The organism is Algoriphagus aestuariicola (assembly GCF_017254835.1).
GTDB classification, from domain to species: domain Bacteria; phylum Bacteroidota; class Bacteroidia; order Cytophagales; family Cyclobacteriaceae; genus Algoriphagus; species Algoriphagus aestuariicola.
On sequence record NZ_JAFKCW010000006.1, the window covers coordinates 1 to 55,256 of the forward strand.

The 55,256-nt window shown below is 47.8% G+C and carries 60 protein-coding genes, 2 tRNA genes, 1 rRNA gene and 2 pseudogenes (1 of these 65 running past the window's edge); 23 read left to right on the forward strand and 42 right to left on the reverse strand.

Annotated elements, in window-relative coordinates:
- The 6 genes from rrf to J0A67_RS21240 form a co-directional block, all read left to right on the forward strand.
- Positions 1–80 (forward strand): 5S ribosomal RNA (rrf, locus tag J0A67_RS21215); the annotation flags it as partial.
- A gap of 151 nt (positions 81–231) precedes the next feature.
- Positions 232–1,473 (forward strand): dihydroorotase, encoded by a 1,242-nt coding sequence (locus tag J0A67_RS21220; RefSeq protein ID WP_206571413.1) that lies wholly within the window; start codon positions 232–234, stop codon positions 1,471–1,473.
- A complete protein-coding gene (locus J0A67_RS21225; protein WP_206571414.1) occupies positions 1,466–1,975 on the forward strand; it encodes a DUF4199 domain-containing protein in 510 nt (169 codons plus the stop codon). Before J0A67_RS21220 ends, J0A67_RS21225 begins: the two co-directional genes overlap by 8 nt.
- 11 nt (positions 1,976–1,986) lie before the next feature.
- A complete protein-coding gene (locus J0A67_RS21230; protein WP_206571415.1) occupies positions 1,987–2,535 on the forward strand; it encodes a DUF4199 domain-containing protein in 549 nt (182 codons plus the stop codon).
- A gap of 3 nt (positions 2,536–2,538) precedes the next feature.
- Complete coding sequence (locus tag J0A67_RS21235; protein ID WP_206571416.1) at positions 2,539–3,501, forward strand: glycosyltransferase family 2 protein; 963 nt, start codon at positions 2,539–2,541, stop codon at positions 3,499–3,501.
- On the forward strand, positions 3,501–4,463 hold the full coding sequence (locus J0A67_RS21240) for a glycosyltransferase family 2 protein (protein ID WP_206571417.1): 963 nt from the start codon (positions 3,501–3,503) through the stop codon (positions 4,461–4,463). Before J0A67_RS21235 ends, J0A67_RS21240 begins: the two co-directional genes overlap by 1 nt.
- On the opposite strand, the gene J0A67_RS21245 is transcribed toward J0A67_RS21240, so the two are convergent.
- The 9 genes from J0A67_RS21245 to J0A67_RS21285 all read right to left on the reverse strand — a co-directional run bounded on the left by J0A67_RS21245 (position 4,460) and on the right by J0A67_RS21285 (position 8,966).
- Positions 4,460–5,224 (reverse strand): class I SAM-dependent methyltransferase, encoded by a 765-nt coding sequence (locus J0A67_RS21245; protein WP_206571418.1) that lies wholly within the window; start codon positions 5,222–5,224, stop codon positions 4,460–4,462. The genes J0A67_RS21240 and J0A67_RS21245 overlap by 4 nt on opposite strands.
- A 131-nt stretch (positions 5,225–5,355) precedes the next feature.
- Positions 5,356–5,538 (reverse strand): type II toxin-antitoxin system antitoxin, encoded by a 183-nt coding sequence (locus tag J0A67_RS21250; protein ID WP_206571419.1) that lies wholly within the window; start codon positions 5,536–5,538, stop codon positions 5,356–5,358.
- 3 nt (positions 5,539–5,541) lie between these two features.
- A complete protein-coding gene (locus J0A67_RS21255) occupies positions 5,542–6,030 on the reverse strand; it encodes a hypothetical protein (RefSeq protein WP_206571420.1) in 489 nt (162 codons plus the stop codon).
- Between the two features lie 4 nt (positions 6,031–6,034).
- Entirely contained in the window at positions 6,035–6,880 is an 846-nt protein-coding gene (locus J0A67_RS21260; protein WP_206571421.1) for an SPFH domain-containing protein, read from the reverse strand.
- Between the two features lie 119 nt (positions 6,881–6,999).
- Complete coding sequence (gene ftsY / locus J0A67_RS21265) at positions 7,000–7,956, reverse strand: signal recognition particle-docking protein FtsY (protein ID WP_206571422.1); 957 nt, start codon at positions 7,954–7,956, stop codon at positions 7,000–7,002.
- Positions 7,957–8,050: 94 nt separating this feature from the next.
- A complete protein-coding gene (locus J0A67_RS21270; protein ID WP_206571423.1) occupies positions 8,051–8,203 on the reverse strand; it encodes a DUF4295 domain-containing protein in 153 nt (50 codons plus the stop codon).
- 37 nt (positions 8,204–8,240) lie between these two features.
- Entirely contained in the window at positions 8,241–8,423 is a 183-nt protein-coding gene (rpmG, locus tag J0A67_RS21275) for a 50S ribosomal protein L33 (protein WP_009036148.1), read from the reverse strand.
- 32 nt (positions 8,424–8,455) lie between these two features.
- Positions 8,456–8,698, reverse strand: coding sequence for a 50S ribosomal protein L28 (rpmB, locus tag J0A67_RS21280; protein ID WP_026968635.1), 243 nt, complete (start codon positions 8,696–8,698; stop codon positions 8,456–8,458).
- A gap of 103 nt (positions 8,699–8,801) precedes the next feature.
- The gene (locus J0A67_RS21285) at positions 8,802–8,966 is read right to left on the reverse strand and encodes a C1orf53 family protein (protein WP_206571424.1); all 165 of its coding nucleotides are present in this window, start codon (positions 8,964–8,966) and stop codon (positions 8,802–8,804) included.
- Positions 8,967–9,024: 58 nt separating this feature from the next.
- Between J0A67_RS21285 and rocD the strand changes: the two genes are divergently transcribed.
- The 6 genes from rocD to J0A67_RS21315 all read left to right on the forward strand — a co-directional run bounded on the left by rocD (position 9,025) and on the right by J0A67_RS21315 (position 15,802).
- Positions 9,025–10,281 (forward strand): ornithine--oxo-acid transaminase, encoded by a 1,257-nt coding sequence (gene rocD, locus J0A67_RS21290; protein ID WP_206571425.1) that lies wholly within the window; start codon positions 9,025–9,027, stop codon positions 10,279–10,281.
- 49 nt (positions 10,282–10,330) lie between these two features.
- The gene (locus J0A67_RS21295) at positions 10,331–10,999 is read left to right on the forward strand and encodes an HAD family hydrolase (protein ID WP_206571426.1); all 669 of its coding nucleotides are present in this window, start codon (positions 10,331–10,333) and stop codon (positions 10,997–10,999) included.
- Between the two features lie 82 nt (positions 11,000–11,081).
- On the forward strand, positions 11,082–12,050 hold the full coding sequence (gene hemB, locus J0A67_RS21300) for a porphobilinogen synthase (protein WP_206571549.1): 969 nt from the start codon (positions 11,082–11,084) through the stop codon (positions 12,048–12,050).
- 515 nt (positions 12,051–12,565) lie between these two features.
- Entirely contained in the window at positions 12,566–13,861 is a 1,296-nt protein-coding gene (locus tag J0A67_RS21305) for an ammonium transporter (protein WP_206571427.1), read from the forward strand.
- A 110-nt stretch (positions 13,862–13,971) separates the two neighbouring features.
- Positions 13,972–15,147, forward strand: a complete 1,176-nt coding sequence (locus tag J0A67_RS21310) for a porin (protein WP_206571428.1) — start codon at positions 13,972–13,974, stop codon at positions 15,145–15,147.
- A gap of 295 nt (positions 15,148–15,442) precedes the next feature.
- Positions 15,443–15,802 carry a hypothetical protein gene (locus tag J0A67_RS21315; RefSeq protein WP_206571429.1) on the forward strand — a complete coding sequence of 120 codons (360 nt, stop codon included), beginning with the start codon at positions 15,443–15,445 and terminating at the stop codon, positions 15,800–15,802.
- A 50-nt stretch (positions 15,803–15,852) separates the two neighbouring features.
- On the opposite strand, the gene J0A67_RS21320 is transcribed toward J0A67_RS21315, so the two are convergent.
- Entirely contained in the window at positions 15,853–16,227 is a 375-nt protein-coding gene (locus J0A67_RS21320) for a co-chaperone GroES (protein ID WP_206571430.1), read from the reverse strand.
- A 129-nt stretch (positions 16,228–16,356) separates the two neighbouring features.
- Positions 16,357–18,270 carry a molecular chaperone DnaK gene (gene dnaK / locus J0A67_RS21325; RefSeq protein WP_206571431.1) on the reverse strand — a complete coding sequence of 638 codons (1,914 nt, stop codon included), beginning with the start codon at positions 18,268–18,270 and terminating at the stop codon, positions 16,357–16,359.
- 431 nt (positions 18,271–18,701) lie between these two features.
- On the opposite strand from dnaK, the gene J0A67_RS21330 reads away from it, so the two are divergent.
- Positions 18,702–19,508, forward strand: a complete 807-nt coding sequence (locus tag J0A67_RS21330) for an MOSC domain-containing protein (RefSeq protein ID WP_241265293.1) — start codon at positions 18,702–18,704, stop codon at positions 19,506–19,508.
- A gap of 28 nt (positions 19,509–19,536) precedes the next feature.
- Here the strand turns inward: J0A67_RS21330 and hemE are convergent, their stop codons facing one another.
- The 6 genes from hemE to truA form a co-directional block, all read right to left on the reverse strand.
- Complete coding sequence (gene hemE, locus J0A67_RS21335; RefSeq protein ID WP_206571432.1) at positions 19,537–20,562, reverse strand: uroporphyrinogen decarboxylase; 1,026 nt, start codon at positions 20,560–20,562, stop codon at positions 19,537–19,539.
- A gap of 102 nt (positions 20,563–20,664) precedes the next feature.
- Entirely contained in the window at positions 20,665–21,210 is a 546-nt protein-coding gene (locus J0A67_RS21340; protein ID WP_206571433.1) for a collagen-like triple helix repeat-containing protein, read from the reverse strand.
- 71 nt (positions 21,211–21,281) lie between these two features.
- On the reverse strand, positions 21,282–21,794 hold the full coding sequence (locus tag J0A67_RS21345) for a hypothetical protein (protein WP_206571434.1): 513 nt from the start codon (positions 21,792–21,794) through the stop codon (positions 21,282–21,284).
- Between the two features lie 3 nt (positions 21,795–21,797).
- Positions 21,798–22,385, reverse strand: a complete 588-nt coding sequence (locus J0A67_RS21350; RefSeq protein WP_206571435.1) for a hypothetical protein — start codon at positions 22,383–22,385, stop codon at positions 21,798–21,800.
- A 35-nt stretch (positions 22,386–22,420) separates the two neighbouring features.
- Complete coding sequence (locus tag J0A67_RS21355; RefSeq protein WP_206571436.1) at positions 22,421–24,193, reverse strand: ABC transporter ATP-binding protein; 1,773 nt, start codon at positions 24,191–24,193, stop codon at positions 22,421–22,423.
- A 6-nt stretch (positions 24,194–24,199) separates the two neighbouring features.
- The gene (gene truA / locus J0A67_RS21360) at positions 24,200–24,958 is read right to left on the reverse strand and encodes a tRNA pseudouridine(38-40) synthase TruA (protein ID WP_206571437.1); all 759 of its coding nucleotides are present in this window, start codon (positions 24,956–24,958) and stop codon (positions 24,200–24,202) included.
- Positions 24,959–25,057: 99 nt separating this feature from the next.
- Here truA and J0A67_RS21365 point away from each other — a divergent pair, with 99 nt between their 5' ends.
- Positions 25,058–25,528 (forward strand): DUF4293 domain-containing protein, encoded by a 471-nt coding sequence (locus J0A67_RS21365; protein WP_206571438.1) that lies wholly within the window; start codon positions 25,058–25,060, stop codon positions 25,526–25,528.
- A gap of 88 nt (positions 25,529–25,616) precedes the next feature.
- On the opposite strand, the gene J0A67_RS21370 is transcribed toward J0A67_RS21365, so the two are convergent.
- The 3 genes from J0A67_RS21370 to J0A67_RS21380 are packed head-to-tail and all read right to left on the reverse strand — an operon-like array spanning position 25,617 to position 27,605.
- A complete protein-coding gene (locus tag J0A67_RS21370) occupies positions 25,617–26,375 on the reverse strand; it encodes a hypothetical protein (RefSeq protein ID WP_206571439.1) in 759 nt (252 codons plus the stop codon).
- Positions 26,376–26,397: 22 nt separating this feature from the next.
- On the reverse strand, positions 26,398–27,078 hold the full coding sequence (locus tag J0A67_RS21375; protein WP_206571440.1) for a hypothetical protein: 681 nt from the start codon (positions 27,076–27,078) through the stop codon (positions 26,398–26,400).
- A complete protein-coding gene (locus J0A67_RS21380; protein ID WP_206571441.1) occupies positions 27,075–27,605 on the reverse strand; it encodes an RNA polymerase sigma factor in 531 nt (176 codons plus the stop codon). Before J0A67_RS21380 ends, J0A67_RS21375 begins: the two co-directional genes overlap by 4 nt.
- 149 nt (positions 27,606–27,754) lie before the next feature.
- Between J0A67_RS21380 and J0A67_RS21385 the strand changes: the two genes are divergently transcribed.
- Positions 27,755–28,855, forward strand: coding sequence for a trans-sulfuration enzyme family protein (locus tag J0A67_RS21385; protein ID WP_206571442.1), 1,101 nt, complete (start codon positions 27,755–27,757; stop codon positions 28,853–28,855).
- A gap of 195 nt (positions 28,856–29,050) precedes the next feature.
- On the opposite strand, the gene J0A67_RS21390 is transcribed toward J0A67_RS21385, so the two are convergent.
- The 5 genes from J0A67_RS21390 to J0A67_RS21410 all read right to left on the reverse strand — a co-directional run bounded on the left by J0A67_RS21390 (position 29,051) and on the right by J0A67_RS21410 (position 35,253).
- Positions 29,051–29,815, reverse strand: coding sequence for a LytR/AlgR family response regulator transcription factor (locus J0A67_RS21390; protein WP_206571443.1), 765 nt, complete (start codon positions 29,813–29,815; stop codon positions 29,051–29,053).
- A complete protein-coding gene (locus J0A67_RS21395) occupies positions 29,816–30,892 on the reverse strand; it encodes a sensor histidine kinase (protein WP_206571444.1) in 1,077 nt (358 codons plus the stop codon). It lies immediately after the preceding gene.
- Positions 30,889–31,929 (reverse strand): sensor histidine kinase, encoded by a 1,041-nt coding sequence (locus J0A67_RS21400; RefSeq protein ID WP_206571445.1) that lies wholly within the window; start codon positions 31,927–31,929, stop codon positions 30,889–30,891. Before J0A67_RS21400 ends, J0A67_RS21395 begins: the two co-directional genes overlap by 4 nt.
- Positions 31,930–31,993: 64 nt before the next feature.
- Positions 31,994–33,118 (reverse strand): hypothetical protein, encoded by a 1,125-nt coding sequence (locus J0A67_RS21405; protein WP_206571446.1) that lies wholly within the window; start codon positions 33,116–33,118, stop codon positions 31,994–31,996.
- Between the two features lie 179 nt (positions 33,119–33,297).
- A complete protein-coding gene (locus J0A67_RS21410; protein ID WP_206571447.1) occupies positions 33,298–35,253 on the reverse strand; it encodes a M1 family metallopeptidase in 1,956 nt (651 codons plus the stop codon).
- A 159-nt stretch (positions 35,254–35,412) separates the two neighbouring features.
- Here J0A67_RS21410 and J0A67_RS21415 point away from each other — a divergent pair, with 159 nt between their 5' ends.
- Positions 35,413–37,239, forward strand: coding sequence for a TonB-dependent receptor (locus J0A67_RS21415; RefSeq protein ID WP_206571448.1), 1,827 nt, complete (start codon positions 35,413–35,415; stop codon positions 37,237–37,239).
- A 202-nt stretch (positions 37,240–37,441) separates the two neighbouring features.
- Here J0A67_RS21415 and J0A67_RS21420 read toward each other — a convergent pair.
- The 12 genes and pseudogenes from J0A67_RS21420 to lpdA all read right to left on the reverse strand — a co-directional run.
- Positions 37,442–37,639, reverse strand: a pseudogene (locus tag J0A67_RS21420) (GIY-YIG nuclease family protein); the annotation flags it as partial.
- A 164-nt stretch (positions 37,640–37,803) separates the two neighbouring features.
- Positions 37,804–38,152: pseudogene (locus tag J0A67_RS23315) on the reverse strand (GIY-YIG nuclease family protein).
- Between the two features lie 15 nt (positions 38,153–38,167).
- Entirely contained in the window at positions 38,168–38,416 is a 249-nt protein-coding gene (locus J0A67_RS21430; protein ID WP_206571449.1) for a GIY-YIG nuclease family protein, read from the reverse strand.
- Positions 38,417–38,459: 43 nt separating this feature from the next.
- Positions 38,460–38,534: transfer RNA gene (locus tag J0A67_RS21435), tRNA-Val, on the reverse strand.
- 27 nt (positions 38,535–38,561) lie between these two features.
- Positions 38,562–38,636, reverse strand: a tRNA-Val gene (locus tag J0A67_RS21440).
- Between the two features lie 150 nt (positions 38,637–38,786).
- A complete protein-coding gene (locus tag J0A67_RS21445) occupies positions 38,787–40,049 on the reverse strand; it encodes a replication-associated recombination protein A (RefSeq protein ID WP_206571450.1) in 1,263 nt (420 codons plus the stop codon).
- Between the two features lie 79 nt (positions 40,050–40,128).
- Positions 40,129–41,142 carry a threonine aldolase family protein gene (locus J0A67_RS21450; protein WP_206571451.1) on the reverse strand — a complete coding sequence of 338 codons (1,014 nt, stop codon included), beginning with the start codon at positions 41,140–41,142 and terminating at the stop codon, positions 40,129–40,131.
- Complete coding sequence (locus J0A67_RS21455; protein WP_206571452.1) at positions 41,132–42,094, reverse strand: glycerophosphodiester phosphodiesterase family protein; 963 nt, start codon at positions 42,092–42,094, stop codon at positions 41,132–41,134. Before J0A67_RS21455 ends, J0A67_RS21450 begins: the two co-directional genes overlap by 11 nt.
- Complete coding sequence (locus J0A67_RS21460; RefSeq protein ID WP_206571453.1) at positions 42,087–42,545, reverse strand: DUF2721 domain-containing protein; 459 nt, start codon at positions 42,543–42,545, stop codon at positions 42,087–42,089. The genes J0A67_RS21455 and J0A67_RS21460 overlap by 8 nt, the downstream gene beginning before the upstream one ends.
- Positions 42,546–42,643: 98 nt before the next feature.
- The gene (locus J0A67_RS21465) at positions 42,644–43,462 is read right to left on the reverse strand and encodes an anti-sigma factor (protein ID WP_206571454.1); all 819 of its coding nucleotides are present in this window, start codon (positions 43,460–43,462) and stop codon (positions 42,644–42,646) included.
- Positions 43,462–43,995: an RNA polymerase sigma factor gene (locus J0A67_RS21470; protein ID WP_206571455.1), complete on the reverse strand. Its 534-nt coding sequence runs from the start codon at positions 43,993–43,995 to the stop codon at positions 43,462–43,464. The genes J0A67_RS21465 and J0A67_RS21470 overlap by 1 nt, the downstream gene beginning before the upstream one ends.
- Positions 43,996–44,086: 91 nt before the next feature.
- Entirely contained in the window at positions 44,087–45,484 is a 1,398-nt protein-coding gene (lpdA, locus tag J0A67_RS21475; RefSeq protein WP_206571456.1) for a dihydrolipoyl dehydrogenase, read from the reverse strand.
- Positions 45,485–45,776: 292 nt separating this feature from the next.
- On the opposite strand from lpdA, the gene fabG reads away from it, so the two are divergent.
- A complete protein-coding gene (gene fabG / locus J0A67_RS21480) occupies positions 45,777–46,523 on the forward strand; it encodes a 3-oxoacyl-[acyl-carrier-protein] reductase (protein ID WP_206571457.1) in 747 nt (248 codons plus the stop codon).
- A 340-nt stretch (positions 46,524–46,863) separates the two neighbouring features.
- On the opposite strand, the gene J0A67_RS21485 is transcribed toward fabG, so the two are convergent.
- From J0A67_RS21485 to J0A67_RS21505, 5 genes are all read right to left on the reverse strand, one after another.
- Positions 46,864–47,292: a DUF1801 domain-containing protein gene (locus J0A67_RS21485; RefSeq protein ID WP_206571458.1), complete on the reverse strand. Its 429-nt coding sequence runs from the start codon at positions 47,290–47,292 to the stop codon at positions 46,864–46,866.
- A gap of 55 nt (positions 47,293–47,347) precedes the next feature.
- Complete coding sequence (locus J0A67_RS21490) at positions 47,348–47,722, reverse strand: cupin domain-containing protein (RefSeq protein WP_241265294.1); 375 nt, start codon at positions 47,720–47,722, stop codon at positions 47,348–47,350.
- Between the two features lie 489 nt (positions 47,723–48,211).
- The gene (gene pruA / locus J0A67_RS21495) at positions 48,212–49,846 is read right to left on the reverse strand and encodes an L-glutamate gamma-semialdehyde dehydrogenase (RefSeq protein WP_206571459.1); all 1,635 of its coding nucleotides are present in this window, start codon (positions 49,844–49,846) and stop codon (positions 48,212–48,214) included.
- A 71-nt stretch (positions 49,847–49,917) separates the two neighbouring features.
- Positions 49,918–50,613, reverse strand: a complete 696-nt coding sequence (locus J0A67_RS21500; RefSeq protein ID WP_206571460.1) for a YjjG family noncanonical pyrimidine nucleotidase — start codon at positions 50,611–50,613, stop codon at positions 49,918–49,920.
- A gap of 6 nt (positions 50,614–50,619) precedes the next feature.
- On the reverse strand, positions 50,620–51,003 hold the full coding sequence (locus J0A67_RS21505; protein WP_206571461.1) for an ArsR/SmtB family transcription factor: 384 nt from the start codon (positions 51,001–51,003) through the stop codon (positions 50,620–50,622).
- Between the two features lie 108 nt (positions 51,004–51,111).
- Between J0A67_RS21505 and J0A67_RS21510 the strand changes: the two genes are divergently transcribed.
- The 6 genes from J0A67_RS21510 to rimK form a co-directional block, all read left to right on the forward strand.
- Positions 51,112–51,753, forward strand: coding sequence for a carboxypeptidase-like regulatory domain-containing protein (locus J0A67_RS21510; RefSeq protein ID WP_438839599.1), 642 nt, complete (start codon positions 51,112–51,114; stop codon positions 51,751–51,753).
- 125 nt (positions 51,754–51,878) lie between these two features.
- A complete protein-coding gene (locus J0A67_RS21515) occupies positions 51,879–52,124 on the forward strand; it encodes a type B 50S ribosomal protein L31 (RefSeq protein ID WP_067550599.1) in 246 nt (81 codons plus the stop codon).
- A gap of 69 nt (positions 52,125–52,193) precedes the next feature.
- A complete protein-coding gene (locus J0A67_RS21520; protein ID WP_206571463.1) occupies positions 52,194–53,390 on the forward strand; it encodes a GlmU family protein in 1,197 nt (398 codons plus the stop codon).
- 11 nt (positions 53,391–53,401) lie between these two features.
- On the forward strand, positions 53,402–54,535 hold the full coding sequence (locus J0A67_RS21525; RefSeq protein WP_206571464.1) for a DNA polymerase III subunit: 1,134 nt from the start codon (positions 53,402–53,404) through the stop codon (positions 54,533–54,535).
- 4 nt (positions 54,536–54,539) lie between these two features.
- Complete coding sequence (locus J0A67_RS21530; RefSeq protein ID WP_206571465.1) at positions 54,540–54,980, forward strand: ATP-dependent zinc protease family protein; 441 nt, start codon at positions 54,540–54,542, stop codon at positions 54,978–54,980.
- Positions 54,977–55,256 carry the beginning of a 30S ribosomal protein S6--L-glutamate ligase gene (gene rimK / locus J0A67_RS21535; RefSeq protein ID WP_206571466.1) on the forward strand. The gene runs 629 nt beyond the window's last position, so only the first 280 of its 909 coding nucleotides appear in the window; the start codon lies at positions 54,977–54,979; its stop codon lies beyond the right edge, outside the window. Before J0A67_RS21530 ends, rimK begins: the two co-directional genes overlap by 4 nt.

Below are 55,256 nucleotides of genomic sequence, written 5' to 3' on the forward strand. Positions count from 1 at the left end.
CCCATCCCGAACAGAGAAGTTAAGCCCTGCAGCGCCGATGGTACTGGGGTTACACCCGGGAGAGTAGGTCGCCGCCACATTATTCCAAACCCTTTCAGGAAACTGAAAGGGTTTTTTGCGTTGGGGGCAGCGTAGTTAACATCGTATCCTTTCTCCTCAATTCCAGCTTTTGCAGCCATCACTTTTCTTTTTAGCCATTATTGTTGCACTTTTGCAGCAAAACTCAAATTGATGAACGTACTACTGAAAGGCCTTAGATTGATTCAGGATGGGGTAATTTTGGATTCAAGAGATTACACTTTCAAAAATGGGTTGATTGAACAGGTCTTTGATTCCGACGCGCGCAGATTCGATAAAACTATAGATTGCTCTGGTTTTTTTGCTTCCAAGGGCTGGATTGATCTCCGCTGCGGACTTGGCGAACCAGGGCAAGAGTATAGGGAGACTGTGGAGACTTTATGCGATTCTTTAAAGGAATCTGGATTTTCCCATGCCTTAATCATGCCAAACACGGAGCCGGTAATCCAGTCGAAAAGTGAAGTGGATTTTGTACTGGCCAAGGCAGCAAAATACACATCGGAGCTCCTTGTGATGGGAGCCGTGACCAAAGATGCTAAGGGGGAGGATCTCACGGAAATCTTGGACATGCATTTTCAATCCGGCCTACGTTTTTTCGGAGATGGGGTGAAGACCCTAGCCAACTCGGATCGATACATGAAAATCCTACAATACCTTCAGAAAATTGACGGAGTATTGTTTGACCACGCATATGATCCGCTACTCGGGATTTTTGGACAGATGCATGAAGGATTTATCTCCACTCAGTTGGGAGTGAAGGGGATCCCGAATTTGGCGGAAGACGTAGCAATACAACGCAACCTGGAGATTTTGAAATATGCTGGGGGAAGAGTCCATTTTCAAACCTTGAGTACCGCAAAAGGTGTCGCGTTGATCAGAGAAGCCAAGGCAAGCGGATTGAGGGTAACCGCGGATGTCTCCATTTATCAGTTGGTTTTTTCCGATTCGGATTTGGTGACTTTCGACTCCAACTTTAAGGTAAAACCTCCCTTCCGAGGAAACGAAGACAGAGCTGCATTGATAGAAGGTCTAAAGGACGGGACGATCGACGCCATCGTATCCAATCACCAGCCCCAGGACTTTGATTCGAAATTTGCCGAGTTCGATTTGGCTGCATTTGGAATGGCAGGTCTGCAGACCTTTTTGCCTGCAATGGTTCAATTAGCGGATGAGCTTTCTTGGGGTCTATTGATAGATAAAATAACAAGTGGCCCGGAGAGCATTCTTTCGGTGGAGAATACCTCGTGGACTATTTTCGATCCAGAGGAAAAATGGACTTACGACGAACAGTCCAACAAGTCTCTGTCAGCAAACAATCCTTGGTATCGATCTGCACTTACCGGCAAGGTCAAATACGTCGTTCAAAAAGGGAAATTGATCAAGACGGATGAATAGGTACTTCAGATCTGCTTATCAATTTGGGGCGCTTGGCGGGCTTTTGAGTGTCGTTTCCTTTTCCACCCTTTCCTTTTTGTATCCTGACCCGACGAATCTAAACTTGCTGTTTGGCTACGTTTTGGTGCCCGTTGCAGTATTTCTTGCTATCAAGTATTTCAAGGAAAGTGTCAATTCTGGCTATTTGTCTTTTGCGGAAGGCATGACGGTAGGCTTCGTTGCCTACTCATTGTTGGGCCTATTGTCAGTGATTGGAATTTGGGTAATACTGAGCTTTTCTCCCGAGCTTTTTGATCAGATCAAGGTGCAGAAAATGCAAGTTCTCGCCGAAAATAGGGAAACGATCATTTCCCAACTGGGCGAAGCGTCCTATTTAAGCACTGAAACAAGCATGGTCGGGATGGGGCCTTGGGATATTGCTTTAAACGATGGACTTTGGAAAATCGTCCCTGGAATGTTTTTTAGCATTATTATTTCTATTATTTTCAGGAAAAACCCCTAACTAATTCTTTTATGGAAGAGCAACAGACACCATTTCAGGCAGCTATCAAACCAGGACTCACGATGGGATTGGTGGCTTTGGCCATCACCTACATTGCCTATTTTATCGACTCCAGTTTATTGGCTTCCTTATGGCTGGCGTTGATTGGCCTTGTAGTTTTCTTTGGGTTGATCATCTATTTTGGCAAGCAATATCGCGCAGAGCTCGGCGGCTTCATGAGTTTTGGTACCGCCTTTAATTTTAGTTTTGTCGCCATGATCATTTCCGGGATTATTTCCTTGATAGGCCAGATACTCCTTTTTCACGTGATTGACCCTTCATTGCCGGGCGTTTTGACTGATATTGCTTTCCAAAAATCCCTTGAGATGATGGAGGGTTTTGGACAGAATCCGGATTCACTTCCACCGGCTACATTGGATGAAATTCGGAATAGTACTGCGGCCTCCTTTTCCATTGGCGGTCAATTGAAAAACTTTGGTATTGGATTGATCATATATGCCATTATCGCCTTAATTTTGGCGGCAATCCTAAAGAAGCGAGACAAATCGCTGGACTATTAATCTATGACCCAACTTTCCGTAGTTGTTCCTGTTTTCAACGAGGAAGAATCTTTGCCAGAATTAACCCAATGGATCAGCCGTGTGATGAAAGAACACGGCTTTTCTTATGAGGTGATTTTAGTAAATGATGGCAGTACTGATCGCTCTTGGGAAGTCATACACCGCTTGTCCCAGGAAAATCCGAATTTGAAAGGGCTGAATTTTACAAGGAACTTCGGAAAGTCAGCAGCTCTCGATGCAGGTTTTAGGCGCGCTGTTGGCGAAGTGGTCATAACGATGGACGCAGACCTGCAGGACAGTCCCGATGAGATTCCCGGGCTCTATCGGATGGTGGCGATTGATGGACTCGATGTCGTTTCCGGCTGGAAAAAGGAGCGACATGATCCGATATCCAAAACCATTCCCTCCAAATTTTTCAATGGTGTGACGCGGTGGATTTCGGGTATACAGCTCCATGATTTCAATTGTGGACTGAAAGCCTACAAGAATAAAGTCGTTAAAAACATCCATGTGTATGGGGAAATGCATCGCTACATCCCTCTGCTTTCGAAGTGGAATGGCTTTGGGAAGATCGGGGAGAAGGTGGTGCAGCACCAGCCAAGAAAGTACGGCTACTCGAAGTTTGGCTTGGAACGTTTCCTCAATGGGTTCTTGGACCTAATCACGGTTTCCTTTGTGCACAGGTACAAGAAAAAGCCCATGCACTTTTTTGGGCTTTTGGGTAGCGCATCATTTCTCACCGGTTTTCTGATTACCGCCTGGTTGATTTTTGAGAAAATATATGGGTTAAGCAAAGGCCTCAAAGTTCGAGAGATCGTAGATCAACCTTTGTTTTTCCTGGCTTTGGTAGCTTTGATCATCGGCGTTCAGCTTTTTGTGACTGGTTTTATTGCCGAGTTGATGACGTCCAACCAGTCAAAGGAGATTGAATACAAAATTGACGAGGAGGTAAATTTTGACTTCTGATGCTTTTTTCGGTAATCATACCGGTCTACAATCGTCCAAATGAAGTTCTCGAACTTCTTTCCAGTTTGGCTCATCAAACCCATCGGGAATTTGAGGTGATCTTGATAGAGGATGGGTCGACCGTCCGAGCGGACAAGGTTGTCTCCCAGTATGTTTCCTTCTTGTCGATCCAGTATCTTATCCAGGACAACCAAGGTCAGGGATTTGCAAGAAATGCGGGAATGGCTAAGGCACAGGGCGATTTCTTTGTGATCTTAGACTCAGATGTGATCTTGCCTCAGAACTACCTCAAGGAGTTGCAGGGCGCCATCAAGGAAAGAAAACTGGACGCCTTTGGCGGGCCAGATGCGGCTTCGGCCGATTTTTCAAACCTTCAGAAAGCCATGGACTTTGCGATGACTTCCTTTTGGACTACCGGCGGAATCAGGGGCAAGCTGAAGGATCCAGCAAAGTACCAAGCGAGGGGATTTAACATGGGAGTTTCCAGGGAGGTCTTCGAAAAGTTGGGCGGATTTGTAGATCCAAACCGAGGAGAGGACATCGAATGGAGTATTCGAATCAAGAAGGCCGGATACAAACTAGAACTGGTCGAAGAGGCGTATGTCTATCATAAACGGAAAAACACCCTGAAGTCATTTGCAAAGCAGGCGTTTTCCTTTGGTAGAAACCGGGTTAACGTCTCGAGGTTTCATCCCGAAGCTATCAAGGCAGTACATTGGATGCCTACTCTTTTCTTGCTCTTTGTAGTTTTACTTCTCGTCAATGCTGTTTTTTTTCCAAAATTCCTGATGCCTCATCTTATGATTTTGGGAGTGTGGGCGCTACTAGTGGTCTGGTCCGCAAGCCGTAAATATGCGTCTTTACCGGTAGGCGCTTTGGCGCTAGTGACATCAGCTATTCAGCTTGGCAGCTACGGGGCTGGGTTGCTATTTGAGCTGGCAAAAAAGGCGGTAAATGGCTAAATGCCTTTTTTGCACACAAAAATGACCTCATCGGGTGCCAGTGCAAAGCGCTTCACTTTTTCGGCGGGGAGCTCCTTGACAAAGAGGTTTTCCTCGATTTGAAGACCTGACTTTCGAAGTCGTTCTGCATAGTCTTTTCCAAACTTTCGAACATGATCGCGCTGGCCAAAGAGCTTTTCCCGTTCGGCTGGATCGTTGATCGTTTTGTCCTCAAGAGTTCTTTCCAAAGGATAAACTGGCGATTGCAGGATACCCCATCCCCCTGGTTTCAGCACCCGATTGAATTCCGAACACGCCAAGATATCATCGTCCACATGCTCTAGTACGTGGTTGCAAAAGACCACATCGAAGCTGTTGTCCGGAAAAGGAACAGAATGAACGTCCATCTTGACCTTTGCGAGTGGTGATTCGATGTCTGCCGTGATATAGTCCAAATTAGGCAAGGCTTCGAACCGCTCGATGAAGCAATGCTCCGGCGCAACATGGAGTACCTTGAGCTTGCCGGTGAAAAAGTTTGTCCTCTCCTGCAAGAAAAGCCACATCAGACGATGTCTTTCCAAAGCTAGGCAACTCGGACAAAGGGCGTTTTCTCGAGCAATTCTTCCATAAGGTAAAAATTTCTTGTACTGGCTCTTGCAAACCGGGCATTCCACGTCATTCCCACGATTCAATAGTGAAAGTGTTTTCATCACCATGGGGCTAATGGTCTGAAGAATGGGACGCGGGACGTACCTAATGACGAAACTGATTGCGGTTTTCATGAAATGACAATGTGGCGCAAATTACCAAAACAATCACAGTTGGACTCGATCAGACTGATATTCCTGGCATTTGAGCCAAAAAAAAGCGGATACCTCCGCTTTAGTGATATACTAGTTTTGTTGTTTCTTGCCTATTCCGGTTCATCGGTATCCTCAGGGGATCCCTTTGGCAATCTGCCGGCCTTTTTCAATGACTCGCGGATAATCCACTCCAACTGTCCGTTGGTGCTTCGGAATTCATCCGCAGCCCATTTTTCCAATGATTTCATCATGGATTCATCTAGTCGGAGAGCAAATGCTTTTTTCTTGGACATGATCTAATCCTCCATCCAGTTTTCAATAAACTCAGCGAGTTCCTTTGGTTTTTGCGTGCCTATTAGGACTTTTCTCTTTTCTCCCAAATCAATCAAAAGTCCGGAATCACCCATCACGGTATAAGCTTTGGTCGTTCGGTTTCCTTTGATGCCCCAGCCCCCATGGTCCGTGATCGGGCTGAAAGTAGTCACCTTGGCTGACCTGACCGATGGTTTTTCGATCAAACGCCACTTCACGAAAGGGAAATAGTGATAGTGGATGCCCCTTTCATCAATTCTTGTCTGAAGCCTGACATTGAAAAGGAGTGCCATCACTGATGCCATCACGGTGACTATTGCCGCTAGGGCAATGATACCCTCTTGCCTTTCAGATTCATTAGTCAATACCAATACGCTTACAATAACGATCGTCGGGATCTCCAGCATCAGAACAAGATAGAAGACCCAGGTGCCCCGGTAGCTTTGCTCTTCTTTGAATATCCGACCATGCATGGGCTTATTGATTTAACGTTCCAACATTCAACACTGGACTGGCGCTTCGATCCGAGCAAAGCACCACCATCAGATTAGACACCATCGCGGCCTTTTTTTCCTCGTCAAACTCTATGATGTCTTTCATCTTCAGGTCTGCCAGTGCCATTTCAACCATTCCGACGGCTCCCTCGACTATTTTCTGTCGAGCGGCGACGATTGCCGTGGCCTGTTGTCTCTGGAGCATCGCAGACGCAATCTCCGAGGAATAGGCTAAGTGGGAGATTCGGGCCTCAATTACTTTGATGCCGGCGTGATTGAGTCGGTCTATGATTTCCGCTTCCAAGGAGTGGTTGACTTCTTCCACACCGGATCGAAGCGTTATCTCTGCTTCTTCATCCTCAAAGTTGTCATAGGGATAAAGACCGGCCATCTTTCTCACCGCAGCATCGCTCTGCAGGTGAACGAAATTTTCATAGTCTTCCACGTCGAAAGTAGCCTTGAATGTGTCCTCTACCTGCCAAACCACGATCGTCCCCACCATTACCGGGTTTCCGATCTTGTCGTTGACCTTGAGTGGTTTGTTTTCAAAGTTTCTCACCCGAAGCGAGATTTTCTTTTTGGTCATAAAAGGGTTGACCCAGTAGAATCCATTTTCCTTGACCGTTCCCTCGTATTTTCCGAACAAGAGAAGAACCATTGCTTTGTTTGGTTCGACGATAAAGAATCCAGGCGAGCAGGCAATGGCCAAAAAAAGGAGGATCCCACCAACCAGCGCGCCGGCAGAAAGGAGAAATGCGGAACCAATGATTCCTAATAATACCAGGAAAACCATGATGTATCCTGAACTGGGTTTGGTTATTTTTTCCATTTCAATATGATGTTAAAATGATATCATTGTGAATTACGTGAAATGGATTTGGAAGTTCAAGTTTTGATAAAAAAAAATACCCCAGTGTTGCCGGGGTATCAGGTTTTGGTTGGTGGCTTTTATTTCTTTTTAAAAAGCGAGTCGACAAATTCCCGTCGATTAAACAACTGTAGGTCTGTCATTTTTTCGCCAACGCCGATGTATTTCACGGGAATTTTGAATTGGTCGGAAATCCCGATAACTACTCCTCCTTTTGCCGTTCCGTCAAGCTTGGTGATGGCCAATGCGGAGATTTCGGTGACCTTGGTGAATTCCTTGGCTTGTATGAACGCATTTTGACCTGTAGACCCGTCCAATACCAAAAGTATCTCATGCGGTGCGTCGGGAATGAACTTCTGCATTACCCGCTTGATCTTGCCGAGTTCATTCATGAGGTTAACTTTGGTGTGCAGGCGTCCGGCGGTGTCAATGATTACGATGTCAGCACCTGTGTCTACGCCTTGTTTCACTGCGTCAAATGCGACGGACGCCGGATCGGTATTCATGCCGTGAGAGACTACCGGCACGCCGACTCTCTCACCCCAGAGGATAAGCTGATCTACGGCAGCAGCCCTGAAGGTATCCGCCGCTCCCAATACGACGGATTTGCCTGCGTTTTTGAAGAGGTTTGCCAACTTGCCGATGGTGGTAGTCTTTCCTACACCGTTTACCCCGACGACCATCAGGACGTAAGGCTTTCTGTCTGCAGGAATATCAAAATCTAGTAGGTCTTGAGTATTGTTTTCCTCCAGTAGGGAGGCGATTTCTTCTCTCAGGATCACATCCAGCTCAGAAGAGTTGAGGTACTTGTCCCGGGCTACTCGCTCCTCGATTCTTCGAATGACCTTGATCGTGGTGTCGACCCCGACATCGGAAGTGATGAGGATTTCTTCGAGCTGGTCGAGTACTTCCTCATCGACCTGGGACTTTCCTACTACTGCCTTGCTGAGCTTGGAGAAAATGGATTCGCTGGTTTTCTGAAGCCCTTGATCTAGACTTTCTTTTTTTTCCTTTGAGAAAAATCCAAAGATTCCCATGCTGCGAAGTGTTTTAAAAGTGGAATATAATGAAAAAGTCCCTGCTGATTTTCTACCAGAGGGACTCGAAGTGCATTACGATGCGCTAGGCAAATTATTTTTTGAGAGTTTCCTGTACCAGAGTGGAAGGAACCATTTCTTCTTTGAAGGTATAAGCACCAGTCTTGTCAGACTTCACGGCGCGGATCACTTTGGCGTAAGACACGCCACCTTCTTTTTTCAGGGTTGCTACTACTTTCTTAGCCATTTCTTTGTTGTTTAAGCGGGATCACCCCCGAGCTAAATTACTTGATTTCTTTATGAACAGTTACCTTCTTCAGGATAGGGTTGAATTTCTTCAGCTCCAATCTTTCAGTAGTATTCTTTCTGTTTTTGGTAGTGATGTATCTTGAAGTACCTGGCATGCCGGAGTTCTTGTGCTCAGTGCATTCCATAATCACTTGTACTCTATTTCCTTTCTTAGCCATCTCGGTGTTGATTTAGGGGACTGTGACTTTGATTACTTGATGACAATCATTCCGGAGTCCTGCGCTTTTTTCAAAACTGCAGTGATCCCGTTTTTGTTGATAGTTTTCAATGCCTTAGAGCACACTTTCAAAGTGATCCATGCGTCTTCCTCAGGTACGTAGAAGCTCTTCTTGTGAAGGTTTGGGTAGAATCTACGCTTGGTTTTGTTGTTTGCATGGGACACGTTATTACCTACTTGAGGTCTTTTTCCGGTTATGTCACAAACTTTTGCCATGATTTCGTATCGTAAAATGAATGCGTTTCTGTAATGAGTCTGCAAATATCGGAACTTTTTGGGAATTAACAACAAAGCGTTTTAAAAATATTCCTAGCTCATCTCAGTCTTTTGGGTAGGGGCAATGGAGGCAGCCGCTTTTGCAGCAATAGCCCCGCTTCAGGTGATAAATCTCAGTAAAAACCATCAAACCATCCTCGTTGAGGTAAAAATCCTCAGAAGTCAGTTCCGGCAAAGGCTTCTTCTCCGGTTTCGTGGCTTGGCCCATGGGCAATTGTTATATTTGGCTTTCTTCGATTGCTTTACCCGACAAAACTAATCAAAACATGGATATAATCACTTCCGCAGCCGAGGCGATAGAACTAGAGGATAAGTATGGGGCGCACAACTACCACCCATTGCCGGTCGTGCTGGCGCGGGGCGAAGGGGTTTTCCTCTGGGATGTGGATGGGAAGAGGTATTATGACTTCTTGTCCGCATACTCCGCGGTCAACCAAGGGCATTGCCATCCCAAAATCAAAAGTGCGCTGATTGAGCAGGCGGGAATGTTGACCTTGACTTCCCGGGCTTTTTACAATAACGTGCTTGGTCAGTTTGAGAAATACATTACAGAATATTTTGGCTATGACAAAGTCCTGCCTATGAATACAGGAGCAGAGGGAGTCGAGACGGCAATCAAGATCGCCAGAAAATGGGGGTATGAGCGAAAGGGAGTGGATGAAAACGCTGCCAAGATTATCGTGGCGGAAGGGAATTTTCATGGGAGGACAACGACTATCATCTCATTTTCCAACGACAAAAACGCCCGCAAAAACTTCGGTCCATACACGGCTGGGTTTGTGAGGATACCTTATAATGATGTCGAAGCGTTGAAAAGAGCGCTTCACGATCCGGCGGTGGTGGCTTTTTTGGTCGAGCCTATTCAGGGTGAGGCAGGAGTTTTTGTGCCGGATAAAGGATATTTGAGGAAGGCAAAAGCGGCCTGTGAAGAGAAGAATGTATTGTTCATCGCCGATGAGATCCAAACTGGCATCGCCCGTACAGGCAAGCTGCTGGCAGTGGACCATGAGGAGGTTAGGCCTGATATGCTGATCTTAGGCAAGGCGATCTCTGGAGGATTTTATCCAGTATCAGCTGTTTTGGCGGACGACGCTGTGATGGATGTGATCAAGCCAGGGCAGCATGGCTCTACGTACGGAGGGAATCCTCTTGGCACTAAAGTCGCAATTGCTGCTCTAGAAGTGGTCAAGGAAGAGCGTTTGGCCGAAAATGCCGATAAACTGGGAAGGATTTTCAGGGAAAGGATGCAGCTTCTGGTGGAAAAATCCGACCTCATAAGCAAAGTACGAGGCAAGGGCCTGCTCAATGCAATCGTGATCAATGACGATCCCGAAAGTACGACTGCTTGGGATATTTGCCTGAATCTGGCTGCAAAAGGATTGCTCGCCAAGCCGACACATGGCAACATCATTAGATTCGCCCCACCTCTGGTGATGACCGAGTCGCAACTGTCCGAATGCTGTGAGATAATTGAAGGGGTTGTTTTGGGGTTTAAAAAAATGGGCCTGAGTTCGCACTTTTAGTCGTCTGGACGAGTTACCTCTTTCAAACTATTTCTTCAGCGACCAACTTATGCGACAAGCAGTAATTTTCGATATGGATGGCGTGATCTGCCATACCAACCCATTTCACTCCCAAGCTTTTCAGGTTTTTTTCAAAAAGCGAAATCTAGCTCCCACAGAAGAAGATTTTGCGGCGCACATGTATGGGAAAAACAACGGCTACATTCTGAGCCATTTTCTAGGGAGAAAGATCGAAGGGCAGGAGCTTCGTGATCTGGAAGATGAAAAAGAGAGTCTGTTCAGAGAGATCTATGAGGCGCATGTCGATCCCATTCCAGGGTTTTTACATTTTTTCCATGAATTGAGAAAAGAGGGATTCAAGACCGCAGTGGCAACCTCGGCTCCATTTGCCAACCTAGAGCTGATAGCGGGCAAACTCGATCTTTTTCCCCATCTCGAATCCGCCTTGGCGAGCGAGCATGTGACCAAACACAAGCCTGATCCGGAGGTGTACCTGAAATCCGCCCAAAACATGTCTCTGGATCCGGCGCAATGCATTGTCTTTGAGGATTCGTTTTCCGGAGTGTCCGCGGCGAAGAACGCAGGGATGAAGGTCGTCGGTGTGCTTTCCTCCCATTCGAAGGATGAGCTTCCGATTTGTGACTATTATATTGAGAACTACCTGGGGCTGAATGTGGCTAGGGTCAGCGCCCTGCTCGAGGGAAGCAAGATTTTCTAAAGCAGGCCTCGCTTTTCCTATTCTTTGCTGATGGAATCTAGCTGTATGATTAACTTTACGGCAGTTTTGAACAATACTTATGATGCTAAGAAGACCACGTAGAAATCGTAAATCCGAAGCCGTGAGAAATCTAGTCGAGGAAAATTCCGTGTCTGTGAACGATCTGATTTTCCCGCTTTTTCTTATCGATGGAGTAAACAAGAAAGTGGAAGTGGGATCGATGCCAGGGATTTACCGGTTTTCTCAGGATCTTATGCTTAAAGAGATCGAGGAGTGTATGAAGCTCGGAATTATGGCTTTTGATGTCTTTCCGGCCTATCCGGAATCACTCAAAACTGCCACCGCTTCCGAAAGCTGGAATCCGGAAACTTTTTACCTGAAAGCGCTTCGTGAGATCAAAAAACAATTCCCCGAAGTGTGCCTGATGTCTGATGTCGCGATGGATCCCTATAGTAGCGATGGACACGATGGTCTAGTCAAAAACGGAAAGATTCTCAACGACGAAACTCTTGAGATCCTTGGAAGGATGTCGCTGGCGCAGGCCGAAGCTGGGGTGGATATCCTCGGGCCATCCGATATGATGGATGGAAGGGTAGGCCACATACGGCGCTTGTTGGATGAAAGCGGCTTCACGGACACGTCGATCATGTCCTATACGGCCAAGTATGCAAGTGCTTTTTATGGGCCGTTTCGAGATGCATTGGATTCTGCGCCTAAGTTTGGAGATAAAAAGACCTACCAAATGAATCCGGCCAACGCTCGAGAAGCTTTGATTGAAGCCGACTTGGATGCCGAAGAAGGGGCGGACTTCCTGATGGTGAAGCCTGCCTTGAGTTACCTAGATATCATCAAACTGCTTGGTGATCATTCGCCATTGCCTATTGCCGCTTATAACGTGTCGGGGGAATATAGTATGGTAAAAGCGGCTGCGGCGAATGGCTGGCTCAATTCGGAGCGTGCAATGCTGGAAATCCTACTTTCGATCAAGAGATCAGGGGCTAAGATCATCCTGTCTTACTTTGCAAAAGAGTTTGCTTTGCTGAAGAAGTAGAACTTGTTTGTTTTTAAGCCAAGGCTGGAGAGATCCGGCCTTTTTTTTTGTTCGATGGGATATTATTAGGGTGTTGTGTGATAAATCTGTGCTCTTTTCTTGGTTTTAGATTGAAAAAATGTGTGTTTTTTTAAAAATTATGTTTTTGACAAAAAATCTGATATAGTTTAAAATTCTACAAAATGGAATAATTCAAACTAATGTTCTGTAATATTCTGTTTCTATTGCTTTTTGATTTGTTTGACGGATTTCGTAATCGTTTCCAAAGAATTTCCTGAAGATTTTCCAAATATTATTTTATGATTTACGTGGTTGTCAAAATCGGTCAAAAATGATTTGTTGTTGAAAAAAAGGCAAAAAAAGGGTTTAAAAATACCTTACAAGCTTATCTATTTTGATTAAAATTGAAAAAGTGGTTTGTTTTTATAGTTTTTTTATAATTACATTCGATAGAAGCAATTGCTCTCAAACCTATTTTAAATTCTGAAATACGTTCAAAATTTAACCTAAACCTAATGGATTATTTCGCACCCCTGTTGGCCCAAGATGCGGCCGCGATCGACCTGTCGGCGGAACTCACCCAAAACCTCCTCACGACAAACAATGTATGGATGATGCTCTCTACAGCCTTGGTGTTTATCATGCACCTGGGATTCGCCGGAGTAGAGGCAGGATTTGGCCAGGCCAAAAACACGGTGAACATTCTTTTCAAGAACACCATCACGCCGATTATCGGCATTCTTTCTTATGCGGTAGTGGGATTCTACCTGATGTATCCGGGATTCGATTTGCCAGGATGGTTTGGCTTTGATGCCGCCGGGTGGAGTCTTTTCTGGTTTGCGCCAGAGACGGCAGACATTACGGCTGGGTACGCAGACGCAGGATATACCTACTGGACCGACTTTCTCTTCCAGGCAATGTTTGCGGCAACCGCAGCTACCATAGTTTCCGGAGCTATTGCCGAGCGTGTGAAATTGGGAGCCTATTTGGTTTTCACGCTATTCTACGTTGGCTTGATTTACCCCCTTATCGGAAGTTGGAAATGGGGCGGAGGGGCACTCGACGAGATGGGTTTTTACGATTTTGCGGGAAGCACGCTGGTTCACTCAGTAGGTGGCTGGGGAGCTTTGGCTGGCGTGATACTGGTTGGCCCGAGGATCGGCAAGTATGTAAATGGAAAAACCGTAGAAAAACCTGGTTCTAGTGTTCCGTTGGCGGTCATAGGTGTATTTATGCTTTGGCTTGGCTGGTTTGGATTCAACGGAGGCTCAGTCCTATCCGCTGATCCCGGCTTGGTTTCCTTCGTTCTCGTTACTACTTGTTTGGCGGCATGCGCAGGAGGTTTGGGCGGATTTTTGGCAGCATACTTTGCCTTCAAGCGACTAGATCTAGGAATGGTGCTGAATGGGATATTGGCTGGCCTTGTTTCGATCACCGCCGGTGCGGATGTCATCAATCCGGGCCCAGCGGTGCTTGTAGGCTTTATCGGAGGTATTCTGGTAGTGATTTCTGCGGTATTGTTGGATAGAGCTAAGCTTGATGATGTCGTCGGTGCCGTATCCGTCCACCTGACTTGCGGAGTTTGGGGTACTTTGGCCGTCGGTATCTTTTCGACCAACCCTGACCATTCCTTCTTTACGCAATTAATCGGCGTGGCCATCTGTGGTATCACCGCCTTTGCCGCAGCCTTCATCATCTTCTTTGTGCTGAAAAGCACCATGGGAATACGGGTATCAGAAGAGCACGAGCGAAACGGATTGGATTCCCATGAACACGGAATCCGCGGATACACGATTGTTTACGATGAATAACAAACTAGACCTTGCAAAAAAAAAATCCCGCCCGGAGGAAAAAAATGCGACTCTCTTTCTGCCGGCGCGGGCCTGATCAACTCTATCATTAATCAAGACTCAAAACTAAAATGAAAAAATTACTACTACTTATACTTTGCGTGGCACTTTCTACATATCAAGTTGCCTTTGCCCAAGAAGAAACTGCAGAAGAAGAATCAGGTTCTTTGACGCTGTCTGGCTCTGTGGACGCGTATTTTAGAACTAACTTCAATGCACCAAATAAAGGAGAGAACTTCCAAGCTCCTGCAAGCTCATTTGGTAACCTGCCAGGTTTTGCGCTAGGCATGGCGAATATCATTGCGACCTACCAAGGCAAAAAAGTTGGTGCAGTGGCGGATTTGGTTTTTGGCCCACGTGGTGAGGACGCGGTATTTGGTTCTCCGCTTTACGCAGGCGGAATGGCAGGTAGCTCCCAGATCGTAAATCAGCTATATGTCTATTGGAACGTGTCGGATAAAGTGACCCTGACGATGGGTAACTTCAATACCTTCCTCGGCTACGAGGTGATCTCTCCTACGGCCAACTTTAACTATTCGACCTCTTACATGTTTTCCTACGGCCCATTTTCCCACACCGGCTTGAAGGCCAACTTCCAATTGTCAGACAAGTTTTCCTTCTTGGCTGCAGTGATGAATCCCACTGACATGACTGAATTCAACCTAGTTGGTACTTATACCCTTGGAGCTCAGTTGGGTTATTCTACTGATGCTGGAAACACCTATCTAAACTTTGTTTACGGGGACCAAGATGGAAAATTAACAGACGACGGTTCGCTGACTCCAGATCAAAGCTCTATGGGTAAGACCTTTCAAGTGGATCTGACTACAGGCTTTGATCTCTCCGACAAGTTGTATCTCGGTGTCAACACGACATACAACACAACCAGTTCTGGTGAGCTCTTTACTGGTTCTGATATCCAAGACTTGGATGGAGATGGCGCTGGTTTTTATGGATTTGCCGGGTATTTGCAGACCAGCCCTTCTGAGAATTTTGCTATCGGCCTCCGTGGTGAATACTTTAGCGTGTTCAATAGTGGGTTGGAAGGTGTTGTGGGACTTGATTCCGATGGTGATGGCGGAGTATTTGCAGCGACGCTTTCAGGAAATATCAAGGTAGGGGGTAACCTGACTTTGATTCCTGAACTAAGAGTTGACAGCATGAAAGAAGAGTTTTTCGTAAACAAAGATCTCAACGGGAGCAAGAGCCTTGCATCATTCCTCTTTGCAGCGGTGTTTGCTTTCTAATTTTGATAATTTAAACAGGGTCTATTGTTAATTAAAGCCGGGGTGAATTTCGCCTCGGTTTTTTTTTTCCACCTAGTTTTTGGGTGAAACCGCCTGTTTTTAAAGCCTGTTTTTCGCTGGAAATTGGTTTTTTCAAAAATACAGGTTTGAAATATAATACTGTTTTTGTCTTGTAATGTTTTTAATTTGGAATAATATTTTAAAAAAGTGAAGAAATTTACATTAATCAACTGATTTCTGTAACCTTTGGGGTCGTCATTTAGTATATTTATGCAGAACCCCAAACTCTACAGATATGAAAAAGTTGACCCTGTTTATTTCTGCGTTTGTGATTTCGGCCATGGGCTACTCCCAAGAGATCCTGACCGGCCCTAAGTTTAAAAACGCCCCAGCGGGAACCATTCAGGGCCCGAAGATTACTCTGGTCCACGAAGCAAGCCCGGCGACCCTTCAAGGTCCTGTCGCCAAAAATTCCGATGTATGGATGACAAAGCCCTCATCTAGACTCAAGGTCGGTTTCAGAGATGTGATCGACAATCCTAAAGGCCTTGAGGCCAAAAACAGAAACCCGTGGGACAGAAAAACTACGGTGGATTCAAAAGCCGTATTCCAACAACCCAAGTCGATGAGACCCAAAAAGGGTTGGTTGCATTAAGCTCAAATGGACTAAAAGTATGAAAGCCCCGAATTTTCGGGGCTTTTGTTTTAAAGTTCTGTTTCTCGCTCCAGCATTAGGATAGCATTTTGGGAGACGATGAAATATTTTTCCCCTTCATAGAGAACTTCATGTGCACCGGAGAGCAGAAAGATAGCCAAGTCTCCTTCTTTGGCCTGAAGAGGCACATATTTTACTTTTTCGTCTTGGTCCATCCAAGGCTCGCTGTCCTCCGCGGGCATTGGGATCGGGTAACCCGGGCCTGCTTTGATGATGTAGCCCTGCTGTACTTTTTCCTTTTCCTGTATGCCAGGCGGCAAGTAAAGTCCGGAACCGGTTTTTTCGTCAGGCTTTTTTAGACGGATAAGCACCCGGTCGCCGACTAGTATCAATTTCTTTAATTTATTTTCAGCTGTGAGTTGCATGTGTTTTTTGAGGATTGTATCAAGGGCAAAGAGCCAAGAGTCTTGATTTTAAAATCTTGATTCTTGGCTCTGTACAATGAGCGGCATCTTACCATTTGAGATGTCGCTCCATTGGATGAAACGGAAGGATTATTTTTTGTCCTCGCTCACTTCTTCGTAGTCTACGTCCGAGACACCGTCTCCGCCCGCTGCGCTGCTTTCGCCCGCGTCCGGCCCAGGCTGAGATTCGGCACCTTGGGTCGCATTGTACATTTCCTGAGAAGACGCTTCCCATGCTTTGTTCAGTGCGGCCATAGCAGCATCGATTCCCTCGATGTTTTTGGATCCGTGGGCAGACTTCAGCGTTTCCAAAGCAGAGCTGATACTTGCTTTGTTTCCGTCTGAGAGCTTGTCTCCGTATTCCTTCAGCTGCTTCTCTGTTTGGAAAATCAAACTGTCGGCTTGGTTCAGCTTTTCGATTTTTTCTTTCTCGGCTTTGTCGGAAGCGGCATTTGCTTCGGCTTCGCTTTTCATTCTCGCAATGTCATCCTGAGACAAGCCGGAGGAAGCTTCGATCTTGATCTTCTGCTCTTTGCCAGTTCCCTTGTCTTTGGCTGATACGTTCAAAATGCCATTGGCGTCGATGTCAAAGGTTACTTCGATCTGAGGAACGCCTCGTTGTGCCGGTGGAATGTCAGTCAATTGGAAGCGTCCGATAGAGCGGTTGTCTTTTGCCATCGGTCTCTCGCCTTGTAACACGTGGATATCAACGGCGGGCTGATTGTCAGCGGCAGTAGAGAACACTTCGGACTTTTTCGTCGGGATGGTCGTATTGGATTCGATCAATTTAGTGAAAACCCCGCCCATGGTCTCAATACCCAATGAAAGCGGTGTCACGTCCAAAAGAAGAACGTCTTTTACTTCGCCAGTCAAAACCCCACCTTGGATAGCAGCACCGATTGCCACCACTTCGTCAGGGTTTACTCCTTTAGAAGGTTTCTTCCCGAAGAACTTCTCTACTTCTTCCTGGATTTTAGGGATTCTGGTAGAGCCACCCACCAAGATTACCTCATCGATATCAGAAGCAGTCATGCCGGCGTCTTTTAGCGCCTTGACGCAAGGATCCATGGATCTCTTTACCAAAGATTCGGAAAGCTGCTCAAATTTGGCTCTGCTTAGGTTTCTTACCAAGTGCTTAGGGCCAGTCTGAGTTGCGGTGATGTAAGGCAAGTTGATCTCAGTAGAAGCGGAGCTAGAAAGCTCAATTTTAGCTTTTTCGGCAGCTTCCTTCAATCTCTGTAAAGCCATCGGGTCTTTTCTCAGATCGATTTGCTCTTCAGCCTGGAATTCGGCAGCCAGCCAGTCGATGATCACCTGGTCAAAGTCATCACCACCCAAGTGAACGTCGCCGTTAGTGGATTTTACCTCGAATACACCATCGCCCAACTCAAGGATAGAGATATCGAACGTACCACCGCCAAGATCATACACCGCGATCTTCATATCCTGGTTTTTCTTGTCCATACCATAGGCAAGTGCCGCGGCGGTAGGCTCGTTGATGATACGCTTCACTTCCAGGCCTGCGATCTGACCTGCTTCTTTGGTTGCTTGACGCTCGGCATCGTTAAAGTAAGCAGGAACGGTGATAACCGCTTCGGTGACGGTCTGTCCCAAGAAGTCCTCGGCAGTGCTCTTCATTTTCTGAAGAATCATGGCGGAAAGCTCCTGTGGAGTATAAGATCTATCGCCGATTTTGATGACTACGGTATCATTTGGCCCTTGCTCCACTTTGTAGGAAGCATGCTTTTTCTCTTCAGATACTTCGGAAAATTTCTTTCCCATGAATCTTTTTACAGAGGAAATCGTGTTGGCTGGGTTGGTGATAGCCTGGCGCTTAGCCGGATCACCTACTTTGCGCTCACCGTTTCCGTTGTCCAGAAAAGCCACGATAGATGGCGTGGTTCTCCTTCCCTCGCTGTTTTGGATGACTACAGGTTCGTTACCTTCCATTACGGCTACGCAGGAGTTGGTGGTACCCAAGTCAATGCCTATAATTTTTCCCATGATTATATAGATTTAGATAGTTGCGTTAATTGTACACTCCCGATTCTTCAAGTGCTGTGCCATTGGGGAAATATCTCCTTTTGGTGTCAGTTTGTCAGATTCACTGCCAGATGCCAGCTTGCTGGAAAAACCATTTGTCACCAAAGTGGAAAATTGGGCTGTCGATTATGGCAGGTTTTCCAAAAAGTGGAAAATCCGTGCAACCCTGTTCGGGCAAAGTGCATCTAAAGGGGAATGGGACTTTTTTCCTCCACGAGAAACCGAGACCGGGCCAAATGGTTTTTAGTCGTTTTGTTGGGCATGACGTTGATACACGCTACCCAGCATTTTGAGCTGTTTCCATCCCTTTGGCATTTTCTGAAATCCATGACAATGGGGAGGTTTTTGTTTTTGGTTTGAATGGACTGAATGCTTTATCCTATTTTTAGGACATGGAAAAAACAATGACCGTTCAGGATATTTTTGTCTATCCTATCAAATCACTTGGGGGGATCCGGCTGTCCGAGGCCTTAGTAGAGGAGAGAGGTTTCAGATATGACCGACGATGGATGCTTGTCGATCAAGAAGGTGTATTCGTTTCCCAGCGTAAATACCCCCAGCTAGCATTGTTGGCTGTCAGCCTGGAGGATGGCGGCTTGGTCGTTTCTCATAGCCAGCAACAAAGCGTGCAAGTCCAAATCCCCTTTGATTTGGCCACTGGGCCTGAAATCACGGTGACGATTTGGGATGATCAGGTCACGGCGAAGATCGTCCATCCAGATTTGAATAGTTGGTTTTCTGATTTTCTGGGGTTTTCCGTTTGTCTTGTGGTGATGTTAGAATCCAGCCACAGAAAGGTGGATCCCAGGTATGCCATACATGCTGAATCTGTCAGTTTCGCAGATGGCATGCCTTACTTGTTGATCGGACAAGAGTCATTGAATGATCTCAATTCCAGATTGGTTGACCCCATCCCCATGGATCGCTTTCGGCCAAATATTGTCTTTGCCGGTGGAAGCGCCTATTTGGAAGATAAACTGCGAAAAATCAAAATCGGCGAATTGGAATTTGAAATTGTGAAACCCTGCGCGCGCTGTGTCATGACCACGGTCGATCAATCGACAGGGACCAAGGGCAAAGAGCCTCTTAAGACACTTTCCACCTACCGCACTATTAATGGAAAAGTGTACTTCGGCCAAAACGTAATCGCATTGCAATCAGGGACGATCAAAGTTGGGGATGTGCTTCAGGAAGTCTAGGACCGTTGTTTTCCACTCTTGCAAGGAATCACCTAAATTCCTTAACGGTCTGGATGAATACCTTCACCATTTCAGGATCGATGTCGGGATAGACGCCGTGGCCCAGGTTGGCGATGTGTCGTGATCCCCTAAACTGTTCCATCATCTCTATTGTAGCTGCCCTGACCTGATCTGGATTTCCGTAGAGCGCGGCTGGATCGAGGTTCCCCTGAAGGGTTTTGTCGGGCCCGATCAATTTTCTGGATTCCGAAATGCCCATATTCCAGTCCAGCCCGATGGTATCACAGTTGAGTCTGCCCATCTCTTCTCGGGCGAAAAAAGCCCCCTTGGCAAAGACGGTCATGGGCACTTCGTTGATGGCGTCGCAGATTTGGGAAATATATTTCAGAGAAAACTCTTCGTACTGTTTTGGTCCCAAGATCCCCGCCCAGCTGTCGAAAATCTGTACTAGGTTGGCTCCGGCACGGATCTGAGCCTTAAGGTAGTTGATCGTAGAATCTGTGATGAGCTGTAGGAGTTTGTGCGAAAACACCGGATCCCGATAGAGCTTTTCACGGGACTTGGAAAAAGTCTTGCTGCCGCTGCCCTCCACCATGTAGGCGAATATGGTCCATGGCGCACCGGCAAATCCGATCAGGGGAACGCGCCCGTTTAGCGCTCTTTTGGTAATATGGATCGCGTCAATGACATACCGGAGATCATTTTCTCCGTCTGCTACACGCAGTTTTTTCAGATCAGACTCGCTGCGGACGGTCTCGGGGAACCAAGGGCCGCGTTTTTCCACCATTTCATAGGGAAGCCCCATGGCCTCTGGGATCACCAGAATGTCCGAAAAAATAATCGCAGCATCTACACCCAAAAGGTCAACTGGTTGGATCGTGACTTCCGAAGCCAGTTCTGGAGTCTGTGCCAGCTCGATGAACCCACTGACAGACTCACGCACCGCGCGGTATTCCGGGAGTATCCGTCCCGCCTGCCTCATGAGCCAAACGGGAGTTCTTTCTGTCTTTTCACCTCGGGCTGCTCGCAGCAGCAGATCATTTTTGAGTTGCATGCCGCAAAGATAAGCGCCAAATTATTTTTGGCAGAATCGCCGAATGAATAAAAAAGCGAGGCCCGGAATTCCGGGCCTCGAAAGTGGTAATAATTGGTTTAATCAGTTATTGGCTTGAAGCTTTTGGAAGTCGCTTTCCTCTATTCCGAGCATCGCAGTGACCGCCTCATAGTTTGAATAGTCGATTCTTCCCTCAGGAAAATCCGATGGAAGTACGATTACTCGGAAAATCTGATCGGTTGTCCATTGGGCGGGTAAGATGGTTGGATCTATCGCGCCATCCAAGAATATGGAGAAGTCTTCGATCGTGTAGTCAAAATTGTACATCAGGACACCTTCGCTGAAAAAGTAGGTTTGTGGTAGCAGCCTCCACACGTCCCGTCCGTTGTCCACGGCAGAAAGTCTGTAAATCAAGACGGCATCGCTTTCAATCAATGCTTCAGGAAACTCAAACAATCCGGAATATTGGCCTTCTTCCGTGAAATCGAGATCGACCTCGTAAGTCGTGCCTACGATGTTTACTCCCGGGGTGCCGGGAGCCCCCTGTACCCCTTGTTCTCCTTGAGGTCCCATCGGGCCTTCTGGTCCTTCGCAAGCTTGAAAGGCCACCAAGCCGATCAACGCAAAAATTGTCAGTATTTTATTCATATAGTTTGAGTTAGCGTTTCAACTTTCACGGCAGGGATCATGCCAAGGTTGGTAAAAACCCAAAACTTTTCTCACTTGACTGGCGCGATCACCTGAATCTCCGAATCACTGACTATTCGGTCGATGAAAACTCCGCTCAGGACAAGGTTGTTTTCTTTTGCATAGGCGTCGATTTTTTCCTTGACGGTTTCAGGTCCAGGCATGACCCATTTGCTTCCTGTAACGGTTGCCCGGATGAATTTTTGTTCAGAAAAAGTCATCGATTCCAAGTCCGATGGGGCAAATGGGAGATCCAAACCCACGAAAACTTCCATGGTGTCGAGTTTGCCGGCAGGCTCCACCAGATAGATGGTATGCATCTTTTTTCCTGGATGAAGCGCCAATAGACTTTCTATGGATTGAAATGTCTCGGACAGTCGTTTGTCTTGGGGTGTGCCTCGAAAGGTCTTTCCCGCCAGAGCCGACGGAGCACTGCTGATCAATTCCACCCGTATAGGCTTGCTCCCACCCAAGTGTATGAATAGGCCGTAAGCGAGGGCGATGACAGCCAAAAGAACCAGTAGCGCGATTCCGACCTTTTTCATCTGCTAAAAGAGATAGCGAACTCCTATGCCGCCTTGGCCCTTGACGTTGACTCGATCGATCAGCTCCAAAAACAGTCCAACCTCCGCAAACACGCTGATTGGGGTTTCGTCGAAGTAATACTCTGCTCCAGCAAAAGCCTCCGGCCCGAAGTCAAAGTTAGTCCGGTCTTCCCGCATCAATGGCTGGGTCGCAGAGCTTGACGTATTTTGATAGTAGCTGTAATCCACCTGGGTGGTACGAATCTGAATGCCAGCGCCGCCGTAGCCGAGGAGGTACCCCTGGGTGATGTCAAAAACGTCAGTGATGTCTTCGTTCAGCGCAACCCTAAAATTGAGGGACACGCCTTTGCTGGCAGAGTGGCTTTGGTAAAATGCATTGGAAGCGGGAGGATTGTTCTCGAAATCCTTTCGATAGTAGTCCGAACCATTTACCCCTGCGGCGCCAAGCATGACTTCGTAGGAAAGATAATCCTCTATGAAATCTTTGTAGGTAAGGGAGATCGGCTCGCCAATTCTGACGCCGATGCCTCTTTCTTGGGCAATGCCGAAAAATGGCAAGAGAGTGAAAAGCAATAAAACGCGGTATTTCAAAACTATTGGAGTTGGTTGAAAATTAATTTGATGGCTTAGATCGCCATCATTTTGAGTTGCATTTGATGGAGCTGGGTGTAGTAGCCGCCCAGCTCGAGAAGTGAGTCATGCGTGCCGGTTTCCACGATTTCACCTTTGTGCAGCACGATGATTTTGTCTGCTTTCTGAATGGTGGACAGCCGGTGGGCGATGACGATGGAGGTTCGACCCTTCATCATCTTTTCGATCGACTCCTGAATCAGCTCTTCGGTTTCCGAGTCCACGGATGAAGTGGCTTCATCGAGGATCAGAATTTCGGGGTTGTACACCATCGCCCTGACGAAGGAAATCAGTTGTCGCTGGCCGACAGAGAGTGTAGCCCCGCGTTCCATCACGTTGTAATCCAGCCCTCCGGGCAGACGTTCGATAAACTTTCTCGCCCCGACATTTTCCGCAGCTTCTAGCACCTGCTCCTTAGAGATGGACGGATTTCCGAGCGTTATATTGTGGTAGATGCTGTTGGAAAAAAGGAAAACATCCTGGAGCACGACACCGATATGCTTGCGCAATGTCCCGAGCTCAAATTCCCTGATGTCAGTGCCGTCGATCATGATCTGTCCTTTGTTGATTTCGTAAAATCTGGAAATCAGGTTGATAATGGACGATTTTCCTGCGCCGGTGGCACCCACCAAGGCGACGGTTTGGCCGGCTTCGACTTCGAAATTGATGTTTTTCAATACATAGTCCTCATTGACGTAGGCAAACCAGACCTGTTCGAGTTTTAGGTTTCCCTTGATTTTTTCCGGCTTGTGGCTGCCTTCATTCGCGATATGCTCGGTGCTAGCCAAAAGCTTGAAAATCCGGGAGGAGCTCACCACACCCATTTGGAGCGTATTGAATCGGTCAGCGATCATGCGGATGGGCCTGAAAAACAGCTGCAGATACATGATAAAGGAAATCAAGACGCCTATTTGCAAATCCAAACCCAACACGCCGACCGCGCCGTACCATACCACCAACCCGATACCTATGGCCTGGATGATCTCTGCTACCGGAAAATAAACCGAATAGTAAAGGACAGACCGAATGTGGGCTGATCGGTGCTCGCGGTTGATTTCTTTGAATTTTTCGAACTCGCGCTTTTCCCGATTGAATATCTGGACTATGTTCATGCCAGTGATGTGCTCTTGCAGAAAGGAGTTCAGATTTGATACTGCATTTCTGACGTCATTGAACGTAACCTTGATTTTTTCCTTGAATACATAAGTGGAAATAATCAAGAGTGGTAGTGTGCTCAAGCTGACGAGTGTCAGCTTCCAGTCAATGTAAAACATCACCCCGAGGATGGTGATAATCTGCAGCAAGTCGCCAATGATAGCCGCCAAGCCTTCGCTAAATACATCGGCAAGGGTCTCGATGTCCGAGACGTTTCTGGTGACCAGCCTTCCGATGGGTGTATTGTCAAAAAACTTCAGGCGAAGCTTCAACAGATGCTGGTAGAGCCGAGTGCGGATATCTTTGATGATTACTTGGCCGATCCATCCCGAGTAGTAGGTGTGAGCCCACTGCACGATGGCTTGGAGTACCATCAATCCGATCAGGATATAGATGATCCTGATCAGTCCAGGGGTATCGCCCAAAGCAACATAGTCGTCAATCGCGATCTGAATGAAATAGGGTCGGGTAGGGGCCAAAATCGCCATGGCGACTGTAAGAAATACCAGAAAGTAAAACTGCTTTTGATAGGGCTTCACAAAGGAGTAAAGCTGCCGCAGTACTTTCATGTCGACGATTTCGCCAGACGATTCTTTTTCTTTTTCTAAGCTCAAGGCGGGTTAGTCTAGGTATATTTCTTTTCGATATTCGATTTTGTTGAGGAAAAGTCCCTTGGCTGGTGCGGCTTTTCCGGCGTTGGCGCGGTTGCGGGAAAGGATGACTTCGTCCATCTCCTCGGGTTTCCTAAATCCCCTTCCTACTTCCATGAGCGTTCCTACGATTGTCCTTACCATGCCACGCAAAAACCGGTTTGCGGTTATATGAAATAGCAATTCGCCCTCCTTTTGTTCCCAATGGGCAGACATAATATCGCAGCGGAAGTGCGTGACGTCCGTGTGGACCTTGCTGAAGCATTCGAAATCCTCGTGTCTGAGAAGGGCTTCTGCCGCAAGGTTCATTTTTTCAACGTCAGGATTGTAGAAACAATGCCAAGCCAACTGATCTAGAAACGGGTTTTTCCGGAAAATGATGCGATAGACATAGGATCTGCGCACTGCGTCAAAGCGGGCATGGGCATCGTCCCTGACCTGCCGGATCGAATGGACGGCGATTTCTTTGGGGAGGATGGCATTGATGCCACTGAGGAAATTTTCCCCGAGCGGTAAGCCGGAGTGGTCAAAATGGCAAACCTGCATGTTGGCATGTACGCCCTTGTCGGTTCTTCCACTTCCCAAAATCGGAGTTGGTTTTCTCAAATAGGTTGCCAGCGCGTTTTCCAGACACTCTTGCACGGTCATGACGTTTTCTTGCGTCTGCCAACCGTGAAATGGGGTGCCTTTGTAACTTAATTCCAGAAAATACCTCTTGGTTTCGTCCATACGGTTGCAAAGATACAATTCCCCATCAATTCCCCTTGGAGTAAGTGATGCTTGGTATTGACTGGATTTGGGCTTTTCTTTGCACAAAAAAAGAAACTAATGATTCAGCGAATTCAAACCATCTTTTTGTTCCTGGTAGTGGTCTGCATGGGGATTACCATCGGCACTGAGCTGTGGGAGCAGGCAGTCAACGGCCAAAGCTGGAAGCTCAGCGCTTTTGCCGTCGAAAATCTCAGTGCGGACGGAGAGGTGGTCAGCTCTTCTTCTAAATGGTACATCGGAGCGTTGGCGGCTTTCGTAGGGCTTTTGGCCCTGATTTCGATCTTTCAATACAAGAGCAGAGGTCGACAGATGATGCTGAATATGATCAACAGCCTGCTCATGGTCGGCTTGGTGGCATCTGTTTTTCTCACGACCAATGGACTAAACTCCGAATTGGGAATGGAAGTGGCAGGAAGCTATAAAGTAGGTTTTTGGGTAATATTGGCGGCTATGGTCTGCAACATGCTGGCCAACCGGTTTATCCGAAAAGACGAAGCGCTCGTCCGTTCTGTGGATCGAATCAGGTAATGATGCTAGATATTAGATACTAGAATCAAGATGCCTAAATCTGGGCTTCCTGACGAAAAATGCCGGCTCTTCGCTGGCATTTTTGTTTTTACCAAAACCGGATCCCGACCGTGGGATAGAACGTCTTGAAGTTTTCGGTCGCGATGATTCCCACCTGGATCGAGACGTTTTTGTTCACGCCTCGCTTGTAGAAGGCCTGCATGGTGGTTCCGCTGAATAGCTGACTTTTGTCTTCATTGACCAAAATCCCTATCCCAAACATGTTGGCACTGTTGGATTTTGGATCGCTTTTGTCCCATCGGTATTCCAGATTTGCAAACCAGTTGCTGTTGACTTTCACGTTCCCGTCGACGCGTTCGGGAAAGAAAATCTTGTTGGTAAAAGATCCTCCGATGTCAAACTTCCTGAAATTGAACATCGCTCGACCACCAATCTCAGGAGTAAAATCCCCTCCGGTATAGTCCATGCCGATCACCGCGCCAAGTTCGAGTTGATCCACATAGGGTAGGTAGTTTCTTTCCAGATCCAGGATCACTGCATCGACTTTGGTTTGGGGATATTCTTCGCTCAATCTGTAAGAAAGGGTCTTAAACTCAGGGAATTTGGTTGTTTCCTTCAGGACCGGCGTGAATTTTTCCTCCAAAAAGGAAAGGCCGTATTCTGTGTTGTTAAAGAGCAAGAGCAATTTGCCGTCATTGGGGAAGTCGAAAACCAAGGTGTCTGTGACTGGATAGGCTTCATTTAGCTTTTCCAGATAGTTTCCAAAAGGTTTGTTTTCGATTTCTTGAGCCAGTGAGCGTTGGCAAAAGAGCATGGCAATGCCAGTGAGAAGTATCAGTCTTTTCATTTTTGAGTGGTAGTTAAGAAGCTTAGTTGTTTATTTCCAGCGTGATTAGGCTGTTTTGAGTGGCTGATGCTTGAGGTTTTTGTTGCAATTCGGATTCTGTTCGGCTAAAGGGTGTCTTGACTTGCAGGCCGGGTTTGATTTTGCTCCAGGAGATTCTGACTTGATGAAGTGTCTTCTGGACTTGCGCTTCAGGGACAATTCTTTCTGGGATTTTTAGGCTTAGGTTTTTGGACTGTGAAAGTTCGAGGTCCGGCAAGGTCATTTTTGGAGCTGCAATAATTTCGATTGATCGCTTGGACTTCTCTTCTGGATAAAATTTCAATGGAGCATTTTCGGCGTTTGCAGCAACGGTTTCCGTACTTGTTGGCGTCTCGAAGGGCACAGCTTCCAATGAGGAATTACCCACTTCGATAGGCTTTTCGCTGAGCAGCTCCTGATCTTGGAATTTGTCGTCAGTTCTGAATTTGGAAATCAGGGAAAACAAAAGTATAGCGATCACAGCAGCTGCAGCACTCCAGCGGAGCCAAATGGGAACGACTTTCTTCCGATCCAGTTCCGCCGTTATTTTTTCCCAAACCGCATCCTGAGGTGCGAACTGGGGAAGTGTCGGCAGATGATTCCCAAGCTGGCGTTCGAAGCTGACTTTCTTGAGCAAGTCTTCCCAAGCGCTTGCCTTTGGCGAATATTCAGGGAGCTTTTTCATGCTTGAAGCAGGGTTTTTATCCTCGTTTTCAACAGTTTCTTGGCATAGTTCAATTGGGATTTTGAGGTGCTCTCGCTGATCCCAAGCATTCTTCCGACTTCCTGATGCGGGTAACCTTCCACCTCTACCAGCATGAATACCGTCCGGGATCCTGCAGGTAGACTTCGGATGGCCTGATCCAAAAGCTCTCCGTCAAACCAAGCTTCGAAATGATCCTCACTTTGATCTTCCGCCGAACTGAGTTTTTCAAAAACGAGTTGCCTTTTGGCTTTTTCCACAGCTTTTCGAGCAGTGATTGTTTTCATCCAGGAAACCAAAGCCTCGGGATGCTTTAGGTTTTTGATTTCCTGAAATACCTTGACGAAAGTGTCCTGCAGCACGTCATGGGCAATATCCTCGTCATTTAGAATGCGGAATGCAAGCGAGTAGACCATCCGTTTGGTCAGTTCGAAAAGCTGGAACTGCGCCTTTCGGTCTTGTGCAATCACCAGTTCGATCAAGCGTAAGTCTATTCGTTCCTTTTCCATTTCAAGTCCTTCTGAACAAAAGAGGGGAGGAAGTTCCAAAAGGTTGGAATGGTTGCCAATTCATTTAGGGTTTTTTAAAAAGTGGTTTTCCTGTAAAAGGCTTTCTTATCCTTGGGAGACTTTTCTAATTTGATCCCAAATACGCCACTATGAAATTCGAGACTCTGACGATTCACAAAGGTATTCACCGTACTGACTCCAACCGGCCCATCGTCCAGCCCATTACGCTCAGTACCAACTTTGAGCATGGCAGCGGACCGATGATCTATACTCGGGCAGAAAACCCAAACCGCTCAGCATTGGAGGAGCTTCTGGCAGCGATGGAGAAAGGAACCGACGCGGCGGCGTTTTCATCAGGTAATGCAGCAGGTACGGCGGTCTTTCAGGCCTTGGAGCCGGGTTCGCATATCATCGCACCTGACGACATGTACCATGGGCTTGCCCAGTCGATGAAAACGCTCTTTGCTGGGATTCATGAGGTGAGCTTTGTGGATATGAGTGACCTGCAGCAGGTGAAAAATGCCATTCGGCCCACTACCCGGCTTTTTTGGGTGGAAACCCCCTCCAATCCCCTGCTGAAAATCTCCGATGTCCGCGCAATTTCCGCTCTCGCCAAGGAGCAGGGGGCTTTGCTGGCTTGCGACAATACCTTTGCCACACCGGTTTTTCAAAATCCCTTAGACCTAGGAGCCGATATTGTCATGCATAGCAGCACCAAATATTTTGGGGGACATTCCGATATTCTTGGTGGAGCTCTTATTGCCAAAGAGAAGAGTGATTTTTGGAAAAAGATACGGGCAGTCCAGCATATCGGCGGAGCGGTGCCCTCGCCGACCGATTGCTATTATCTCGCGAGAAGTATTAGGACTCTGGCGTATCGCATGCGGGGCCATGCGCAGCATGCGATGATCTTGGCCGATTTTCTAAGCCAACATCCCAAGGTCGAAAAAGTCTTTTATCCCGGCTTAAAGAAGCATCCGGGACATGAAATCGCCGCTGCTCAGATGAGCGGATTTGGAGGGATGCTTTCTTTCACGGTAATAGGCGGAGCCGGGGAAGCCGATGCGGTGGTGTCCAAGCTCCAGCTTTTCGCCAACGCCACTAGCCTAGGAGGAGTCGAAAGCTTGGTCGAACGTCGCGCCGCCGTGGAGGGGCCAAACACCAAAACTCCTCAGAACTTGCTCCGCGTTTCGGTTGGACTAGAGCATACGGATGATTTGCTGGAGGATCTGGCTCAGGCGTTGGGGTAAGATGGGCATGGCTATTCGCATCTTTTACAGATACGATTTACGAGGGCATTGATAGAGTTGGGGATGTGGATGGTAGCGGTCGCCTACCACCAGGCAATTAAAAATCTCAAATTAGAATACTTAAAAAAAATCGGGAAACTCGCCTGATACTCTCTTCAGGTCGAAAATCGCATTTTCATAAGTCTTAAATTCTTTCTACTCGCTTTTTCTCTCTCCGTCCAGCCATTGTTTGAATCCGTTGACCCGGTCTCGGCTGACTATGATTTCCTCGGGGTAGGGGAAATTGGGATTGATCTTAAGTCGACTGTTGGAGTACATTAGCACGTCTTTGATCGCGTCTAGGTGGATGAGATGGCTTCGGTTGACCCGAAAGAAAAGCTCGGGATTTAAGATTTCTTCCAGCGTTTCCATCTTGTAGTCGGTGATGAGTTTTCGTCCATCTTCCCGGATCAGGTAGGTGTTTTTGCCCTCTGCAAAAAAAATCCGAACCGACTGGGTGGGTACCGAGTGGATGTGCTCGCCGATCTTCACCATGAAGCGTTCCTTATAGGCGGGTTTGGAGAGCTGTTGCCAAATCTGGGGATGGAGCGGGGCAGGCTTATCTCTTAGCTGACGTAATTTGTCCAAGCTGGCGGCAAATGCCGCATAGCTGATTGGCTTGACCAAATAGTCGATGCCATTCGCCTTGAAGGCCTCCAGCGCATATTGGCTGTGGGCCGTGATGAAGATCACCGGTTTGAAAAAACCAACCCGGTCCAGCGCCTGAAAGGACAGCCCGTCTTCCAAGTGTACGTCCATCAATAGTACATCTGCCTGTGGACCAAGCTTCGTCAGCAGCGGTACAGCTTCGGCGATGGATTTGGCAACGCCCAACAGCTCACAATCTGGATCGTACTTGGCCAGAAAGTGGGTAACTTTTTCTATGGCAGGGATTTCGTCTTCGATCAGCAGGACTTTCATTTAGGATCGTTGGTGGGAGCTTAGGCTTTCCTTTTGAATGGATTGTTTGAAGGGCTTTTCTAAGGGAATATGGATAAAAAACGTGGAATTTGCGGTCCACTTCATTTCCTTTTTCAACCAGGAATAATGCTGCTGTACCTCTTGGAGGCAATGGTAGAGCTCATCTTCTGTGGTCAGGGAGAAGGTACAGGGAAAACTCAATTCCAACTGATCCCGGTGTATTCCCAAGGAGATCGTGAGCGGTGCGGATGAAGAGGAAAGTTGGGAGTATGCGATTGCCTCCAGGAGTTTGGTCAACGTTCGAGGCATCAGAAGATAATCTTCCCCCAAATCTTGGCTTTGGATTTCAATGTGTTTTGCCACAAACAGATTTAGGAAATCGACCTTGCAGCGCATCGCGGTGAGCTCATCCTGCAGAGTGGCCAAGTCGTCGTGGGATTGGAGCGAATGGCGGTAGATCTCAGAAAGGAGCAAGATGCCTTCGTCAGCCTGCTCGTATTGTTTTTCCTTCAGCTTAAGTAGAATGGCATCGAGGCAGGTCAACAGAAACTTGGGATTGAGGCGATAGTGGAAAAGGTTCACGTCTCGATCCAAGCTTTCCTTTCTTCTGGCTTCTCGCTCCAGTTCCCGCTCAAAGCGCTTGTGGATCAGGTAGAACCCAAGAAAGTGGCTTTGGAAAAGGAGGGTGACAAACAGAAAAATACCATTGAAAATCTTGAGTTCAGCGGTATATACCGCTACCTCAGTCATGTTTTCAAACCAGGAAAAATAGCCAATCAACAGGCCGCTGACTACGAGAATACAAGTGGCTGCGGAGCAGATAGTAAGTCCTGAAGCGTAGCTGCCAAAGCTGGAAGAATACACCAACTTCTTCTTGAAGGCCAGCAAGAGTCCGCGGTTCGCTTCCAGCAAAATGACGCTGACTGCGATGCAGAAAAACAGCTCACGGGTGAAAAAATCCTCCAGCATGGACTCCACCGTATCAAAGGCCAACAGAATCGCCAGGTAAGCCAAGGTGCCAACAACAATGGGCAGCACGAGGCGGCTGATGGGCTGGATGTCGGGAAATGGCTTCATCGCTGGCTCAAGTTAGGTGTCACGTAGGGGAGGCGGACTTCGTAAAAGCCCCCACCCTCGGAGATTTCGGGAACTGATCGTCCATAGTGGAGGTAGCGTTCTCGGAGATTTTTGAGGCCTATGCCAGTAGATTCTACCTTATCGGGCTTTTGCGTGAGCGTATTGGCTACGACTACCTGCAGCTGATCTGCGGTCACCATGATCTTTAGAGGAGCATCCAGGCTCGCTATATTGTGTTTTAGGGCATTTTCCACCAGCAGCTGAATGCCGAGTGCAGGAAGGAAGTTTTGCTCAGTCCCGGGTTTGATCCTTTTCTCCAAAATCACTTTGTCGCCATAGCGAACCCTCATCAGGTGCATGAAGTTGTCCACGATCTCAAGTTCCCGCTCCAGACTGTTGAGCGGCTGGATACCATTGCGGATGAGGTTGTTGAAGTTGAAGGCCAGCTTGCGGATAAAGTCCTCTGCCTGGTCTGGATGGGAGGTAGCCAGATAAGAAGCGGTATTGAGCGAGTTGAACAGGAAGTGCGGAGTCAGTTGGGATCGCAGCAGGATAAACTGGAGTTCTTTTTTGTTGCGGGCTTCCCTAAGCCGATGGATGGTTTCCTTGGAGTACCGAGCAAAGGCAAACCAAGAGTAATCAATCCAGATGATCAGCAGGCTCAGAATCAGGCTGACCAAGCCGCCCTTGAGGAGTAGGCTGCTGGTGGATGGTGTGTTTTCCCCCAAGTTAGAAAGCCAATCCTGTACGACGATGTCCAAAAAGTAGGTGTAGGCGGCGAGCGTACCGGTGAGTATAGTCAGGAGCGCCAATGAGCGGGTCAGGTGTCCCTGGTTCCAGGGGCGAACGTGGATAATGAAGCGGTAACCCTGCGAGATTATCAAGCTCGCCAGGAATATCAGCAAGACCAAGGTGCCCCACTGTGCAGCCGACAACTCCCGCATCCAGCTGATTAGGCCTACATGATAGAATAGATAGGCGGCAAGGCATGCGGTGAGCGCAGCTGCAAGCAAAAAAGAAAGAAATTTTTCCCTCATCTATATCGGATACTAAAGCCCCGACTGCATCCGCCGGGGCATCAATTTACAAAAAGCTTTTTGCTTAGGCCGCGCAACGCATTACCTCGCCGAGAAAGTGGGAGGACTCTATGCTCGTCTTGGCTGTTTCTCTAATCTGTTGTTTCACGCGCTCAGAAGGCTGCTTTGAACACAGAGATTTGAGCGTTTCTGCCTTGAAGTGGTCGCTGTCCATGCTGTTGACTCCGGATAGGACGATCAGCGCACGCTCCTCGGTGAGGCTGTTGCTGTTGATAATGGTTCGGAGCAGCTCGTTTTTGAAATGGTCTGAGTCGATCTTTGGGACCACACTGTCCACCAAAAAGCGGAGGTCGGGAGTGGAAATGTTTTGGAAGGAGATGGTTTTGGCGATTTCAAGTTTAAAATGATCGCTGTCTACCAGATTGATGAGCTGAAGCGCTTTTTCTCCCTGACCGGCAACGACATTGGCTTTGAAGATCGGTTTGAGAAGTTCGGCTTTGAAATGGTCCGAGTCGATGTCGCTTACCACCCGTGTGAGTCTATTGATGTCTTTGAAGTAGGCCGGTGGTACCTTCTTATAGACTTCCAGCTTAAAATGGTCCGAATCCAAATTGTTGGGGACGGCATCAATCACTGCCGTGACGTCAGCCTGGCTCAGGTTTTTTTGCATGAGTATGCCAAGGTAGGCGGATTTGACGTGGTCACTGTTCAGCTGGGACACCAGCCCCAAGACTGACTTGACTCCGCCTTTGGCATAGTGGCGGTCTATGCGAGATTCTGCCGCAATGGTCGTGGAGTTGAGCAGGTCAGGCAGGATTTCGCTTAGCCAAACTCTCCCGTCCGGTTCGTAGGGCTTGCTCCTGCCGCCTTCCTTGTACTCGTAGTCCAGCGTTCCGCCCTTGTTGGTGATGAACAAGGAGCGAGAGTTGCCAAAAGTAGTTTTTTCGATCTTGAGGTAGCCGCCAGGAGAGATCGAGCTGATGCTTTTCTCGTCATCGGAAATGGTGATTTTCCCGTTGGTCTCCAGGCTGGACTTTTGGGTGTTGTTGTTGACAGTCCATCTGGAAGTCCCGGAATTGGATCTCGCAGTGACATTGGTGCTTTGTGCCAGCACTTCTCCGCAAAACAGAGGAGAGGAGAGAAATAGCAGCAACAGGATAAGTCGATTTGTGGCGTAGTAGTTTTTCATGTTCTTCATGCTTTTGAAATGGTGCTGCTAAGATGGAGGAAGAAAGCTTGCTCGAAAAACAGATGGAAGTCAATCGTAGGATTACAGGTGTGAACCGTAGGCGTATTGCCCTGAGTCTTTTTTGAATTGGTGAAAAGAGGGCAAAAAAAAGCTCCTGAAGATCTCAGGAGCTCGTTGGCTTATTTGTATATCTCGACCGGCCAGCTGTCGTTTGCCAAGTTGATGTCAGGCATGACTTTGTCAGGATCGATGACCACCGCTGTTACTTTTTTGGTTGTTTTGATCTGGTGGATCCAGTTGTCTCCTCTTTGCCAGATTTCCACGGGCAGGGTAATACGCTCTTTGGAACCGTCGTCATAGCTTACTTCCAGCAAGACCGGCATTGGGAAGTCTCCCTTGTTTTCGAGGCTGACGAGGTAGTTTCCTCCGTAAGGCTGGACTCCCGCTATTCCAAGGTCTATGTTGCCGTTGCCATAGAACCATCCCTTCCAGAACCAAGACAGATTTTCTCCCGCTACATTTTCCATGTGATTGAAAAAGTCGGCAGGCTGGGGGTGCTTGTATGCCCAGGTCTTGATGTAAGATCTGAAGGCGTTGTCAAATCGCTCGGGCCCCAGAATATACTCTCTCAATACCACCAAGCCAATTCCGGGCTTGCGATAAGCGACCATTCCGAGGTTTTGGAGGTTAGTCACGTCGGGATAGTTGTCGATTCCTTCACGGCTGTCGCTGGTGAAATAGTTGTTGAATCTTCTGGTTTCGTTTAATGTGCTTGGGTATTCGCCCTCGTTGAAGTCCAGCGTACTGTAGTGGTTGATGAAGGTGTTGAAGCCTTCATCCATCCATGCGTAGCGTCTTTCGTTGCTACCCACGATCATCGGAAACCAGTTGTGGCCAAATTCGTGGTCGGTCACGCCCCAAAGACCGCGGCCCTTGGAAGTATAATGGCAGAAGTTCAAACCAGGATATTCCATCCCGCCGATTTCTGCCGCTACGTTAGTGGCAGTTTCCCAAGGAAACTCATACCACTGCTTGGAGTAGTGCTCAATAGATGCCTTGCTATATTCTGTTGAGCGGCCCCAAGCTTCCTGGCCTTGACTTTCTTTGGGATAAACTGATTGGGCGAGGATGGTCTTGCCAGACAGCAAGTTGATTTTGGCAGCATCCCAGATAAAGGAGTCCGAGGTTGCAAAAGCGATGTCTCGGGAATTTTTGATTTGGAAATGCCAAGTCACGGTACCGTCTTGCTTAGGACGGGTGAGCTGGGTGTTTTTGATCTCCTCTGGCGTAATCAGGAAAACAGTCTCGTCGCTTTGGGATGCTTTGGCGTAACGGTTTTGGAGTTCTTTCGAAAGCACCTCATTTGGGTTCATTAGCTTGCCGGAACCAACCACGATGTGATTGTAAGGCACGGTGACCTTGTAATCGAAGTTACCATACTCGAGGTAAAACTCGCCTGCGCCTAGGTAAGGCTCCACGTTCCAGCCTTCGATGTCGTCGAATACCGCCACTTTGGGATACCACTGTGCGAAGGCATAGATCCAGCCGTCCGCCACTTTCAGACGACCCATACGGTCCATCCCTTTTTGAGGAACTTTGAAAGAAAAGTCCATCGAAACAGTCGCCTTTCCTCCTTTTGCAGGAATCGGCTCCGCAAACCAAACCTGCATTCGAGTATCATCGATCAGGTATTTGGAAGAAGTCGTTCCCTTGCTGCCTACCTTCGCACTGAGGTTGGAGATCTGATAGCCCCCGTCCACATCACCGTTGTAGCGGTTGCCCTGCACGGGTGTGGTAAGCGTACCACGGGAGGTCTCTGTGAAGCGGTTTTGTTCCATCTGCATCCAGATGAAATCCAGTGGCTCGGGGCTGTTGTTGGTATAAGTGAGGGTAACCTTTCCCGACAGGGTAAAGTTGGCCTCGTCCAGCGCCACCTCGATCTGGTAGTCGGCGGCGTTTTGCCAATATCCCTCTCCCGGTTTCCCGGAGGCGCTGCGGTAGTAGTTGCCCTTTCGGTCCATGAATTCCGAAAAGTCCTGCTGGTTGTTTTCTCTGCCTTGCTGGGCAAACAGGGACAGACTTCCGGTCATCAGAAATGCGGACAGCACCCATCCCAGTAGTTTTATTTTTCTCATTGGGCTTTATATTTTGCCGCCGAAAATACAGACTCGTCGGGTATTGCTAAATGTTTTTTTGATGAGCGAAAAAGCTTTAACCAAAATTTAGATTTTCAATTCGGTTGTTTGGTGGGAAAAAAGGCCTTTACCTTTGATTCAGATTTTATACCCAATCTGATGAAAAAAATACTTTTGACTGGAGGTCTGGCGCTGATGTGGATGGCGACAAATGCCCAGACCGACACGACTTCGCAGAAACTGGATGAGGTGGTCATTCAGGAAAACCGAATCCAGCTCCCTTTTTCCAAACAAAGCCGAAACATCTCTCTGGTGGATCGGCAGCAAATCGAAACCACTCCCGCCAGAAGCCTGCCCGAAGTGCTGAGCTTCGTGCCTGGAGTTGATGTGCGGCAGCGCGGAGTCACGGGCGTACAGGCGGATATCGGTATCCGCGGAGGATCTTTCGAACAGACCTTGATGTTGGTCAACGGAATTAAGCTCAGCGATCCACAGACGGGCCACCACATGATGAACATCCCGGTACCGATGGTCAACATAGACCGCGTGGAGGTGTTGAAGGGGCCCGCTTCCCGGATTTTCGGGCAAAATGCCTATACCGGAGCCGTGAATGTCATTACTAGTCTTTCCGAGACGAAAAGCCTGAGGCTTCAGGGATATGTGGGCGATTTTGGGATGAAGGGAATAAGTTTCGCTGGAGCACTTCCTGCAGGAAAGTATCGGCAAAACCTGGCGGTATCCTATGACGATTCCAATGGCTACCAATACAACTCGGACTACCAGGTAAGCAATATTTTCTACGAAGGCGGAGTGGATCTCAACGCGAAAAACGCCATACGTGGGATGGTCGCCTATGCTGATCGGACTTTTGGGGCGAATGGGTTTTATGCATCGACTTTTCCAGACCAGTGGGAAAGCATACAGACCACTTTGGGTTCCCTGAGTCACACCTATCTCTCTGGGGACTTTTCCCTAAACACAAGGGGATATTGGCGGAGAAACGAGGATGAGTATAGGCTTAGAAGAAACGAGCCTGCCTTTTACCAGAATTTCCATACCTCTGATGTCTTTGCCTTGGAGACCAACGGTTCCTACAAAAGTAAGCTTGGGGTTACCGGTTTTGGTGTGGAGGTAAGAAAGGAACAAATTGAAAGTACGAATCTGGGCGATCACGACCGCGTTTTGACCGGGATCTTCCTTGAGCAGCTGGTGACTTTGGCCGAGAAAGTCGATATCCGAGGCGGATTGTATTCAAACTATTATTCCGAATATGGCTGGAAGCATTTTCCGGGAATGGAAGTTGGGTTTCAGGCGACGAAGGCGATTCGACTTTATTCCGGCATAGGCTCGAGCTTTAGAATTCCCACTTATACGGATCTGTACTACGTCGGTCCTACCAACATAGGCAACCCAGATCTACAACCTGAGCAGGCAAGGTCCTTTGAGATTGGTGGAAAGTGGACCCATGCCAACTGGAGAGGGGAGTTGGTTTACTTCAATCGCTTTTCTGAAAATCTGATCGATTGGGTTAGGGCATCTGAGGATGAACCTTGGCAGCCCCAAAACTTCAACGAGGTCACCTTCAATGGTGTAGAGGCTTCGGCCTACTATCGTGTAAATCCAAGCACTGCGGTGGTTCAGTTGAAAGAATTGATGCTGTCTTATAATTATATCGACGCTGCCTTTACAGGCTTGCCGGGCATAGAGTCGCGCTATTCGCTCACGGCGTTGAGAAATCAGCTCATCGGTGGCGTATTGGTGGGTTTTGGCAAAAAAACCGAATGGAACACCAAGATGCGCTACGTGGAGCGGATTAGTCTTGACCCGTATTTCGTTTTGGACATGCGGGTGGACTACAATCGCATGGGTAAGCTGGGATTCTTTGCCGAAGCGTCCAATATCACGAACACGGATTATGTAGAAGCAGGCACCGTTCAAATGCCGGGTAGGTGGTTTAGGGCTGGATTTGTGCTGAATTTGGAATAAGGGGGAGCCTCACATTTCTTACAAATATCAATAGGCTGTCATTCAAATTGGCAGCCTATTATTTTGATTTTGAGAGAGGGGTTAAAACAAAAAAGCCCCATCCTCGATAACTATCGGGACGAGGCTTTGATGTGGAAGTTGAGGGATTCGAACCCCCGACTCTCCCGATTGCATCGGGATGCGCCAAGCCCGCTGTTTGTGATTATTGGGGAATGAGTTCTTCTATTTTCTTTTTAGATTTCCATGATTTTACCTCTCGTTCCCTTTTGTAGGCGTCAGACTTTGAGCCGAACTCCTCGGAATAGACCAGGTTCCAGTCGTTTTTTTTGTCGGTAAAGCCTTTGTGGTTCGAATTGTGCTTTCTGAGTCTTTCTTCGAGCTTTTCGCAGGTGTGTCCGACATAGAATCTGTCGGCGGAGGATGATTATGGAATGTAAAAAAAGCAGCCCATAACCTGAAAAAAGAAAAACCCCAGATAGATCTGAGGCTTATAGTGGAAGTTGAGGGATTCGAACCCCCGACTCTCCCGATTGCATCGGGATGCGCCAAGCCCGCTGTTTGTGATTATCGGGGAATGAGTTCTTCTATTCTCTTTTTAGATTTCCATGATTTTACCTCTCGTTCCCTTTTGTAGGCGTCAGACTTTGAGCCGAACTCCTCGGAATAGACCATGTTCCAATCGTTTTTTTTGCCGGTAAAGCCTTTGTGGTTCAGAATTGTGCTTTCTGAGTCTTTCTTCGAGCTTTTCGCAGGTGTGTCCGACGTAGAATCTGTCGGCGGAGGATGAGTGTAGAATGTAAAAAAAAGCAGCCCATAACCTGAAAAAAGAAAAACCCCAGATAGATCTGAGGCTTATAGTGGAAGTTGAGGGATTCGAACCCCCGACTCTCCCGATTGCATCGGGATGCGCCAAGCCCGCTGTTTGTGATTATTGGGGAATGAGTTCTTCTATTCTCTTTTTCGATTTCCATGATTTTACCTCTCGTTCCCTTTTGTAGGCGTCAGACTTTGAGCCGAACTCCTCGGAATAGACCAGGTTCCAGTCGTTTTTTTTGCCGGTAAAGCCTTTGTGGTTCGAATTGTGCTTTCTGAGTCTTTCTTCGAGCTTTTCGCAGGTGTGTCCGACGTAGAATCTGTCGGCGGAGGATGAGTATAGAATGTAAAAAAAGCAGCCCATAACCTGAAAAAAGAAAAACCCCAGATAGATCTGAGGCTTATAGTGGAAGTTGAGGGATTCGAACCCCCGACCCTCTGCTTGTAAGGCAGATGCTCTGAACCAGCTGAGCTAAACTTCCGAAATTTCTTCGGGTAATCGTATTATGTGGAAGTTGAGGGATTCGAACCCCCGACCCTCTGCTTGTAAGGCAGATGCTCTGAACCAGCTGAGCTAAACTTCCATTTCGTTTGCTTTCCAAACGGATTGCAAAGGTAGATTCTAATTTTTTAAAGGCAAATAAAAATTTTAATCCAATTGCAATTATTTGAAAATGAGCTGAATTATTTTAACTCAGTTTGGGGTAGGAGGAAATTTCAAATTTCATACTTTTCTAATACCCATACTTACCCTTCCATTTACTCGATAGATATTTCTTCAACTCGTTTTCCCGGGCGTTTTCTCCGGGTTCGTAGAGTTTGGTGTTTTTGATTTCGTCTGGCAAAAACTCCTGTTCCACAAAGTTGCCTGGGAAGTCGTGGGAATATTTGTAGGCTTTGCCATAATTCAAGTCCTTCATCAGCTTGGTGGGGGCATTGCGAAGATGGAGCGGAACAGAAAGATTTCCCGTCTCTGCGACGATCGCTTGGGCTTTGTTGATTGCCAAGTAGGAAGCGTTGCTTTTGGGCGAGCTGGCCAGATAGGTCACGCATTGGGAGAGGATAATCCTAGCCTCCGGGTAGCCAATAATTTTGACCGCCTCGAAGCAGTTGGTGGCCAAAAGCAAGGCGTTTGGGTTGGCGTTTCCTATGTCCTCGGATGCAAGGATGACCAGCCTACGGGCGATGAATTTGACGTCTTCGCCCCCTTCGATCATCCTTGCCAGCCAATAGACCGCTGCATTGGGATCGGAGCCACGGATGGATTTGATAAAGGCAGAGATGATGTCATAGTGCTGCTCCCCGGATTTGTCATAGAGTGCTACCTTTTGCTGGGCGATCTGCATCACCTTTTCATCTGTGATCACACAGGGGTTTTCGTTGATCCCGTCGATGACAATCTCCAGCAGGTTGAGCAGCTTGCGGCCGTCTCCGCCGGAGATACGGAGCAGGGCGTCGATTTCCTGCAGCTCGACTTGGATTTTCTTCAAGTCCGTGTCCTTTTCCAAGGCCTGTCGCATCATGGCCACCATTTCTTCTTTACCGAGTGCATTCAGAGTAAATACCTGACACCTGGACAATAGAGCGGAATTAACCTCAAAGGAAGGGTTTTCTGTAGTGGCACCGATCAGGCGAATGGTTCCTTTCTCCACAGCGCCCAGCAATGCGTCCTGTTGAGACTTGTTAAAGCGGTGGATCTCGTCGATAAACAAAACTACTCCGCGCTGAAATTTTGCCTTTTCGATGACCTCCCGGATATCTTTTACCCCAGAATTGATGGCACTGAGAGGGTAGAAAGGGGCTTTGATTTCGTTGGCGATGATGTTTGCAATCGTAGTTTTACCTACCCCGGGAGGTCCCCAAAGAATCAAGGAAGGCACGTTGCCGGACTTGATGGCTTTGTGTAGGAAAGACGAAGGCGAGGAAAGGTGTTCCTGTCCGATCAGGTCTTCTAATCGGCTCGGACGCATCCTTTCTGCTAGAGGAGTCGGGTTCATACTACAAGGTTAAGTGCTTACGCGCAAAAAGCGAACATGCTTGGGGTCAAGGGGGCTTCCCAAGACAATATTTGTCGGACTAGAGTTGTCCCAGTCGTTTCCCAACCTCTTCTAAATGTTCGTCTATAAAATCAAGGTGGGTGACGAAGCGAACCAGGTCTGGCCCGAATTTGACGGATTTGATATCCATTTCAGCCAGTTTTTTCATAAAGTCTTCCGGAGTGACTCCATCCAGTCGAGCGATTACAATGTTTGTCGCCACCGGAAACACTTCGCTTACGATTGGCAGCAACGCCAGCATTTGCCCTAAAGCCTTGGCTCGAGCATGATCTTCTTTCAGCCTTTCGACCTGATAATCGAGGGCATAAATTCCGGCAGCAGCCAAGAATCCTGCCTGTCGCATCCCCCCTCCAAAAACCTTTCGGACTTTTCTGGCTCGCTTGATGTCGGCTTTTGAGCCTAAAAGGATCGATCCCACCGGACAACCCAGGCCCTTGCTCAAGCAGATAGAAATGGTGTCGAAATGCGCGCCCCATTCAAAAGGCTTTTCTCTCGTCTCCACCAAGGCATTGAAAAGCCTTGCGCCATCCAAATGGAATTTGATTCCTTTTTCCCTACACAATGCGTGGATCGGTTTGATTTCATCCAGCGTGTAGATGCTGCCTCCTCCTTTATTCATCGTGTTTTCCAATGAAACAAGAGCGGTCTCGGTTGCATGTACATCGTCGGGATTGATGGCGGCGGCAACTTGGGAAGCGGTAATTTTTCCCAAGTTACCGTCCAATAGCTTCACCGAAGCCAGAGAATTTGCCATGATGCCGCCTCCCTCGTAAAGGTAAATGTGGGAATGCTGGTGACAGACCACTTCCCGCTGCGGACCGGTATGCAGTCGGATGGCTATTTGGTTGGTCATCGTTCCTGATGGGCAAAATATAGCCGCTTCCATACCAAACAGTTTGGCTACTTTTTCCTCCAGTGCGTTGACTGTAGGATCTTCTCCAAAAACATCGTCGCCAATCGGGGCGGAAAACATCGCTTCTTTCATGCCCGGAGTCGGCCGGGTCACCGTGTCGCTTCTCAGATCAATCAGCATGAGTAAAATACTTGGATTTGGAACTTGTCTTTGGGGCTAGGGTTTTGATGGCAAACGAGGCCTCGATCGGTCGATCCGTGGCCAAGATGTCTGCTCCGTTTTGCACAAAAGAAGTATAAAGCTGATCGCCGCGAGCTTCGGCGCTCTTGTCAAGGTTGCCGAGAACGCCAAGAATCGTAAAAACACCTTTGTCATGAAGCGCCCTGTTGAAGGCTGGAGTTCGTTCCGCGATTCCGGTAAAGGCGATTACCCGATTCCAGGGAATGCCCGTCTCTTCCATCCTTTTGATTTCCTCTTCATTCCGGATGGAGACCGAAAGCATCAGCTCTGGTGCCATAGAATGCAGTTTTTTCGCAGCTTCAAAAGAATATGTAATCAGGGCGACGTACGTTTCGGATTGGGTATTTCTGACCTCTTCCACGACTTTTTCAAAAGGAACAGATTTTTTGATGTCCACGGTTAGCAAGGCTTTTCCTTTGGACCAAAGCAGGGCTTCCTCTAAGGTTGGGATCTTAAATTGGGTCAGGTTGCCATCATTGTCCTCTAGCAATAGGCCTTGGATGTACTCAAAAGTCACTTCCTCGACTTTGCCGCTTCCGTTTGTAGTTCGGTCCAAATCGTCGTCATGCATCAGCACCAAGACCGAATCCTTGGTCATTGCCACATCAAGTTCGATGATTGTCGGTGTATGCTTCAAAACATTGGCGAAAGTCTCGATGGCATTCTCCGGAAAACCTGGATAAGGGCCGCCACGATGTGCTGAAACGAGGGGGATTCGGTCGGAAGTCCAAGTGTAGAAATCCCTGGTTTCCTCCAAGGAAGAGAGTGTGACAAAATGCTCTTTTTGTTTTGCGAGTTTTTGCCCGAAAACCTCAACTTCGGAGATGTCCTGAGGCTTACAGAAAACGAGAAGGCCACTGCAAGCCAGTACCCAAAGTGTTCGATTATTCATCCTCTTTTTTGTTGTCCTTTTTGAAAAACACATCCAAGCTGCTGGAGCGCTTTTCGAAGATTTCCTCCATGTCCGAAAGTTCAAGATTCAAGGCTTTGGTCGAAATCTGAATTTCAACCAGCGAGATAATGAGCGCAATCAGTAGCGAGGCCATGCTCATCACAAACACCCAATTTGCTGCCGAAGTGAAGCCTTGAAACAGCAAATACATACAAATCACGCAGAGTAAAAAGCTGAAGACTCCAAACAGCTGCATGTTTTTGATGAGCGTCAATCTCCGGCGGAGGTTGTGGATCTGGTCTACGATAAGTGCGGAATCGGGCTCTTTGAGGTAGTTTTTATGCAATCCGCGGATCAGGGTAGCAATAGCCAAAAACCTATTGGTAAAAGCCAGCATGAGGAGGGTGATGGCAGAAAACAGTAAAGCGGGTGTAGAGAGCTGGAGTTCCATGGATTGAAAATAGTGTCGAAGCAGCTTAAGTTCGTCAAAAAATCCACGAAAAAAGCCCGATTTCACAACCGGGCTTTCCCAAGATTTTGATTTTGCACTTAAGCGACCTCTCCCAACACGACCAGTTTTTCCAGTGTTGGGGACTTGGATCCGCCTTTTGGTTCGATGGTGATCGCGAATGCTCCAGCTTCCGCTACAGCTTCCATCTGTTGCAGTGTGAATTTTTCACCTGGGTTAACCAAGCCAATACCTACAGGCCCGTCTTTTCCGATAGCCCAAAGCTGGTAGTCATATTCAGCAGAAAGCGAATTCAAATTGTTGACCGCCACAAATACCTCTTGAGCTTTTTGGTCCCAAAATACGTCGACTTTGGCGTCCTTTTGCATGGCTAGCGTTTCGCCTAGCATCTCTACCTTTCGGAAATCGCCGGAGATCAAGCGATCCAGCCGAGAGTCTGTTTCTTCAAATTCTTGCTTGACCTGGTTGAGATTGTCAGCCATCACCTGCTGGTCTTGGAGCAACGCGGTAAACTTTTCCTCCGTGTCGTAGAATTTGCCGGCGAAGTAGATCGCTGATGCACTGGCCAAAATGGCTACGACGGAGGCGGCGATTGCAAAACTTTTCCAGGGGCTGAGCTTGACTGAAGTCGATGTCACAGGGGCTGGAGAGGGCGGTGTCCCCGTCATTTGGAAGTCAGCTTCCAGACTAGCGAAGATCCGTTCTTTTACGTTAGCGGAGGGAGCTACGCCTGTCTTCTTGTCAAATGAAAACATCGCTTCCTCCAATGCGTCGAGTTCCTGCTGGATTTCGGGGTGGGCCTTAGCCAGTGCCAGCACTTCCTCACGCTCACGCTCAGTCAGCTCGCCTAGAAGGAAAAGCTCGAGTTTGCCTGATGCTATGTAGTCTTGAATGTTCACTAGATTCTGTCTAAGTTCTTTTTTAATACTTGAAGTGCGGCCCTGACGCGGGACTTGACTGTACCCAAGGGAATGTCGAATTCCTCTGAGATCTCCGAGTGGGTGTATCCTTTGAAATAAATATACTCAATGATAAATCGTTGGTCTTCGCTGAGATTGTCCATCAGTTCTTTCACGCCTATCGCCTCAATCGTTTCCATGGTTCCGGACTGGCTTTCGAGGCCATATACGAAATCATCTATCGTGTTGGTCTTAGTGGATTGGGAGATTTCTTTGGATCTTAACTTGTCGATGGCTGCATTGCGGCAAATGTTGGACATCCAAGTGTACAGGCGTCCTTTAGACTCATCGTAGCTGTCGATTTTTCGAATGATTTTGATGAATGCATCGTGAAAAACCTCTTCGGCAATATCCGAATCGGAGACGATCCTGGAGATCACCGCAAAGAGTGCTCTAGAATATTTTTCGTAGAGGTATTCGGTGGTTTTCCGGTCTTTGCCTCTTAGACCGGCAATGAGTTCATCTTCTTGCAAAAGTGGTTGGGTCGTAGTGGAATACTCCTAAAAGTAAAACACCAGGCTCAATGTTTAAGCCTGGTGTCGGATTATTTTGAAAATATGTTTGTCAGAGGTGGATCACCTCGTCGTAAGCTGCGGCGGCTGCCTCCATGATCGCTTCGGACATGGTGGGGTGGGGGTGGACGGTCTTGATCAGTTCGTGTCCGGTAGTTTCCAGCTTGCGGATGGCAACGATCTCTGCGATCATTTCGGTCACATTGGCACCGATCATGTGCGCTCCGAGCAGTTCTCCGTACTTCTTGTCAAATACCAGCTTCACAAAACCGTCTTTGGCACCGGCTGCGGAAGCTTTGCCGGAAGCGGAGAAAGGAAACTTGCCGATGCGGACTTCATAGCCAGCTTCTTTTGCCTTGGCTTCGGTGAAGCCCACGGAAGCGATCTCAGGGGAGCAGTAGGTACAGCCGGGAATATTGTTGTAGTCAAGTGGCTCGGGATGGTGTCCTGCGATTTTCTCCACGCAGATGATGCCTTCGGCAGATGCCACGTGTGCCAAGGCCGGGCCCGGAATCACGTCGCCGATTGCATAGTAGCCTGGCATGTTAGTCTTATAGTATTCGTCTACTTTGATTTTTCCTTTGTCCACCAGGATACCAACATCTTCCAAGCCGATGTTTTCCAGGTTGGATACCACACCCGCAGCGGAAAGGACGATATCGCATTCCAGCGTCTCTTCGCCTTTGGCAGTTTTGACGGTGACTTTGCATCCCTTGCCTTTGGTGTCCACGGCGGTGACTTCTGAGGATGTCATGATCGTCATTCCCGATTTTTTGTAAAGTTTCTCCAAAGCCTTGGATACCTCCTCGTCCTCGACGGGAACTATTCTGTCCAAAAACTCCACGATCGTGACCTCGGTGCCTATCGAAGCATAGAAGTAAGCGAACTCGACTCCGATGGCGCCGGAACCCACTACGACCATTTTCTTTGGTTGCTTTTCCAGGGTCATGGCTTTGCGATAGCCGATGATCTTGTCGTTGTCGATCTTCATCGACGGAAGTTCTCTGGATCTCGCACCGGTGGCTATGATGATGTTGTCGGCGGAGTAGACGGTTTTCTTGTCGTCTTTGTCGGTGACTTCGATTTTTTTGCCGGGCTGGACTTTACCCCAGCCGGAGAGGACTTCGATCTTGTTCTTTTTCATCAAAAAGGTCACGCCCTTGCTCATCCCATCGGCCACGCCTCGGCTTCTTTTTACCATTCCGGTGAAATCCGCCTCCGCTCCTTTTACCGTGATGCCATAGTCTTTCGCATGGCTGATGTATTCAAATACCTGGGCGCTTTTCAGAAGGGCTTTGGTAGGGATACAGCCCCAGTTGAGACAGATGCCACCAAGCTCGGCAGCTTCCACGATGGCTGTTTTGAGACCTAGTTGAGAGGCGCGGATGGCGGCTACGTACCCGCCTGGACCGCTACCCAGCACGATCAAGTCAAATTTTGTCGAAGACATATCTAAAATGGGTTTGATTACGAATTGAAACTCTGCAAAAATAGGTCTTTTGGCTTCAGAAAAAAATCGCGTATAAGCGCTTGTGTTTCAGGGAAAATGGCGTTTTAATGTGGATTTGATGGGATCCAATGGACAATTTTGGGAATTTGAAAATGGGACATGGATTCGGTTATGAATTGTCAAAACTAGGAGTAATGGGTGGGTTTACAGACTGAGCATCGAGAACGCTCGGGCGGGGAATCGAAAGTTTGGGAGTTTTTTCTAATTTTGGCCAAACAAAATTTTATTCTTTATGGGATTACTTTCAGGAAAAACCGCTCTGGTCACCGGAGCCTCCAAAGGCATCGGAAAAGCCATAGCTATCAAATATGCACAAGAAGGAGCAAACGTAGCTTTTACCTATCTCTCCAGTGTGGAAAAGGGACAGGCCCTGGAGGCTGAATTGGCTGCTTTTGGCATCAAAGCCAAGGGATATCGCTCGGATGCCTCTGACTTCAAGGCGGCTGAAGAATTGGTCAATGCAGTGGTGGCCGACTTTGGCACCTTGGATATTTTGGTGAACAACGCGGGGATCACCCGTGACAACCTGCTCATGAGGATGACCGAAGAGTCTTGGGACGAAATCATGAACATAAATCTGAAGTCCTGCTTCAACACTGTAAAGGCAGCCACCCGCACGATGATGAAGGCCAAGTCCGGCTCCATCATCAACATGACCTCAGTCGTCGGAGCCAAAGGCAACGCGGGCCAGGCAAACTATGCGGCGTCAAAAGCTGGAATCATCGGCTTTACGAAGTCGGTTGCTTTAGAGCTGGGTTCAAGAAACATCCGCTGCAATGCGATCGCTCCGGGATTTATCGAAACCGAGATGACTGAAGTGTTGGATGAAAAAACCGTGCAGGGCTGGAGAGAAGCCATTCCGATGAAGCGTGGAGGCAAGCCGGAAGAGATCGCAGATGCCTGTGTATTCCTCGGCTCGGATATGAGTACCTATGTTTCAGGCCAAGTGCTTCATGTCAATGGAGCGATGTATACCTAACATTTGTAGTCTCTTTGACTTCGAAAGTCTAGAGGTAAAGATTCTTAATCCTCAAGGTCTTAGGATTGCCTCATGAAGTCGATAAGAGCCTCGAAAGACTTAGCCCTTTGAATTTGCGTTCAAAGGGCTTATTTATTGTAAAGCGAAATAAGTTAGGATTTTGGCTTTTTCGCTTTACAGCTGTTAATTCCACCGAATCACTGCAAAACCTAGTCGCGCATCAATTTGGATGGCTTGATCAAGAGAAGTTTGGGGCTGCTGATCGGAACCGGGGAGTCGGCGTAACGGAAGTAACGGCTTCGGGATAGGGCGGGCTGGTGGTTTTTCCAACGGCATTTTTTTATATCCCCAAAGTCATCAGATGTTTTACGTCATGATAGGTCAAGGTTGCTCTTATGCATTCCTTTAATTCTTGTACAGATATTTTTTCACTTAGCTGAAATACGATTGCCCGATTTCCTTCGTACTGAAATTTTTGGTCAAACACCATTCTAAAGGTGTTCACCAATCTGCTCGTGCACTGGAAATACAATGCTACTTGGTCTGGTGCTCTTGCTTTCCAATCCATTCGCAAAGTACTCCCATGTTTGGTAACGAAGCTCGGTTCACCCCATTTTAAGGTTACCTCCATTTCGTCGATACCTTCCGTTTCCTCAGCTGTTTCTATCACCACGCCTTTTAGGAACTCCATTTTGTTCCGAACAGAGTCTGGGTAATTTGCAAAAACTTCAATGACTTTAGGATTTACCTTCAATGCTAATTTTCCCATAACTTGTCCTTTTGTAGTTAAATAAATCCCGGCGTCGGTACCTCGGGCAAGAAAATTAAATCCATCCTAATTCTTTGACAGTCATCTCAGTTTCGACCTTACCTGTGTGCAGCGTTGCTTTGGGTTCAAAGAGTAGATTAAACACAATTTCTCCATTTGTATGTGGCCTGTGCTCGACCCCTTTAGGAACGATAAGAATTTCCCCTTCTTTGACTTCTACGGTTCGTCCATCCCGAAAGTCCATCAGTAGCGTACCCTTAAATACCATAAACAGTTCGTCTTCATTTTCATGACTATGCCAGACAAAGTCGTCTTTTAGCTTACAAAGCTTCACATATTGCCCGTTGAGTTCTCCGATAATATGAGGTGTCCATTGCTTTTCAAACAATGAAAACTTTTCCAAGATGTTGATAGAATTGATTTCTTGCATTTTTTTAGATTTTTGTGATTGTATTTAGCAAAGTGATGTTTCCTGATTAAATTAAAAGGTCTCTTTTTTAATACTCGTCACCGCTGCGAAAAGGGCAGCAACAACTCCTTGATCCTAAACAGGTGCCACTCCCCGAAAATACGTAATTAGGTCCAAGGTCGTGGCGTAGGGATTTGGCTTTTTCGGATTGTTAAAAGAATTCCAATTTTTAAGAAAATTCTGCAGTGCTGGACCTGCGGCATTCGACTGGTCGGAGAATAGGGCCTTATCAACTCGGAAATCAAGAAAAAAAGAAGATCCTCTGACAAGATTTTCAAAACAGCTTTTCCTCTTCCTGGAGAATCAAAGTTTTATCAGTAATTCCCTTCCCTTCAATCCAGTTGATCCCAAGGAAAATGCTTCCGTCAGAATTTTTGGGAAACTTACTAGAGAAGTATAAAAAAGCCCCGAAAATATCCGGGGCTCTTGAAAGTTGAAATTGATCCATATTTAGTCATTCCCCAAAAACGGATATCTGTAGTCTTTTGGAGAAACAAAGGTCTCCTTGATCGTGCGTGGAGAAACCCAGCGAAGCAGGTTAATCATGGAGCCGGCTTTGTCGTTGGTGCCGGAAGCCCTGGCGCCGCCGAATGGCTGCTGCCCAACGACCGCGCCGGTTGGCTTGTCATTGATATAAAAGTTGCCGGCGGCGTTGCGAAGTTTTTGAGTTGCCAGCTCGATCGCGTAGCGATCCTGGGAGAAAACCGCGCCGGTCAAGGCATATGGGGAAGTCTGGTCCACCAATTCCAGGACTGTCTCAAAGTGCTCTGCATTGTACACGTAGATGGTCAGCACTGGTCCAAAGATCTCCTCGCACATCGTGGTGTACATCGGATCTTGGGTCAGGATGACGGTTGGTTCGATAAAGTAGCCTTTGGACTTGTCATAGTTGCCACCGGCGATGATTTCCACTCCAGGAGTTGCTTTGGCATTGTCGATGTACTTGGCGATTTTGTCAAAGGCCTTCTCGTCGATCACCGCATTGATAAAGTTGGTGAAGTCTTCTGTGCCACCCATTTTCATCGCGGCAAGATCTTCTTGCACATAATTTTTCACATCTTCCCAGATATTGGAAGGGATATATGCGCGGGAAGCAGCAGAACATTTCTGGCCTTGGAATTCGAATGCTCCTCTGACCAGACCTACCGCCACTGCTTTGGGATCGGCGGATTTGTGGGCAAGGACAAAGTCCTTTCCTCCGGTTTCCCCGACGATTCTTGGATAAGACTTGTAAGTGTTGATGTTTTCTCCGATGGTTTTCCAGATATGTTGGAATACCCCGGTTGACCCGGTGAAGTGAATCCCGGCAAAGTCCGGATGCTTGAAGATGATGTCACCGGCAGTCGGGCCGTCCACGTAGATCAGGTTGATCACGCCATCGGGCACGCCCGCTTCCCGGAATACTTCCATCAGTACATTGGCTGAGTAGATCTGGGTGTAGGCGGGCTTCCATACGACGGTGTTTCCCATCATGGCCGGAGCTGTCGGCAGGTTTCCGGCGATTGCGGTGAAGTTGAACGGTGTCAGTGCAAATACAAAGCCCTCGAGCGGTCGCTGCTCTACCCTGTTCCATACGCCGCCTCCGGAGACTGGGGGCTGCTGCGCGTAGATTTCGGTCATATACTTCACATTGAAGCGGAGGAAGTCGATGATTTCGCAGGCTGAGTCGATCTCGGCTTGGAAGGCGTTTTTGGACTGGCCCAGCATGGTGGCCGCGTTTAGTTTTGCACGGTAGGGGCCCGCAATAAGGTCGGCGGCTTTTAGGAAAATGGCTGCCCTCTGTTCCCATTCAAGGCTTTCCCAAGCTTCTTTTGCTCCCAAAGCCGCATTGATTGCCTGCTCAACGTGTCCGGCATCTCCTTCGTGAAAATGTCCCAAGATATGCTGGTGGTCATGAGGAGGAGTCATCGGATGGGTGTTTCCAGTTCTGACTTCCTCGCTGCCAATGTACATCGGTACATCAATTTGCTGGGATCGGAGTTCAGCAAGCATGGCTTGAAGTTCTTTTCTTTCCGGACTGCCCGGGGCATATGACTTGATGGGCTCGTTGATAGGAGCCGGCACGTTGAAAAATCCCTTTAACATACTATTTGGAGTTTATTTGGTTTCTGAAGGCGCAAAGATAAGCCTTCGTCGTCGAAAGGACAGGCTTTCGGCTACAAAAGGTCTTCGAGGTCCTTTAGGTGACGGATTTCGAAAGTAGGCTGGAGCAGGATGCCCTTTCCCTCTGGATTGAAAAAAACCTGATCTATCCCCGCCCTCTGCGCACCCAGGATATCCGAGTCCGGGTTGTCGCCAATCATCAGGCAAGCATTTGGCCCGGTGTTCAGCTGATCCATGGCATATTTGAAGATCCTTGGATCGGGCTTTTTGTGTCCCGTGGTCTCAGAAGTAACGACCAGCTCAAAAAATCCATCCAGTCCGGCCGACTTCATTTTTTTGTCCTGCGACTCATTGAAGCCGTTGGTGATGACGTGGATGTGGTACTTGGTTCTCAGGTACGTGAGGATCTCTTTGGCATGAGGGAAGACATGGGGTTTGGCAGAGGTCCTATTCATGAAGTCCTCTTCAAAATCCAGGGGGATCGCTTCGGATTTCCCTCCTGCGTGCGAGAAAATCCTCGGGAACCGTTCCTTCCTGAGGTTGTGTTTGTCGATTTTTCCGACGTTGTACCAATCCCACAGCTGGAAGTTCACATGGTGGAAGGATTGGAAGAATATTTCAAAGGTGGGGATGCCCAAATTCACCAACCCATAAATGTGGTAAAGCTCGGAAAGCGACTCGGATACATTTCGATCATAGTCCCAAAGCGTATGGTCCAGATCAAAGAAAATATGTTGATAGGTTTTCAAGGGAAATCAGCGCCGATATTGGTTGTTTTGGATTTTGTTGATCGCCAGCTCGCGGTTGGACTTTAGGATCTCGTAGGTTTCCTGGTCCTTGATGAGACTGGGGTCTTTTTGGATAAACTTAAAAATCTGCATAATGATTTCGAGATATTCCTCCAGGATATAGTAAAACATCCATTGGTCGACCCGGCGGCTTCCTAGAAGTCCGGCGTTTTTTAGCATGATGAGATGCCGGCTGGTTTTGGTCTGTGTGAAGTCCAAGATGTGCTCCAGATCGGATATGCTCAATTCCTTGTTCAACATAAGCAGATGGATGATTCTCACTCTGGGCTCTTCTGAAAGAGCCTTAAAAATTCGCAATCCATAGTTTAAACTGATATTTTTGAGTCTCATTTGTAAGTTTTAACTTATAAACAGGAGTGAAAACAAAATTTCAACCGAAATTAGGCTAAAATCGCATCGGCATTCTAGGTGCCCTCAACAGACCCAATATTCGTGAAAATTACGCAGCTTCTTCCTTTTGTTCTGATTTTGGCTTTCGGAGTTTTTCTATTGCCTTCCCAGTCTCTAGCGCAGGATCAGCAGGAGAAGAAAGTCATCCAGCTCTCCGGAATTATCCTCAATGCGGACAGTACCGATGCCGTGCCTGGCGTAAATATCTATGTTCCTAAAAAGGGAAGGGGGACTTCAAGCGGTCGTTTCGGGTATTTTTCCATGCCAGTTTTGGAAGGGGATAGCGTGGTGTTCACTTTTATCGGTCTGAAAAAACAGACCTTCAAAGTGCCCGACAAGGTGGAAAACGACCGCATCAGCCTCATTTTGACGATGGAAGTTGATGAAATCGCCCTTGCGGAGATTGAGGTCATGCCTTATCCCACAGAGGAAGAGTTCAAAAGGGCTGTCATCGCGATGAATGTCGTAGACCCTATGTCGATCAGCCGGGCCAATATGAGTCCAGAGATGCTGCTGCGTTGGGCGGAGTCGATGCCGGCCTCCGGCGGGGAAAACTTCCGCTATTTCCAACAGGGGCAGATGCTTCAAAACCAGGATCTCTATGGGCCTCGACCGCTCCGTATCCTCGACCCTTTTGCCTGGTCGCAATTTATCCGATCCATCAAGCGCGGGGACCTGAAAAGCAAATAATTATCTCAAGCGGGGGTAGCTTTGTCCATTCCTGAAATAAATCCTAGGCAAACATTTGGTGGGATTTATTTAAAAGAATATCTTTGTGCCTCATTTCGAAAAGGCAATAGAAAACTAGCTATATCATGAAAAAAGATATTCATCCAAATTACAGAGACGTAGTGTTCTACGATACCTCCAGCGAGTTTAAGTTTTTGACCAAGTCTACTATTGAGACTAGCGAAACAATCGAGTGGACCGACGGCAATACTTATCCGGTTTACAAAATCGAAGTAAGCTCTGAGTCCCACCCATTCTACACCGGCAAGAAGATGCTTCTCGATACTGCTGGTAGAGTGGAGAAATTCAACAAAAGATACGCGAAGAAGTAATTCTGAGCGGCGATCGCCGAAAAAGTCTCCCGGGGCATGGATTCCGGGAGACTTTTTTATTTTTGCCCTATGGATCAAATCGTATTGTTTGATGACCCGGCATTGAGGGGTTCATTGCTTCCTTTTACTTTTACCCGGCCGGTGGCGGACATCCGCGTAGGTATCCTGAAGATTTCCGAAAAGTGGCAAAAGTATAGCGGGGCAAAAATTTCTTTTTTGACGCAAGAGTACTTGCAGAGTAAATTTCCACGCCATGTAGGGCCTTCCATGGCGATTAACGGTGCGTGGCTGCCTGATGCGGACTCCCTTAACCTTATTGTAAACCTCAAGCCAAATCAGGCGCTTTTTTGGGGGAAGGTTCTCTTGGCGGCTTCTATCGGGGCAGCCGAGCGCAACCTGTCTTTTGTCGCTGAGCGGGAAAGCGTTCAATTGGAAAAAGAACCCGCATTGATCCAAAAGACATGGAATATCTTCCAGTTCAACGCCGCCGAAATACGCAAGGACTTTGACCTCATCACCAAGGGCAGGACTTCCCAGCCGATAGATGATCCCCACACCGTGGTATATGGGCCAGAAAATATCTTCATCGAACAGGGCGCTAAAATCAGAGCTGCCGTACTCAATGCTGAGAACGGCCCGATTTATATCGGCAAAAATGCTGAGGTGCAGGAGGGAGCTTTAATTCGTGGCTGCTTTGCGCTTGGGGAAAGCTCCATCGTAAATATGGGAGCAAAACTTCGCGGAGACACCACCGTGGGCCCATTCTCGAAAATAGGAGGGGAGGTTTCCAACTCGGTCATTTTCGGGTACTCCAACAAGGGGCATGATGGCTTTCTGGGAAATTCAGTCCTAGGAGAATGGTGCAACCTTGGCGCCGATACCAATACGTCCAATCTCAAAAACAATTATGCTCCGGTCAAGCTCTGGGACTATACCAAGGGAACTTTCGCCAGCACTGGATTGCAGTTTTGCGGCCTGATGATGGGAGACCATTCCAAAAGCGGGATCAATACGATGTTCAACACCGGTACAGTGGTCGGTGTGGGAGCGATTATTTTTGGCGAGGGATACCCTCGAAACTTCATCCCTTCGTTTTCCTGGGGGGGCTCGGCTGGATTTGACACGTTCCATTTGGCAAAGTTTGAGGAGACGGTCAAGGTCGTTTGCGCGCGCCGGGGATACGAATGGACAGCTGCCGACCAAGAAATAATCGAGCGGGTGTTTGATTTGACAAAAAGCTACAGAATTTGGGATAGAACTTCCTGAACCATCCAATTATGCAATTTGCAGAAATACCCGGCTTGCCGGAAACCAAAGAGAAACTCGTCAATGCGGTCAAACACAACCACCTGGCACATGCGCTGCTCTTTCATGGCCCAGAGGGTTCGGCAAACCTGACCCTGGCGCTGGCCTTGGCGACCTTTCTCTATTGTGAAAATAAGACCGAAACCGACTCCTGCGGGAGCTGCTCTTCCTGCCAGCGGATGAAGCGATTGGTGATGCCCGATTTGAATTTCGCATTTCCGGTCATCGCCAGCCAAAAGGAAGACGAAAAAGACGAGGACGAAAAATCCGATGTGTTGGGCAACTGGAGGAAATTTGCCACGACCCAGCCCTATGGCAATGTCCATGACTTCATCTATTTCAATGGTTTCGAGAAAAAACAGCTGAACATCTCCAAGGGCGCTGCGAGGAAGATGATCCAAGCCTTGTCTTTGATGTCTTTCGAAGGAGGTTATAAAATCATGCTGATCTGGGCACCAGAGTTTCTCCATCCCTCCGCAGCCAACGCCCTACTTAAGATCATCGAGGAGCCGCCTGCAAAGACCCTGTTCTTGCTGGTGACCTCCCAAGCCGACCAGCTGCTGACCACTATCTTGTCGCGTACCCAAAAAGTGCTCGTGCGGGCCTTTTCGGATGAGGAGATCAAGGCTCATTTGGTGGACGCTGGTCTTTGCGACAGCAAGACAGCCGAGCAAATAGCCATGCTCGCAGACGGCAACCTTCGCGAAGCCTACCGCCTGGTAGACCAAGTGGAGGACAAACAGGTCGCCCAAATCAGGGACTGGTTTCGGCTCTGTGCTTCCAAAAACCTGAAGGAGATCTTTGAGGAGGCCGACAGGTTTCATAAAGCAGACAAGGAGGCGCAAAAGTCTCTCTTGCTCACCGGCCTAAACGTCTCCAGAGAGATTATGCTGAAAAATTTCGATCTGGACCAGCTACTACGTACCACGGAAGAGGACCGCAGATTTATCGATAACATCAGCAAAAAAGTTCTCACTGAAGACCACGTGGTCAAGCTCTATGAGGCTTTTAACCAAGCCCACTACCATATTGAGCGAAATGGAAACGCCAAAATGATATTCACGGATCTTTCCATGGATATTTTGATGATGATGTCCAAGAGATAGCGCCATGGGAAAGAAGACGATTGGCAGAAAGGAGAAGATATCTCTCCCCGAGCTCGGGCTGAAGCTGGTTTGGGCAAAAATCGATACGGGGGCCTTCACGAGCAGCTTGCATGCTGAGCAAATCAGGGAAGAAAACATCGAAGGCAAAAAGGTTCTTTTGTTTGAAATCCTGATGCCAGGGCACAAAGACTTTACTGGAAAAACCCTGAGCTTTGAAAATTACAGGGAGAAAAAAGTGAAAAACTCTTTTGGTCAGGCAGAAACCCGGTTTCTGATTGTGACCAAGATCAGAATTGCGGGCGAGACCTTTTCTGCGGAATTTACGCTCTCGGACCGCTCAAGCATGAAAAATTCCATCCTCCTGGGAAGAAAAGTCCTACAGGACAGGTTCTTGGTGGACGTCAATGGGGTAAATCTTTCCAAAGCTCACCGCAAGAAAAAATGAAGATAGCCATCCTATCGAGAAACTCGAATCTGTATTCTACCCGCCGCCTGGCAGAGGAAGTCACCCGGGCCGGCCATGAAGTCTTGATCGTCGATCATAGCCTTTGTGACTTGCTTATCGAGCAAGAAGGGCCCTCGATCATTTACAAAGGCCAAAAGGTGGAGGGCGTCGATGCGATCATACCCCGTATCGGGGCTTCGGTGACTTTTTACGGTACGGCGGTAGTGCGGCAGTTTGAGTTGATGGGCGCATTCTCCGCGGTCAATTCCCAAGCTA

Excerpts from the sequence above, each read along its gene's own strand:
- truA (WP_206571437.1), bottom strand. The coding sequence starts at position 24,958 with ATGGACGAAACCAAGAGGTATTTTCTGGAATTAAGTTACAAAGGCACC.
- J0A67_RS21505 (WP_206571461.1), bottom strand. The coding sequence starts at position 51,003 with ATGAGACTCAAAAATATCAGTTTAAACTATGGATTGCGAATTTTTAAG.
- J0A67_RS21285 (WP_206571424.1), bottom strand. The coding sequence starts at position 8,966 with ATGGGCCAAGCCACGAAACCGGAGAAGAAGCCTTTGCCGGAACTGACT.
- J0A67_RS21390 (WP_206571443.1), bottom strand. The coding sequence starts at position 29,815 with ATGAAAGTCCTGCTGATCGAAGACGAAATCCCTGCCATAGAAAAAGTT.
- J0A67_RS21525 (WP_206571464.1), top strand. The coding sequence starts at position 53,402 with ATGCAATTTGCAGAAATACCCGGCTTGCCGGAAACCAAAGAGAAACTC.
- J0A67_RS21240 (WP_206571417.1), top strand. The coding sequence starts at position 3,501 with ATGCTTTTTTCGGTAATCATACCGGTCTACAATCGTCCAAATGAAGTT.
- J0A67_RS21315 (WP_206571429.1), top strand. The coding sequence starts at position 15,443 with ATGAAAAAGTTGACCCTGTTTATTTCTGCGTTTGTGATTTCGGCCATG.
- J0A67_RS21295 (WP_206571426.1), top strand. The coding sequence starts at position 10,331 with ATGCGACAAGCAGTAATTTTCGATATGGATGGCGTGATCTGCCATACC.
- J0A67_RS21330 (WP_241265293.1), top strand. The coding sequence starts at position 18,702 with ATGGAAAAAACAATGACCGTTCAGGATATTTTTGTCTATCCTATCAAA.
- J0A67_RS21395 (WP_206571444.1), bottom strand. The coding sequence starts at position 30,892 with ATGAAGCCATTTCCCGACATCCAGCCCATCAGCCGCCTCGTGCTGCCC.
- J0A67_RS21490 (WP_241265294.1), bottom strand. The coding sequence starts at position 47,722 with ATGCAAGAAATCAATTCTATCAACATCTTGGAAAAGTTTTCATTGTTT.
- J0A67_RS21365 (WP_206571438.1), top strand. The coding sequence starts at position 25,058 with ATGATTCAGCGAATTCAAACCATCTTTTTGTTCCTGGTAGTGGTCTGC.
- dnaK (WP_206571431.1), bottom strand. The coding sequence starts at position 18,270 with ATGGGAAAAATTATAGGCATTGACTTGGGTACCACCAACTCCTGCGTA.
- rpmG (WP_009036148.1), bottom strand. The coding sequence starts at position 8,423 with ATGGCTAAGAAAGGAAATAGAGTACAAGTGATTATGGAATGCACTGAG.
- J0A67_RS21520 (WP_206571463.1), top strand. The coding sequence starts at position 52,194 with ATGGATCAAATCGTATTGTTTGATGACCCGGCATTGAGGGGTTCATTG.
- J0A67_RS21385 (WP_206571442.1), top strand. The coding sequence starts at position 27,755 with ATGAAATTCGAGACTCTGACGATTCACAAAGGTATTCACCGTACTGAC.
- rocD (WP_206571425.1), top strand. The coding sequence starts at position 9,025 with ATGGATATAATCACTTCCGCAGCCGAGGCGATAGAACTAGAGGATAAG.
- J0A67_RS21345 (WP_206571434.1), bottom strand. The coding sequence starts at position 21,794 with ATGAAAAAGGTCGGAATCGCGCTACTGGTTCTTTTGGCTGTCATCGCC.
- J0A67_RS21400 (WP_206571445.1), bottom strand. The coding sequence starts at position 31,929 with ATGAGGGAAAAATTTCTTTCTTTTTTGCTTGCAGCTGCGCTCACCGCA.
- hemE (WP_206571432.1), bottom strand. The coding sequence starts at position 20,562 with ATGCAACTCAAAAATGATCTGCTGCTGCGAGCAGCCCGAGGTGAAAAG.
- J0A67_RS21370 (WP_206571439.1), bottom strand. The coding sequence starts at position 26,375 with ATGAAAAGACTGATACTTCTCACTGGCATTGCCATGCTCTTTTGCCAA.
- J0A67_RS21250 (WP_206571419.1), bottom strand. The coding sequence starts at position 5,538 with ATGTCCAAGAAAAAAGCATTTGCTCTCCGACTAGATGAATCCATGATG.
- lpdA (WP_206571456.1), bottom strand. The coding sequence starts at position 45,484 with ATGTCTTCGACAAAATTTGACTTGATCGTGCTGGGTAGCGGTCCAGGC.
- J0A67_RS21220 (WP_206571413.1), top strand. The coding sequence starts at position 232 with ATGAACGTACTACTGAAAGGCCTTAGATTGATTCAGGATGGGGTAATT.
- J0A67_RS21485 (WP_206571458.1), bottom strand. The coding sequence starts at position 47,292 with ATGGGAAAATTAGCATTGAAGGTAAATCCTAAAGTCATTGAAGTTTTT.
- J0A67_RS21415 (WP_206571448.1), top strand. The coding sequence starts at position 35,413 with ATGAAAAAAATACTTTTGACTGGAGGTCTGGCGCTGATGTGGATGGCG.
- J0A67_RS21450 (WP_206571451.1), bottom strand. The coding sequence starts at position 41,142 with ATGCTGATTGATCTGAGAAGCGACACGGTGACCCGGCCGACTCCGGGC.
- J0A67_RS21455 (WP_206571452.1), bottom strand. The coding sequence starts at position 42,094 with ATGAATAATCGAACACTTTGGGTACTGGCTTGCAGTGGCCTTCTCGTT.
- J0A67_RS21530 (WP_206571465.1), top strand. The coding sequence starts at position 54,540 with ATGGGAAAGAAGACGATTGGCAGAAAGGAGAAGATATCTCTCCCCGAG.
- J0A67_RS21225 (WP_206571414.1), top strand. The coding sequence starts at position 1,466 with ATGAATAGGTACTTCAGATCTGCTTATCAATTTGGGGCGCTTGGCGGG.
- J0A67_RS21255 (WP_206571420.1), bottom strand. The coding sequence starts at position 6,030 with ATGCATGGTCGGATATTCAAAGAAGAGCAAAGCTACCGGGGCACCTGG.
- J0A67_RS21230 (WP_206571415.1), top strand. The coding sequence starts at position 1,987 with ATGGAAGAGCAACAGACACCATTTCAGGCAGCTATCAAACCAGGACTC.
- hemB (WP_206571549.1), top strand. The coding sequence starts at position 11,082 with ATGCTAAGAAGACCACGTAGAAATCGTAAATCCGAAGCCGTGAGAAAT.
- J0A67_RS21445 (WP_206571450.1), bottom strand. The coding sequence starts at position 40,049 with ATGAACCCGACTCCTCTAGCAGAAAGGATGCGTCCGAGCCGATTAGAA.
- J0A67_RS21270 (WP_206571423.1), bottom strand. The coding sequence starts at position 8,203 with ATGGCTAAGAAAGTAGTAGCAACCCTGAAAAAAGAAGGTGGCGTGTCT.
- J0A67_RS21375 (WP_206571440.1), bottom strand. The coding sequence starts at position 27,078 with ATGAAAAAGCTCCCTGAATATTCGCCAAAGGCAAGCGCTTGGGAAGAC.
- pruA (WP_206571459.1), bottom strand. The coding sequence starts at position 49,846 with ATGTTAAAGGGATTTTTCAACGTGCCGGCTCCTATCAACGAGCCCATC.
- rpmB (WP_026968635.1), bottom strand. The coding sequence starts at position 8,698 with ATGGCAAAAGTTTGTGACATAACCGGAAAAAGACCTCAAGTAGGTAAT.
- J0A67_RS21405 (WP_206571446.1), bottom strand. The coding sequence starts at position 33,118 with ATGAAAAACTACTACGCCACAAATCGACTTATCCTGTTGCTGCTATTT.
- J0A67_RS21260 (WP_206571421.1), bottom strand. The coding sequence starts at position 6,880 with ATGGAAAAAATAACCAAACCCAGTTCAGGATACATCATGGTTTTCCTG.
- J0A67_RS21235 (WP_206571416.1), top strand. The coding sequence starts at position 2,539 with ATGACCCAACTTTCCGTAGTTGTTCCTGTTTTCAACGAGGAAGAATCT.
- J0A67_RS21460 (WP_206571453.1), bottom strand. The coding sequence starts at position 42,545 with ATGGAACTCCAGCTCTCTACACCCGCTTTACTGTTTTCTGCCATCACC.
- J0A67_RS21305 (WP_206571427.1), top strand. The coding sequence starts at position 12,566 with ATGGATTATTTCGCACCCCTGTTGGCCCAAGATGCGGCCGCGATCGAC.
- J0A67_RS21410 (WP_206571447.1), bottom strand. The coding sequence starts at position 35,253 with ATGAGAAAAATAAAACTACTGGGATGGGTGCTGTCCGCATTTCTGATG.
- J0A67_RS21320 (WP_206571430.1), bottom strand. The coding sequence starts at position 16,227 with ATGCAACTCACAGCTGAAAATAAATTAAAGAAATTGATACTAGTCGGC.
- J0A67_RS21430 (WP_206571449.1), bottom strand. The coding sequence starts at position 38,416 with ATGGGCTGCTTTTTTTACATTCTATACTCATCCTCCGCCGACAGATTC.
- fabG (WP_206571457.1), top strand. The coding sequence starts at position 45,777 with ATGGGATTACTTTCAGGAAAAACCGCTCTGGTCACCGGAGCCTCCAAA.
- J0A67_RS21340 (WP_206571433.1), bottom strand. The coding sequence starts at position 21,210 with ATGAATAAAATACTGACAATTTTTGCGTTGATCGGCTTGGTGGCCTTT.
- J0A67_RS21380 (WP_206571441.1), bottom strand. The coding sequence starts at position 27,605 with ATGGAAAAGGAACGAATAGACTTACGCTTGATCGAACTGGTGATTGCA.
- J0A67_RS21515 (WP_067550599.1), top strand. The coding sequence starts at position 51,879 with ATGAAAAAAGATATTCATCCAAATTACAGAGACGTAGTGTTCTACGAT.
- J0A67_RS21245 (WP_206571418.1), bottom strand. The coding sequence starts at position 5,224 with ATGAAAACCGCAATCAGTTTCGTCATTAGGTACGTCCCGCGTCCCATT.
- J0A67_RS21310 (WP_206571428.1), top strand. The coding sequence starts at position 13,972 with ATGAAAAAATTACTACTACTTATACTTTGCGTGGCACTTTCTACATAT.
- ftsY (WP_206571422.1), bottom strand. The coding sequence starts at position 7,956 with ATGGGAATCTTTGGATTTTTCTCAAAGGAAAAAAAAGAAAGTCTAGAT.